A 57140-nucleotide genomic window follows, 5' to 3' on the forward strand; every position below is an offset into this window, starting at 1 on the left:
GCCGTTGGGGGTAGAGCACTGGATGGTTGCGGGGGTCGCGAGATCTACCAATACTAACCAAACTCCGAATACCAACGAGTCTAGTCCGGCAGACAGACGGCGGGTGCTAAGGTCCGTCGTCAAAAGGGAAACAGCCCTAACCTACAGCTAAGGTCCCCAAGTCACGTCTAAGTGGGAAAGCATGTGGGATTTCCAAAACAACCAGGAGGTTGGCTTAGAAGCAGCCATCCTTTAAAGAAAGCGTAACAGCTCACTGGTCTAAACAAGAGATCCTGCGGCGAAGATGTAACGGGGCTCAAGACGTGCACCGAAGCTTAGGGTTCAGTCTTTTGACTGAGCGGTAGCGGAGCGTTCCGTAGGCCGTTGAAGCGGGAGGGTAACCGACCGTGGAGGTATCGGAAGTGCGAATGCAGACATGAGTAGCGATTAACAGTGTGAGATGCACTGTCGCCGAAATTCCAAGGGTTCCTGCTTAAAGCTAATCTGAGCAGGGTAAGCCGGCCCCTAAGACGAGCCCGAAGGGGGTAGTCGATGGGAACCACGTTAATATTCGTGGGCCTGGTGGTGTGTGACGGATGGCGTAACTTGTTCGGCCTTATTGGATTGGTCCGGGCAGGGAAGTTGTCCCAGGAAATAGCCCCACCGTATAGACCGTACCCTAAACCGACACAGGTGGAATGGTAGAGTATACCAAGGCGTTTGAGAGAAGTATCCTGAAGGAACTCGGCAAATTGCCTCCGTACCTTCGGAAGAAGGAGGCCCCACATATGCGCAAGCACTTGTGGGGGGCACAGGCCAGGGGGTAGCGACTGTTTAGCAAAAACACAGGGCTCTGCTAAGTCGGCTTCAAGACGACGTATAGGGCCTGACGCCTGCCCGGTGCCTGAAGGTTAAGAGGAGGAGTGCAAGCTCTGAATTGAAGCCCAGGTAAACGGCGGCCGTAACTATAACGGTCCTAAGGTAGCGAAATTCCTTGTCGGGTAAGTTCCGACCTGCACGAATGGCGTAACGACTTCCCCACTGTCTCCAGGATATGCTCAGCGAAATTGAATTCTCCGTGAAGATGCGGAGTACCCGCGGTTAGACGGAAAGACCCCGTGCACCTTTACTGCAGCTTCAGAGTGGCATTAGGAAAGAACTGTGTAGCATAGGTGGGAGGCTTTGAAGCCGGGACGCCAGTTCCGGTGGAGCCATAGGTGAAATACCACCCTGTTGTTTTCTGATGTCTAACCTCGCACCGTCATCCGGTGCAGGGACCCTCTGTGGCGGGTAGTTTGACTGGGGCGGTCGCCTCCTAAAGAGTAACGGAGGCGCGCGATGGTGGGCTCAGGACGGTTGGAAACCGTCTGTTAGAGTGCAATGGCATAAGCCCGCCTGACTGCGAGACTGACAAGTCGAGCAGAGACGAAAGTCGGTCATAGTGATCCGGTGGTCCCTCGTGGAAGGGCCATCGCTCAACGGATAAAAGGTACGCCGGGGATAACAGGCTGATGATTCCCAAGAGCTCATATCGACGGAATCGTTTGGCACCTCGATGTCGGCTCATCACATCCTGGGGCTGGAGCAGGTCCCAAGGGTTTGGCTGTTCGCCAATTAAAGTGGTACGTGAGCTGGGTTCAGAACGTCGCGAGACAGTTTGGTCCCTATCTGCCGTGGGCGTCGAAATTTGAGAGGAGTTGACCCTAGTACGAGAGGACCGGGTTGAACATGCCTCTGGTGTACCTGTCGTCCTGCCAAGGGCGCAGCAGGGTAGCTATGCATGGACGGGATAACCGCTGAAAGCATCTAAGCGGGAAGCCTCCCTCAAGATAAGATTTCTTCGAGCGGTCGTAGACCACGACCTTGATAGGCCGGATGTAGAAGTGTGGTAACATATGGAGCTAACCGGTCCTAATTGCTCTGATCGCGCCTGAGAGTCCCACCATCAATGACAACACTGGATACAAACCAGCGTCAGCCATCGAGCGTGGTGATCAACCTCATGCCAGATAAACAAACCAACTCATTTGATGACGCGTTTCTCAACCGAAACGCCCAAGTGCACGGCACCGATTAAAACCCGAAGCGCAAGCTCTATTGCTTGGTGACCATAGCGTCTGTGACCCACCCGATCCCTTCCCGAACTCGGACGTGAAACCAGTCTGCGCCGATGGTACTGTGGCTCAAGCCCCGGAAGAGTAGGGCGTCGCCAGGCATTATAGCTCGCGCTTCACATTAACCCATTCGCAATCTCCTGCGCCCAGGCGCAATGCCCCCCAAGCGCAGCCCCGCAGGCCGCCCTGACAACCGGCAAACCACCAGCCCAAATCATACCTCAAACCGACCCTCCAACCCTGGGCAAATCACCCATGGCGCTGGATTCTGGAAGGAACCGATTGAGAATCAATGGCCGTCAGAGCTGTTCCGGGATAGCAAGAACACCACATAGCCTTTGAATTGCGGATGACGCGATAGCATAGGCGGTGCCTGCCATGCTCCGCCCTCGATCAATGCCACGCGGAAGGGAATGGGGAAGCTTTCCATCCGGCGAAAATAATCCTCATAGCCGGGGATGGTGGTGCGGCCCTGGTAGGTTTGGACCACAACCTCATCGATCAGGCCGGCGAGTCTTGCCAGGGCCTGCGGGTCGCCATGGGCGCTCCAGTCCATCAGGCCGGTGATCGACAGCCGCCAATGGCGGGGCAGGCGTTGCCGCAAATCACGCAGAAAGTCGCCATAGCCGCCGATCCCGCGCGTAGCGGCATCGAAATCGACCTGGAGTCCGACAACCTCATTGCCTGCCTCGCGCCAGCGATGCAGATCGTCGAAGATCGTCTCGTAAACAGCATCATTCCAGTCCAGCCGATCGGCCCTGACGACCAGCCAGATCTTCTTGCCCGGCAACCGGGGCATTCCCATGCGCAGCTTTTCCAGCCGGACGGGTCCCCTACGCCGAACCTCTCCGTCAAGAAGGTAGAGGATCTTCGCCCGGACATGCTCTGCCGGACGCACGCCAGGCCAGAGATAGAATGCCTCATAGCCAGCCGGATCGACACGCTCCGCCTCCGTCTCGCGCCGACAGCCGGTCAACGCCAGCAGCGCCAGCAACGCCATCGACCATCCGCTTGCACGCATGTTCACCAATAATAACGCAGGGACTTTGCCCATCGGCTGTCTGGATAGCGCTGCTTCAACTCGGTGAACCACGCCTTGCGATCGGCTTGAGGTGCCTGCGCCGCCTCCAATTCCCCATAGCTGCGATAGGGCCCGGTACAACCGTTAAAGCCAGACGGCGCATAGCACATCACGGCACGATACAGGGCATAGGCCCGGTCTTCAGCCGCCGCTCCCTTGTCCGCGATGATCGCGGCATAAATGTCCGCGCGAGAGAGGGGGCGGCCGGAAAAGCCGTCCGGCCCATTGCCGAGGCTGAACCTGTCGCCACCTGCCTTGAACAGGCTGAAGCCATCGAAACCGTTCAGCCGATAGAAATCGCCCAGACACAACCGCGCCTTTGCATTGGCGGGAGCGTGCGCGAGAGTCGCGGCGGTTTGCGCTATGCTGGGGCAAGGAAAGCCGTCCGACCATCTGCCCTTTCGGAACAGCCCCACCGGAATCATGTCCTGCTGGGAGAAGTCCCATAGCCCGCCCTCGCTTCCCGCGCTGGCGGGCACCAGCGCAAGATCGCCGGTGAAATCGCCAAAGGCGCCTCTCGTCAAATCCTTGTAGAGCAAGGTGAAGCGCGCCACGTCCCGCTCGCGCACTGGACGCGTGCCATCATTCGCCGCCGCACGCAGGATGGATGGGCTTGCCAGGGTTTGCAGCAAAATCGCCCGGGTCATGCTGTCCGTGACAGGCGATCCGGGCGCGAAGACCTGCTCCAGCCGTCCATCGCGCTGCCAGCGGAGAGCAAGCCCCATTTCCACCAACGGCCGCTCATAAAGCGGGTTCGCCCCACGCAGCAGATCGCGCCAGAACCCCGCCTCGTTGGGATCGCGCGTTCGACCAAGGGCCATGCCGCGCAGCATCTGCCGGCTGAAAGCAAGCGGCGTGAAGCGGCTGCTGCGCGCCGCATCGGGCAGCAGCGCCAGGATCGCCTTCGGATCGTCCCCGGCATAATAGAGCCTGCTGGCCTGGAGCAGCCCGTAAAGATCGGCATGGGCGGTGAACTGGCTCTTCTGCGCCGCCAGCTCGGCGGCAGCCAGGACGGCCGGATCGGCGCCCTGCCGCCGCATCCGCTTGAGGTCGGCCACGGCCAGCAGCAGCGGCGTTCCGTTCTGGCTGCCGATGATCCGGCTCGCATCCTGACGTTCCAGCAGCTTGATGTCGATCTCCTCTGCAAGATCGGCTGCTGCCTCATCGTCGCCGGGCACCGTGGCCAGCAGCTTTTCATAGCTGCGGGCAAGTGTCGCCATGTCCGCGCTCAACCACGCCACGCGGCGCATCAGCCCTTCGGCCGATGCGGCATAGCGGCCCCTGGGATAGGCCTTGAGATAAGCGGAGATGGCGGTGCCCGCCTCCGCGACCGCGGCGCGATCGACCTTTTCGGGGCCAGCGAAATCGCCATATTCATCGACCGCCTGGGCCACCGCCGCGCGCAGGCCGATACGGATCGGCATATATTTCGCTGTTTCCGCGACCCATTGGCTGCGGGCACGGGTCAATGGACCGAAGCTGTCTCGCGCAACCTGCCAGTCGCCCTTGTGGAAGGCCTCTGCCGCTTTCAGATAGGATAGATATTCGCGGCCCGGCCTGCTGGAGATCGCGGCATTTCCCCAATCGGCCGTGCCGCAACCGGTCTGTGCGCGGAGCCGCGCCAGTTCGGTGCGTTCCGCCTCCGGCAGGCCGGTCTCGACGGCCAGCGCGGCATTGAAGGCTGCGGTGGCTTCAGCGGAAGCCGCGCAGTCGGTCGCATGGCCGTTCGCCGCAGCGCCATCGCCCTGGCTGTCCCTTGCAGCTTCCGGCCAGAAGGCGGCGCGCAGGCCGGGCCATGTCATGAAGGTTCCACCGAATTGCGGATTGTTCACATCGGTCGCCGCGCCTTTGCGAGGGCCGTCCACGGGCCTCAGGCTTCGCATGAGCAGCAGGATGTTGATCCGCGTATCGTTGCCCGGGCTGATCGCCGCGCGTCCGCCGCAATCATAATCGGGGGAAGCCAATTGCCAGCCGGGCGAGCAGGAAGAGTCGGCGCAGGCCCAGAGAGTGCCGCCCAGGCCGATTGCCGACAGCGCCAGCGTCACCAGCGTGGCGGCGACGGGATGTTTGCGGTGAAACGCGATATGTCGGGCCATGGGGCGGTCCTGCCGATCATCTTCTTTCATCATCCGGCGCGAAGGTGAACAAAAGATCGCTTCCACGCAATGACGAAGACAGGAGACGCCGGCCTTACATTCCCCCGGCCGCTGCCGAACGACGCCGCCGCCTTGCGAAAAACAGCGCACCGGCCCCTAAGATGAAAAGCAGCCATGCCGGACCTTCGGGAACCGGCGTTCCTCCCGAACTGCCGCCGGGCGGCGTCACCGGCGGATTATACCCGCCATTATAGGTGCCCAGATGCATTTCCCCGTCCTGATCGAGGCTGCCGAAAACAGCCGATCCCTGAATGTAATTGCTGCTGTGGGCGGCCGCCCAGGGCGCCAGGACGGAGCCGCCCCAACTGGTCGTCAGGTCCAGATTCTGCGCATCGCCAAAGTTCCAGATGACATGTTCGCCCAGTCCCGCGGTGCCGCCCAGGAAATTGTCGTTCAGGTTGATCGACGCCCCGCTCACATTGACGATGGCCGTATCCGCGCCATTCAGATGGAAGGCGATTTCCCCGATGGAATTGAGGTCGGCCGCCGTGATCGAAAAGACCGCCAGCCCGTCCGCATCGGGGGCCGCGTTGAAGGTCGCCCGATTGCCGCTGATGTCCATCTGGCTGTTCGGGAAAAGGCCCGACAGGGTCGCGGACAATTGTTTCATGCTGCCGGCCAGGGTCGCTCCCTGAGCGGTCAGGTTGCCGATGAAGGCGGGGTCCGAACCGGCCAGTCCGGACTGCACCACATTCTGGTTGACGTTGGTGTTGTTGATCGTTCCGCCGACCTTCACCGTCTGGCTGGGGCCATTGAGGTTGAACCCGCTATCGACATTGCCGCCGATGACGGCGCCCGATCCGTTGTTCAGGTTCTTGACGCCGCCCGTGACGTTGCCGACCACGGTCAGGCCGGGCTGACCGGTGGGGGAGGCGGTCGGCGTGCCGATCTGATAATTGGACGACGTGCCGGTCAGGTCGCCGCCCACGAAGGTTCTGCCTTCCACTTCGGAAGAGGAATCGAGGTTGCCAAGGACGATCAGATTCCATTCGCGCAGCGCGTCCGTGCCCGCGACGGGAGAAGCGAGGCCCGGCGAGGCTGCAAGGGCGGCAACACTGGCGGCGAAGAGAATGCTGAGCTTTTTCATGCGCCGACCCTATGCGACCGATCGCCCGGCGCTAAGGGTTAAAGATGGTTAACATAGGGTTGTGCCGGATCGGGACATGCATGGCTACGACCTGCCTCGGGCACCGGATCAAGGCCCCCAGGCCTGGCGATAAAGCGCCTGGATTTCGTCCGCGTCCGGCACGATGGGGTTGTTGCCGGGCGATCCGGAAGCGAGCGCCTGCTCCGCCATCAGCGGCAGCAGCGCGTCCCATTTGTCGGCGTCTATGCCGTAGGCGGCGGGCGTGGGGACGCGGAGTTCCTCGTTGATGCGGGTCAGATCCTCGATCAGCTTGCCCACGGCGCCCTGGTCGCCCTCCTCCGCCGCCGCGACGCCCATGGCCCGCGCGCAATCGGCATAGCGCCGAAGGGCGCCCGGCGCCGAAAAGGCGGTGACAGCCGGCAGCAGCATCGCATTGGAAAGGCCGTGCGGCACGTGGAAATGCGCCCCGATCGGCCGGCTCATGCCATGAACCAGCGCCACGCTGGCGTTGGAGAAGGCGATGCCGGCCTGGGTCGAACCGAACATCATCGCCTCGCGTGCGGGGCGGTCTTCCGGGTCCGCCCATACGCGTCGCAGATGCGGCGCGATGGCGCGCATGGCCGACAGCGCGAAGCTGTCCGAAAAGGGATTGGCCCGGCGCGACACATAGGCTTCGATGGCATGGGTCAGCGCGTCGATCCCGGTGTCGGCGGTCAGGCGCGGCGGCATCGTCAGCGTCAGTTCGAAATCGACCAGGGCGGCTGTCGGCAGATAGGCGAGGCCGGCCAGCAGCATCTTTTCGTCCGTCGTCTCATCCGTGACGATGGTGAAGCGCGTCGCTTCCGATCCGGTGCCGGCCGTCGTGGGTATCGCAATGACGGGAAGGCCGGGCGCGTCCTGGACATGGGGCACCTTATAGTCGCGGCAGACGCCGCCATGGACGGCGAGCACCGCGATCGCCTTCGCGCTGTCGATCGGGCTTCCGCCGCCGAAGCCGACGACGCAGTCATGATCGCCCTCCTCCAGAAAGGCGCGGGCCTCCTCGATGGAGGCGGCGGTCGGTTCGGGCAGGGTGTCGGCAAATATGCGGGCGGCCATTCCCGCCTTGTGCAGTTCGTCCATCAGGACATCCGCTCGCCCACCGTCCTTCAGGAAGCGGTCTGTGACGATCAGCGGCCGCGACAGCCCCAATGTCGCCAATAGCGGGGCGAGTTCGCCGGACACGCCGCCGCCGACGCGAAGGATGCGCGGAAGCGCCGCCTGAAAGCCCATCATCTGTTCTCCGCCATCGGTTCGACGGAAATCTGGACGATTTCGATGGGGTGGACAAGGCTCCATGTCCGCGCCGGAATCCGGTGCTATGGCGCGGTCGGCGCTTCTGCCCCGCCGCTGTCCGCAAGCCATTCGCGGAAGCGCCGCATCGCGTCGCTTTCAGGACGGGAGATGAGGCGCGTGAGCCAATAACGGCCCGCGTCGATCATGATCGGGAAGGGCTGGACGAGCAGTTCCGAGGCGAGTTCGCGCATGAACATGACAGGCGGCGCCAGCGCGACGCCCAGGCCGGCCATGGCGGCGGAGACCATCAGCGCCGAACTGTCGAAAACGGGCCCGCGCAGAAGCGGGGCGGCAACGCCCGCGGCCCCGAACCAGAGCGCCCATTCGTCCGGTCGGTAGGAACGCAGCAACCGTTCATGGAGGAGGTCTGCAGGTGCGCTGAGCCGCGCCGCCATGGCCGGCGCGCAAAGCGGCGTCAGCGGTGCTTCGAACAAGGGTTCTGCATGGGTGCCATGCCATGCGCCGTCGCCGAAGCGAATGGCGAAATCCAGCGCTTCTCCCGCCAGGTCGACGCGATTGTTGTTGGTCGAAATGCGGAGGTCGATGGCGGGGTGGGCGCGGGCAAAGGCGTCCAGTCGGGGCAACAGCCAGCCGGTCGCGAACGTGCCGACGACGCCGACCTTCAACATCTCGCGAAAGCGGCCGCCCGCATATTGGTCGAGCGTCGCGCCCACGCGGTCGAACGCCTCCGCCAGCACGGGCACGAGCGCATGCCCCTCGTCAGTGAGCGCCAGCCCGCGCGGCAGGCGGTGAAAGAGGCGGACGCCGAGGCGGCGCTCAAGCTGCGCGACATGATGGCTGACCGCCCCCTGGCTGACGCAAAGCTCGATCGCCGCGCGGGTGAAATTAAGGTGGCGCGCCGCCGCTTCGAAGGCGCGCAGGGCGTTCAGGGGAAGTTGGGCGCGATCCATGGCCCGTCATCAATTATTCTCATGGCTTTGTCGAGAAATCATGCTTTGTGCGCGAAAGCATCCATCGGCATCCCGGCAGGGAAGGGAGATGAAGATGATCGCATCGATGGCCATGGCCGCATCGCTGGCGGTGAGTTCCGCGTCAGCCCCTGTCAGGACGGAACCCCATGCGCCCTTGCCTGCGGACGACCCCTTGACCCGCCCGATGGCGGTGGAAAGAGCCGGGGAGTGGCTTGCGCCTCTGCCGCCGGAGAAGATTTTCGGCAGCAGCTATCTGGTGGGTTTCGGCGGCCTGAGCGTCGTGCTGATCGACACGGGGGCGGGCCTCGTCCTGATCGACGGTGCGCTCCCGCAGGCGGCGCCGATGATCCTGAGGCATGTCCGCAAGCTGGCGTTCGATCCCAAAGACATCAAATTTATTCTGAGTACCGAGCCGCATTATGATCATGCCGGCGGCTTCGCGGCCCTGGCGCGCGCCACCCGCGCCACGGTGGTGGCCAGCCGGCGCGCCGCCGAGGGCCTGCGGGCCGGCGCACTTGCGAAGGACGATCCGCAATTCGATTATGGCGGCACCTGGCCGGCGGTGTCGCGGCTGCGCATCATGGATGACGGAGAAGTCCTGAGGCTGGGCCGCATATCCATCAAGGCGCATGCGACGCCCGGCCATACGATGGGCAGCATGACGTGGAGCTGGAACGCCTGTGAGGGCAGGGCGTGCAAGGAGATCGTCTTCGCGTCCAGCCTCAACCCGGTGTCGGCCGACGATTACCGCTTTACCGCGCCTTCCAGCGCCGCGATCGTCAGAGGTTTTGCTGTCAGCTACAGGCGCATGGGCATGTTGAAGTGCGACATATTGATTGCCGCGCATCCGGACAATGCCGGTCCTGAGCGGTATGACGGCTCGCCCGGCGCCTGCCGCCGCTATGCCGGGCGGTCACGCCGACTGCTGGCGACGCGGCTCGCGCGGGAGCGGGAGGAGGCGGTGAAATAGGGGCGTCCTGCCCGTTCGATCCCATCGATGAAAGGCGGGATCGACGGAGAAGGCGTCATGATCCGCGCAGGCGGCGTGCGAGAAAGTTGAGGCACGAGCGGACCTTGGGTGAATTCAACTGCCCCGGCAGATAGAGCGCCGCGATGGTCGAGGGCGGCAGCGACAGGTCGGGCAGCACCGGCTCCAGCCGGCCGTTCTCCAGATCCTCCCGCACATCCCACAGCGACTTGATGCCGATGCCCGACCCCTCCAGCGCCCAGGCGCGCGCCAGTTCGGCATCATTGGTGTTCAGCGTCAGCCGCCATCCTGCCGCGCCACCCATGATCCTTCGCCACAGCTCGCCCTGCGACGCGCCCACGACGATCTTGTTGTGTCCCGCGAGATCGGCTGTCCGCGACGGGCGCCCGCGCCGGTCGAGATAGGCGGGGGCGGCGCAGAGCAGCCGGGGATTGTCCGCCAGCCGCTTCATCATCAGTGCGCTGTCGGCTGGCGGATCGAAGCAGATGGCGATGTCGTGCCCGCTGCCGATCATGCTGGTCGCTGGCTGATCCGACGTTTCCAGATGCAGGGTGACGTCGGGATGCAGCAGCGCATATTCGTGGAAGAGCGGCGCCAGGCGCGCCCGCCCCGCGTCGATGGTCGTGACGATGCGCAGCGTGCCGCTCGCCTCCGTCGACCGGCGCATCAGATCGGTTTCCGCCTCCTCGATTGCGGTCAAGGCGTGGCCTGCCCGTTCATACAGCAGCGATCCTTCGTCCGTCAGGCTGAAATGCCGGCTGTTGCGGCGGACGAGCAGCACCCCCAGCCGCTGTTCCAGTTGGGACAGGCGGCGGCTGGTCGCGGCCAGCGACAGGCCCAGACGCCGCGCCGCCTCCGACAGGTTGTTGGATTGGGCGATCGTCACGAAGGATTCGATCTCGGCAAAGCGATCAGGCATGGGGACAAGCTAGGCACGGCATGGTGCGATGCAACGGAAGTCGGGTTGCAAGACCGTATGTTTTCATTGCCGCGTCTCTGAAATAAGCCCGGACTGTTAGCGTTTCTTGCTCGTTTCACCCTGACGCAAGACTGAGTTGCACGGCGCGGGAAGCGTTGACCGCGCCTTTCGCAACGCATCATTTTCGCGGAAATCCCCGCATCTGGAAGAGGAGTTTCCGTCATGCCGCCGATCCGGCTTTCCCGCGCCGACGCCCTTGCCCCCATCGGATGGAACGACCTGGAGGCGCTGCCCATCTATGCCGCCATGCTCCTGGGCCTGGGCTGCCTTGTCCTGGCGCTGCTCGATGGCGTGCCGACCCTGGAAGCCACGACGCTGAAAGCCGTCGGCATATTCGGCAGCCTTGCATTGCGCAACGCCTGGCTGAAGCTGGACGAACATGACGGTGCCGTTTCGTAACCTCTCATGATCATCGGTACCGCCCCACGTATCCGTCAGGGTTTCGAGCGAGCCTGGAGCGTGCTGGTCGCGCTCTTCTTCTGGGACCTGGCGGTCACCATCTTCTACTTCATCTCGCCGTTCAGGGCTCCCGCCCTGCCGCTTACCATCTTCGGCACGGCGCTTGCGCTGGTGCTCGGCGTGCGTGTCAATTCGGCCTATCAGCGCTGGTGGGAAGCGCGCATATTGTGGGGCGCGATGGTCAATGCGTCGCGCAGCTTCGCCCGCGCGGTGCTGGCCTTCCTGCCCGAAGAGGAGGAGGCGCAGGCCCTGGGACGTGAACTGGTGCTGCGCCAGGTGGCCTATGTCCACACGCTGCGCCGGCAGTTGCGGCGGCTGGAAACGGGCGGGGACATCCACCGCATATTGGGCCCGGGCGATCATCCGGAACTGGCCCGGCGCAATCCCGCCAACGGCGTGCTGGAGGGCAGCGGACGCCGTGTCGCCGGTCTGGTGCGGCGGGGATGGATCGACACTATCCAGCAAGGCCGGATCGAAGCCGTGCTGGTGGACATGGCCAATGCGCAGGGCGGCATGGAGCGGATCAAGAATACTCCGCTACCTGCCCAATATCGTGCCTTCCCGCAATTCTTCACCCGGCTTTTCTGCATCCTGCTGCCGATCGGGCTGGTGGAGACGCTGGGCGCGGCGACGCCGATCGGATCGGCGGTCGCCGGCTTCATGTATCTGGCGGTGCTCCAGATCGGGGACGATCTGGTCGATCCGTTCGGCAACAGCGTCCATGACCTGCCGCTCGACAGCATCACGACCGTGATCGAAGCGGACCTGTACCAGTCCATCGATCTGCCGCCGCCCGCCCCGGTGGAACCGGTCGATGGCGTGCTATGGTGAAGGCCGAATGCGGGGGTTGCCCGCGCTGCCCTGTTCCCCGCAAACATGGCCGAAAGAATTTTCTTCGCAGGTGCGGAACAAAATGGCCAGCCTGCCGTTTGTGGCCAGTTGATGGAATTAACCATGAAAATGCGGGCAAAGCCGCATGACGGGCGCATGAACATCGCTGGGGGGACATGAATGTCGGACCATAAGAACGCCCTGATTCGCTCGATCGTCAAACGCGCTGCCGCCGAGAATCTGGAGATTTCCTTCACCACGCCGCCATTCTGGTCCCCCGTGTCGCGGGGGAATGCCGCTGCGATCCTGAACGCCATCCAGCAGCACCAGCCGTCCCATTGCGTGATGCGGCGGTCCAATGGAGACAAGGTCGGGAGCGTCCTGCTGCGACGATAGCGCAGCCGCGCGATGCACGACGCCGCGTCCGGGAACCAGCCCCGGCGCGAGCGGTTAAAGGACGATCCGCAATTTCGCACGGAGGCAGCGCGTGGAGCCGGGATCAGGATGGATACCCTATTGCGGCCCCGCACCGGCGCCCGTGGACCTGCTGACCCGCTGGAACTTCGATCCGGTGCTGCTGGCAGCGTTCGGGCTTGCCATCATGGCGAGCCTCCGGCTGCGGTCCGCGGACGGGAAAAGCCGGTCCTTGTCCGCGATCCTGTTGCTCGCATTTCTGTTCATCTCCCCGCTATGCGCATTGACATCCGCCCTGTTTTCGGCCCGGACCCTGCACCATCTCGTCCTGACATCGATTGCCGCCCCCTTGCTGGCCATGGCTTTTGCCGAGCGGCGAGCCGCGGGCGGCGTGGCCTTATGGACCTGCCTGCATGCGGCCGCTTTATGGTCGTGGCATATCCCCGGCGCCTATGCCGCCGCGCTTTCCGATCATGCCGTCTACTGGACGATGCAGGGAAGCCTGCTGCTGACCGCGCTGGCGCTGTGGCGTGGGGTCATGGCCGCGCCGCTTCCTCTGGCGGTGACCGCTCTTCTGGCCACCATGCTCCAGATGGGCCTGCTGGGCGCGTTGCTGACCTTTTCGAGCGTGGCGGTCTATTCCCCGCATTTCATCAGCAGCTTGGCCTGGGGATTGACGCCGCTGGAGGACCAGCAGCTTGCCGGGCTGCTGATGTGGGTTCCCGGCGCGGGCCTCTATATCGCCGCTGTGCTGTTCCTGCTTTCGCGCTGGTTCAGGCAGGAGCGGGACGCCGCGGCCACGGCATGACCGGCGCTTCGCGGCCAGCTCCGCCTTCCGCCGCGCCGGAAGGCGGAGCTGGCCGGCTCCCCTGACCGCCGCGCGTGACGCAGCCTCTTGTTTTTGCCGGGCCGCACCGTCACCCTGACGCCGGATCAACGATGCTGCGGAGCCCCAATGTCCACGAACAAGCCGAATCCGGAAACCCTTGCCGTTCATGCGGGATGGCGGGCCGATCCAGCGACGGGCTCCGTCGCGGTGCCGATCCACCAGACGACATCCTATCAGTTTCGCGACGCGGAGCATGCGGCCTCGCTCTTCGCGCTGCAGGAAATGGGCAATATCTACACGCGGATCATGAATCCGACCACCGATGTGCTGGAAAAGCGCGTCGCGGCGCTGGAGGGGGGCGCCGCCGCGCTGGCCGTGGCGTCGGGACAGGCGGCGTCGGCCTATGCGATCCAGAATCTGGCGCGGGCCGGCGACAATATCGTCAGTTCGACGGCGCTCTATGGCGGCACCTATAATCTGTTCGCGAACACGCTGAAGGACCAGGGGATCGAAGTGCGCTTCGTCGATCCGGCCGATCCGGAAGATTTCCGGCGGGCCACCGACGATCGCACGCGCGCCTACTATGCCGAAACCCTGCCCAATCCCAAGCTGGAGGTGTTCCCGATCGCGGAGGTCGCCGCCATCGGCCGGGAACGGGGCATCCCGCTCATCATGGACAACACGGCCGCTCCGCTGCTGTGCCGTCCGCTGGATCACGGCGCGGCCATTATCGTCTATTCCGCGACGAAATATCTTGGCGGACATGGCACGTCGATCGGCGGCCTGATCGTCGATGGCGGGAATTTCGACTGGGCCGCTCATCCCGAACGACAGCCGCTGCTGAACACGCCCGATCCTTCCTACCATGGCGCGATATGGGCAGAGGCGGCAAAGCCCCTCGGTCCGATCGCCTATATCCTGCGGGCGCGGGTCATCCTGCTGCGCGACCTGGGCGCGGCATTGTCCCCCTTCAATGCGTTTCAGCTGATCCAGGGTATCGAGACCGTGGCGCTGCGGATGGAACGGCATTGCGCCAATGCGGTCAGGGTGGCCGAACATCTGGCGCGCCACCCCGCCGTGACCAGGGTCATCCACCCCTCGCAACAGGATGGCCGCGCCCGGGCCCTTGCGGAGCATTATCTGACCGGAGGCAAGGGCGGGCTCGTCGGGTTCGAGCTTGCCGGCGGCATGGAGGCGGGTCGCCGCTTCATCGATGCGCTGGAGCTTTTCTACCATGTCGCCAATATCGGCGACGCGCGCAGCCTGGCGATCCATCCAGCGTCCACGACCCACTCGCAGTTGAACGAAGCGGAGCAGATGGCGACCGGCGTGTCGCCCGGCTATGTGCGGCTTTCCATCGGGATAGAGCATATCGACGACATATTGGGCGACATCGACCAGGCGCTGGCCGCGGCAAGCTGACCTTCCGGGACGAAGGGGCGGACCGCCGGGCCATGTCGCGGCAACGCCGGCCGCGGCGGCGCGTTGCCTCCCCATGGAAATGCCGTTCACCGCGCCCGATCCCTATATTCTGGTCCTGACGGGCGCGGGGCTGCTGATAGTCCTGGTCGCATGGCTGCCGCTGGCCTTGAGGAAGCTGCCGCTGTCGCTGCCGATCGTCTGCATCCTGATCGGCGCCGCGATATTCTGCATCCCCGGCATCGAATTCCGGCCGTCGCCGCTGGAATATCCGGATGTGACCGAACATTTTACCGAACTGGTCGTGATCATCGCCCTGATGGGCGCGGGACTGAAGCTGGACCGGCCGTTCGACTGGCGGCGCTGGATGGTGACCTGGCGGCTGCTCGCCATCACCATGCCGCTGGGCATCGCGCTCATCACGCTGTTGGGGGGCGTGCTGCTCGGTCTTCCCTGGGCCATCGCCCTGCTGCTGGCCGCCAGCCTCGCCCCCACCGACCCGGTGCTGGCCGCCGATGTCCAGGTCGGCCCGCCGCGCACGGGCGAGGAAGATGAAGTCCGCTTCGGCCTGACATCGGAGGCAGGCCTGAACGACGGCCTTGCCTTTCCCTTCGTCCACCTCGCCATCGCGCTCGCTCTGACGGGGAATATGGGGGAGCCATGGTTCGGAAAATGGCTTGGCCTGAACGTGCTGTGGGAGATCGTCGTCGGCGTGGGCGGCGGCTGGGCCGTGGGAAAGCTGTTCGGATGGCTGACCTTCCACATTCCGGCCGAGACGAAGCTTGCCCGGACCGGAGACGGCCTGATCGCCATAGCCGCCACCTTCCTGTCCTATGGCCTGACCGAAATCCTCAACTGCTACGGCTTCCTGGCGGTCTTCGTGACGGCGCTGACCCTGCGCGCGTCGCATCGCGACCATGCGTTCAACGTGCAGATGCATGACCTTACCGAACAGGTGGAGCGCCTTTCGATGATGGCTCTCCTGCTTCTGTTCGGCGGCGCGCTGATCGGCGGTCTCCTGTCGCCGTTGCGCCCGTCCGACATCGTGCTGGTGCTGCTGATCCTGTTGATCGTTCGTCCGGTGACGGGTCTTGTGGGTCTGGCCGGCTTCAGGGCGGATCGGGTCGAAAAGCTGACCATCGCCTTCTTCGGCATAAGGGGCGTCGGATCTTTCTACTATCTGGCCTATGGTCTGAACCAGATGAAGGTGGGAGAGGCCGGCCGCCTGTGGGCGATCATCGGCCTGACCGCACTGATGTCGATCCTGCTCCACGGCCTAACCGTCACACCCGCCATGCGATGGCTCGACAGGCGTCAGGGGCGTGATCCGGACATGAGCGATTGACCGCATGCCCATGGCGCCGTTCGCCAGGCCGGCGGCGATCATCGGGCGGGGCGCAGCATTGCCGTCCCCAAGGGATTTGCGCAAGCCGGGCCGGTGGACCGCCGCCCGGAACGGATTCCCAGGCAGCAGATGATTCTACCTGCCGGGAAAAGGCTCTAAATCTTCCGCTTGAGGCCTAGCAGCCATGGCTTCACCCCGCGGGTCGGATGCGGCTTGCCGTCGAGCCGCTTCGCACGGATGATCCTGACCGGCTTGACGATCATCTGACCGCGCATCGGGCCCGATCCGCAGCAGGTCGGCACGGCCAGGATGCGCTTCACCACATCCATGCCCGCGACGACATGGCCGAAGGCGGCATAGCCGATATAATCGCCCCGCGCGTCCATGTTCGGCGTCGGCCCTATGGTGATGAAGAAATTGCCCATCGCGGAATTGGCGCGGTTGGGCCGCGCCATGGACAGCGTTGCGTCCAGATGCCTGATCCCCGTCCGCGTCGTCGGCTCATGGCGGATCGGCGGCAGCGAACGGCGCGCATCGGTATCGATGCCGCCCTGGATCAGCCCCAGCTTCGGATCGCTCTTGCGCCGCGCCGCGCGATAGAAGGTGACGCCGTCGAACCGGCCGTCATCGACATAGGTCAGGAAATTGGCGGAGGTTATCGGTGCCCGGCGATCGTCCGTCGCCACGATGATGGTGCCGAGCGAGGTTTCGATCGCCACGCGGGTTTGGCCCGGTTTCGGCGCGCTGGCAGGCAAGGCGAGGACGGAGCATGGCAGAAGGGCAATCAGCGGAACGACATAACGCAAGGCAGCAGGAGGCATCGGCAACAGGCACGCTTTCAGGGATTGATGTTCCGCCCCAGGCTAGAGCGCCGGCATGCATGGCGCAACCGGGCGACGTCCGGGGGGGAGGGAGGAGGCATCGTCCATCGAGATGAGGGCATATGCGCGGCATGGGCGGCGTTGCGCCTTCATGCATGCGGCCTATGGGGCGATTGCGATCACGAGTCTGAAGCGAGCGCCCTGTTCCGAAGGAAGCAGGTGAAGCTCGCCATGATAGGCGTCAAGCAGCGACCGGGCTATGGCGAGGCCAAGGCCCGTTCCGCCGTCTTCCCTCTTGCTGGTGAAGAACAGGTCGAAGATGCGCTGCCGGTCCCCCGGCGGAATGCCGGGGCCGTTGTCGGCAAAGTCGATCCATGCCAGGCGATCCTGCAAGGCGACCACGATGTCCAGCCGCGATGCGCCCGCCTGCCGCGCATTTTCCGCTATCGTCGTCAGCACGGCTTCCAATGCCGCTGCATCCACGATCAGCGGGGGGAAGACGTCGGGCAGATGCAGGTCGATGACGAAATCCTCCGCCGTCAGCGCATCCGCCACCGATACCAGCAGCGGCGCGGCGTCCGTGCGCGCGTCGCTTTCGCCCACCAGCACGTCGGCGCGCGCCAGTTCCATCAGCCGCCGGACAAGCCGGGACAGCCGCTGGGCGTCGGCCGCCATATTGGTGAGGAACCGTTGCCGGTCGGCCGCCGCCATGTCCGCCCCATGATCCTGCAACAGCTCGATCGCGCCGGAAATGCCGGCCAGCGGCGTCTTGAATTCATGGCTGACCGAAGAAGCGAAGTCGCGCAGATAGCGGGAACGCTTTTCCATGCTCTCCGCCATCTGCTCGAAATCCCGATAGAGCGCCCTGATTTCGACCACCTGCAGCGAGGGGTGACGCGGCGCGACCCGGCGGCCCAGCGCCAGGTCGCGGGTGGCGCGGCTCAGGCTTTCGATCGGGCGGACGATGGCGCGCGACAATATGGCCGACAGCAGCACCAGCAGCAGGAAGATCGCCACCACGCCCAGGGCGATCTTGCCGCGATCCTCGTACAGCCCCAGGAACAGCGCACGCGGCGAACGCGACACCAGCAGCACGCCCATCGGCTTTCCGTCGACGCGGATGGGCCGGGCATGATGCAGGCGGATGCTTGCCGCCCGGCTCAGCCATTCCAGCGGATAACGGGTGGCCGTCCCTTCATTTTCCCGCAGCACCGTCACGGCCCTGCCGCCCAGCGCCGCCCTGATCTCCGGCAGCGCGGCGAGACTCCGTCCGCCTTCCCGGCCGTTCAGCACCACGCCGCGCCGGTCGAGCATCAGGATCGAGGACAGCGTCGTGACCTTGGTTTCGGCAAAGGCGGGCATCATCCGCCGCGCAAGCGCCAGGGCGGCCGCATCCGGCCGGTCCCGCGTCGGGGCTGCACGGGGACGCGGCGGCAGGATGGGGGAGGAGCGCAGGTCCACCTCCGTCATCCGGTCATGATAGCGCACGGGCGTGGCGGGCAGGGCGGGATCGGCGGCCATGCCCCTGCCCACCACCGCCGCGCTCGCCGCCAGCGCAGCGCCCTGCGCCACAAGCTCGGCCTCCGTCCGGCGAACAAGCGCATTTTCATAGACCCGCAGGAAGATCGCCCCGAAACCCGGCAGCGCCGCCACGAACAGCAGGGTGCCCAGCAGGATCGTGCGCAAACGCAGCACAGGCCAATGCCGGGCTATCCACCCCTTCAGCCCTGCGATCATGCAGGCGGCGCCGTCCCGCTGCACCCGCCCAGCCGATAGCCGATGCCGGCCCGCGTCTCGATGATGTCGAAGCCGCCGACATCCGCGAATTTACGCCGCAGGTTGCGGATATGACTGTCCACCGTCCGGTCGGTCAGCGCAAAGCCCGGCCCGCGAAACCGGTCGATGATCTGGTCGCGGGAAAAGATGCGCGCGGGCATGGCCAGCAGGGTGCGCAATATGGTGAACTCCGTCACGGTCAGGCTGACCTCCTCCGCGCCCCAATGCGCCGACCAGCTTTCCGTGTCGAGGGCGAGCCGCCCATGCCGGATCGTGCCGATCGCCTCCACCGCCGGCGGCCGGGCCGATGTGCGGCGCAGGATCGCCATGGATCGCGCCACTACTTCCCGAGGGGAAAAGGGCTTCACCACATAATCGTCGCCGCCAAGCTCTATGCCCAGCACCCGGTCGATCTCGTCATCGCGGGAGGAGAGGAAGAAGATCGGAACGTCATTATGCGCCCTCAGCCTGCGGCAGACCTCCAGCCCATCCATGCGCGGCATGTTGATGTCGAGGATGACGAGGTCCGGCGCGTGCCGTTCGACCTCGGCCAGTGCGGCCTCGCCGTCGCTTGCCTCGATCGTCTCCAGTCCCGCCTTGCCGAAGGCGAAGACGAGCAACTGGCGGATATGGGGATCGTCGTCGACGATCAGGATCGTGCTGGGCATGGGGCATAGGATCATTTCCCCGTCTCCGCTGTCAACGCAGGAACCGCATCGGGGGCCACATGGCTGACGGGCGATGGCGGCGGGACCAGCCTGCCGGCGCAGTCCCTTGGTCCCGATTTCAGGGGCGCGGGTGCGGCATCCGCCACAATCGCCCGCGCCTGCTCCAGCCGTCCTTGCCCGGCCCAGGTCCAGCGCTGATCCAGTTCCGCCTCCAGCCTGGCGTGAAGCCGCAGCCTCACCGCCTGCACCCGCTCCCGGAATTCCGGTTGCAAACCGGGTCGCCGTTCCAGCGAGAGCAGGGGCAGGAGGGCCGAATCCCCAAGCTCGCCCAGATAGCAGAGGTCGAGCGCCACGCCGCGTCCGCCGGCCTCCCGCGCATGGCGCACATTCCATTCGGCCGCCACCGCTCCCAGATCGACGAAGCAGATGACGGTCAGTAGCAGCCCCGCCGCCGCCAGATTGACGTTGATCAGCCAGGACGCGCTCCGCTCCCGCAGCAGCCTCCAGCAGATCGCGGCCAGCCCGAAGCCGACCAGGGCCATCCAGACCAGCGCGGCGATCCGCAGGCGGGTAAGGGAATAGGCTTCGATATAATCCGCCGTGCGCAACATGGATGAGGCGACCAGGAAGACATTCTGCCCGATCCACAGCATCACCAGTCGCCGGATCGTCCCCATGCGCGCGGTTTCCGATCCCGGCCGCAGCGTCACCAGCACGAACAGCGCGGCCAGCAGCGCGGTCGCGATCAGCGGATAGGCGCCCCGATGGGCATAGTCCGCCATGGTCATGCCGCCGGGCATCGGCGCCCAGCCCCAGAGCCAGGCGATGTCCATCAGGTTCTGAAGCGCGAAGATCAGGTTGAAGACGACCAGCGACAGCGTCACCGAAGCGACCGACACGCCGGGCAGATGCCGGTCGTGCCCGCCGTCGAATGTCGGCAGCAGACGCAGCGCCAGGCGCGGCCGCAGCAGGCCCCAGATCGCCGTGAACAGCAGCCCCCAGAAGGCCAGCCGCACGATCAGTTCGGGCGACGGTTCCGGCAGCAGCAGCGAGGAGAAGAATTGCTCGATCAGCGGATTGGCGGCTGAAAAGAGCGTCAGGATCACAACGCTGCCCATCAGCGGCAAAGTCAATGTGCCGAGCGCCGCGTGCAGGCTCCAGCGCCCGGTCCGCCCCGCCGCGCGCAGCTTCAACAGGCGCTTCAGATCGATCAACGGCCCGAATGGCGCCCGCAGCCCCAGCCAGATCAGCCGCTGGAACCAGCGCCATCCGTCATCGAAGCGCGCCGTCGCCGGGATCAGCGCGGCCATGCCGGCCGCTACCCAGAACAGCGCCCAGGCCAGCAGGCTCGCATCATGGAGCAGGGCCAGCGCGAACAGCGCCGCCGCCGCCATTGCCGGCAAGGCCCTCCGGTCGCGGCGCAGCACGGGCCGCCCGGCCAGCAGCGCGCTCAGCACGGCCAGCGCGAACAGCCCCAGATAGCCGCCATGGAGATGCCGTTGGTAGAACAGCCAGTCCCCGATCCCGACGATCGTCAAGGCGACCGCCAGCTTCCAGCGAAAGCGCGCGAGCAGGGGCAAAGGCGGCGGCATGGCAGAGGAACCCATCAATCTATCTCCCTGAATGTCAGGGCAGAATGCAGCTTCCCGACGCAGACCGGTGCGTGCCGACGATCAATAATTGGCGCAGTTCCGGTGCAGAAAATGTGCACGGCGCAGCGGAAATGACGGATTTCCGCCGGAAAGGCCCGATGCTGGACGCCGGCGGTGCTGCACGCCGCGCCATTGCTCTCCACCCGTCGCTTGCGAGCGTCATTTCATCGTCCCTATTTTCTCTCTACCGAAGCAGTGGAGAAACGTGCATGCGCGCACATCTTGCAATCACCACCCTCGCTCTCCTTCCCGTTCTTGTCCTTTCCGGATGCGGTCAGGCGCCCGGCGGCTCCGTCTCCTATGAAGCGGTGAATGACGCCGCCCCGGGCGAAAATCGCGAGCGCTATGGCGGCCATCCGGTCAGCCCGGTCCATCAGGTCGCGGCCGAGCCCGTCTCGACCTTCGCGGTCGATGTGGACACGGGCGCCTATGCCAATGTCCGCCGCATGCTGCTGGGTGGCCGGACCGTCCCTGCGGAGGCGGTGCGCACGGAGGAGATGATCAATTATTTCCGCTACGACTATCCGCTGCCCGACGATCCGTCCGTGCCCTTCAGCGTGACCACCGATCTTGCGACGACGCCCTGGAACCCCGGTACGCGGCTGCTGCGCATCGGCCTGCGCGGCTATGACGTGGCCCGGTCGCAACGGCCGCCCGCCAATCTGGTGTTCATGGTCGATGTGTCCGGATCGATGCAGGATGCCGACAAGCTGCCTCTGGTCAAGCAGGCGCTCTCCATGCTGGCCGACGCCCTGCGGCCCGACGACAGCATATCCATCGTCACCTATGCCGGCTTCGTCGAAACGCTGGTCGAGGGCAGCCATGACCCGGCGGAGATCAAGGCGGCGCTGGACGGGCTGGCCGCGAGCGGATCGACCGCAGGCGGCCCGGCGCTGGAGCGCGCCTATGACACGGCCCGCGCCCATTTCATCCCCGGCGGCATCAACCGCATCGTCATGGCGACGGATGGCGACTTCAATGTCGGCCTGTCCGATCGGGAAAGCCTGGAGGAGATGGTGAGGCGGAACCGGGAGGACGGCGTCACGCTCACCACCCTGGGCTTTGGCCAGGGCAATTACAACGACGCGATGATGGAGGCGGTGGCCGACCTCGGCAATGGCAACCATGCCTATATCGACAGCGCCATGGAGGCGCGGAAGGTGCTGGACGAGGAACTGTCCTCCACCCTCTTCACCATTGCCAGGGATGTGAAGGTGCAGGTGGAGTTCAACCCGGCGCTGGTCAGCCAGTATCGCCTGATCGGCTATGAGAATCGCGGCCTTGCCGAACAGGATTTTGCCGACGATCGCGTCGATGCGGGCGAGATCGGCGCCGGGCATCAGGTGACGGCGCTCTATGAGATCGTCCCGGCGGGCGAGGCGGGTTGGCTGGCTCCGCGCAGATATGCCGCCAATCGCGCCCCGGTCGTTCCGGCGGGGGACGGAGAGATCGCGACGGTCCGCCTGCGCTACAAATTGCCTGAAGAGACGCGCAGCCGCCTGATCGAAAAGCCGGTTGCCTCCGCCCTCCTTGCCGAAGCGAGCATGCCGCGGCGCGACATGGCCTTTGCCGTGGCGGTCGCGGCCTTCGGACAGAAGCTGCGGGGGGACAGGCGGCTGGGCGACTTCGGCTATGCCGACATCGCCCGCCTGGCGGGCAGCCAGAATGACTATTGGCGGCAGGAATTCGTCCAGCTCGCCCGGCTTGCGGGCCATGACGCCGATCCATGGCTGAGGTGAACCCGGGGCGGGACCGGCCGTCCTGCGGCGGGACAGGGGTCACACGGTCGGCACCGTCCCGCCGTCGATGACATATTCGGCCCCGGTGATGGCCCCCGCGCGATCCGACGCCAGGAAGGCGATGAGGTTGGCGACCTCTTCCGGCCTTGCCGGCCTGCCCATCGGTATTCCGCCCAGGGAGTCCATGATGATCTTCTTGCCCCGCTCGATGTCGCCGCCATGTTCCGCCGCCAATCGGCGGGCCAGTTCGATGGAGGCTTCCGTTTCGATCCAGCCGGGCGAGACGCGCACGACCCGGACCCCGCTGGGCGCAACTTCCTTTGAGAGGCTCTTGCTGTAGGTGGACAGGGCTGCCTTGGCCGCCGCGTAAGCTGTCGTGGCTTCCGGCAGGGGCAGCTCCCGCTGGATGGAGGTCACATGGATGACCACGCCATGGCCCCGCGACACCATGTCCGGCACCAGTTCCCGGTCCAGCCGGACGGCGGGCAGCAGGTTGAGGTCCAGTTCCTTGCGCCATTGTCGTCGCTAAGCGCGGAAAAACCTCCTGCCGGAGAGGAGGAGCCGCCCAGCATGTGGACGATGATGTCCACGCCGCCCAGCCGGTCCTTCACCGCTTCCGCCAGTTCGGCGCAGCCCCCGGCCGTGCTGAGATCGGCGGCGACGAAGCGCGCATCCGGCATGTCGGCCGGGCGCGTCCGGGCAGTGGTCAGAACATCCGCGCCAAGGGTCTGGAAGAGGCTGACCGTAGCCCCCCCCGTTCCCCGCGTGCCCGATGTGATCAGCGCCCGCTTGCCCCGGAGGGTGAGGAACGGCGTCATGCGCCGAACTTCCGATGCGCCGCCGTCGACCCGATCAGCGGCCGGACATGACGATCGGCCCTCATGGCACGATCTCCAGCTCAGCGATCTTCCCGCCTTCCAGCATGAAGAAATAGCGCAGGTCCAACGGACTGCCGGGGAAATCGCCTGCCAGATGGCAGGCCACGACAATGCGGTCACCCTCTTTCGCGAGGGAGAAGGGTTCGGCCGTATAATTATATTTTCTGGAGGACTCCGCTTTCCAGTGCCCGATTTTTGCTCGGCCCCGGTAGATATTGCCTTCATCCCTCACCACCGCTGTCTCGGTGAAACAGCGTGATACGCTGCCCGCGTCCTCGGCGCGGTCGGCTTCGAAATAGTCAACTATAGCCTTTGGCAGATCGATAGCCACGTCTCTTCTCCTTCCATTTCCGACAGCCGGGGATGCGTGCGTCGATCCCTGTCCGGCTCGATCGTCGCATCAATTTAGGGGTGGATATGCTGCGCGATAATCGGGATAAAGGGGGATGCGGCATCCCGAAAAGCAGGACAATGGCAAGACATAGCCTGATCGAACTCGATTCCGTCATCGCCATCATGCGCAAGGGCTCCTTCCGCGCTGCGGCGATCGAGCTTGGCATGTCGACCACCGCGCTCAGCAATGCGGTGGGCAAGCTGGAGCACCAACTTGGCGTGCGCCTGTTCAATCGCACCACCCGCAGCGTTTCCTTGACCGATGCCGGTCGGCATTTCGTCGGCAAGGTCGGTCCCGCGCTCCAGGACATTCACGAGGCGATGGACGCTGCCCGGTCGCAGCAGGAGACGCCTTCGGGGACATTGCGCATCAATGCGTTCGCAACCGCTGCGCGGGAAATCCTTGCGCAACTCGTCCTCCCCTTTCTGCGGCGCTATCCGCAGGTTCATGTCGACCTGGTCACCGAAGGCCGGCTCGTGGATATAGTGGCTGACGGTTTCGACATCGGCATCCGCCACGTCGACCTGGTTCCCAGCGACATGATTGCAGTCCCCCTTGGCCGCTGTCGTCGCTACGCCGTCGTCGCTTCGCCCGCCTATTTCGGGCAGCGTGACAAGCCGCAGGTGCCGCCGGACCTTCTGACCCACCCATGCATTCGGGTCAGGCTGCCGAATGGAGCCCTTTACCGCTGGCAGTTCGAAAAGCATGGCCGGCAGGCTCAAATCGACGTCGACGGGCCGATCACACTGGATGAGGCCAGTCTTGCGCGCATTGCCGTCCTGGACGGTTTCGGCATAGGCTTCTTCATGGAATCCGATATTCAGGAAGACGTGGCCGCAGGACGTCTCGTTCGCGTTCTGGAAGACTGGACACCACCGCTTTCATCACTATGCCTCTATTATCCAAGCCGGCGAAATCCGTCCGCGGCGTTCAGGGCCTTCCTCGATCACGCCCGCGATTTTGCGGCATCGACGGTCGCGACGCGGGAAACCGGTTAGCAGCAGCGGAAGTTTGCCGCTGGAGGGCTGTATAGTTCTGCGATCCTTTATCGTGCTTTTGAGAGTGTAGATGATGAAATCTGGCAAACCGGCTTATCTGCTGCTGGCGGTTGCGGCGGGGACTTGCTCTCCAGCGGCGCTGGCCGGCTTCTACACCGGGGAAGAGCTTTACGAGCTTTGCTCCACTCCGCGCAGCAGCAATGATTATCTGGAGAAGACCTATGAGTGCATCGCCTATATCACCGGCGCCGTCGATGCATTCAATACGACGCGGGAGGTCAATAAACTGAAAAGTTGCATTCCGGCCGATGTGACGATCAGCCAGCTGAGGAATGTGACGGTGGATTATCTGCGCGACAATCCGGAAGAACGCAGCGCTTCGGCATCCAGGACCGTATTCGCTGCGACGCGAAAGGTCTGGCCATGCCCCAGGACAAGGAAGCGCTGACCCCGGCGGGCTACGTGCATCGGATCGGGCGTGATGGGGAAGGCCTGATGGGGCGGCGCTCGACATTCCCAACCCTGCTGACCAAGGCAATGTCATATATGATCTGAAGCGAACCTGCCGGTCATACATTGGTCAACAAGCCTAATAGTTGGCTGAGAAATAGCAATTTGATGGAAAGCGAAGCCTAGAAGTAACTATGCGGCCTTGGGGGAAGCCGCACATTGAGGTTGAGATTGCTATTAGCCGCTAGCAGAATGCAACGCGTTGACGCGCCACAATGTCGAGGATCTGTTGCCGATCCTTGTCATTCCACTGCTGACGCTGCCGTCGATGGCGATCCTCATCCATTCTGGCCGCATTGATCTGGCCCCTTTCGCCCTCAGCGCATCGCTGCTGATGACGATCGGACAGATGGGTTTCTTTGTCGCGGGTGAAGTCGTCTCCGTTGATCGTCGCCAACAGTTGCTGGATATCATCGTCGCCAGTCCGGTATCCTATGCCGTTATTTTGCTTGGGCGGGTGGGCGTGCTCACCGCGCTCGGCATACTGGGATTTGAGGAGGGGTGGATAATCGCCTGGGGTATCTGTCGCCGCCCAACCGTGCACTCGTTCTCAGCGTCGACGAGAAGTCCCAGATCCAGGCGCTCGACCGCGAGCAGCCGGTTCTGCCGATGATGCCCGGCGTACCTGAGCGCCGCACCCACAGCTACGTTCGGCACGGCACGACCTCGTTGTTCGCCGCGCTCGACATCGCCTCAGGCTTCGTGATCGGCAAATGCTACAAGCGCCACCGGGCAACCGAATTCCTCGACTTCCTCAAGCAGATCGACGCGCGGGTCAGCCATCTTGCCCTGCGGTGCAGCGGACCGACGGTTTAGGCTGCTGTCATCGGAAGATCTCTGAAAGCCAACTCAACACGGCTAGGGATCAATTCGGCACATCCTCTCGGAAACGCTCGATCTGATGCATGCGCTCGTGCAAAATGGTGACAATACCAACGGCACCATCGGACAAGATACGCCAATAGACATAATGATGCTCATACCGGCAATAGAAGCCTTCGACGCCGAGTCCCCGGGGGATATCCCGCCAAGCAATGCGGCGTTCGGCAATATCTTCAAAGCGAACAAAAAGGCCGCGAATATAACGGTCGGCCTGATCCTGTCCCCATTGCTCGCGTGTATAGTTGTAAATGTCATCTATCCGGCGGCCGGCGGCGTGCTGCACGCGATAACTGATCATGAGACTTAGTTGCGAGCGTTACGGGCAATAATTGCGTCGGCATCAAGCGGCAGATATTCGCTCTCTGATACGGCAAATGCGGCGGTCAACTCGGCCTTTAAGAGCGCCAACCGTTCGCTCTCGACCCGTTCCTTGTCACGCCGAATCAGGTCTCGAACATACTCGCTCACATTTTCATAGGCCCCCGCCTCCCCGACGTTAGCGGACACAAAATCGCTGAGAGAGCCGCTGACGCGGACATTCAAAGTTATAGATTTCGACATAAGACCAGTCTCCTGTCCACAAGATAAGGAATAATGAGGACGGAAGCAAGGGCATACGTCAGCAGCAGTACGGGCAGCGCCGGTGACGACCCTTGCACTAACCCGCTCTACGGGAGGGTCGCTTGGGGCGCGTTAGTGCGGTAAATATGGGCCTTTAGCGGGCGAGGTTGCCCACTGAGGTTGGAAGTTTCTTCAGCGAAGAGGAACTTGCCGTGACTGTCTCGATCAACACCGCCCCGATCAGCCTACTGCGTCAACGGATGTAGCACGACATGATGATGCGGGGTCTCGGTCCCCACACCCAGAAGGATTATGTGCGCCATGTGAAGCGTCTGGCTGCCTTTCTCGGCCGCTCTCCCGACACGGCGACGCCTCGTCCGGCCGCACATGACGCTTGGTCGCCATGAAGCTGTGCACGGTTGCCGCCATCGGTCCGTCGCCTCGTCGTCGTGGGCTGGACGAATGCGGTCGAGACGGCGTGGCAGAAGGTCAGCGGAACTTATTCGCTCTGCTTTGACTGGGATTTCGCGCCCAACTGGGTGATCGAAAATATCGACTGGTCAGATCCGGCAAATCCGTATCGGTTGCCGACGACATCGGCACCAACTTGTGCACACCCCATGCACCAAAAGTAGATACAATGTTGATACATGTTCGTGTTATGATAATGTATTATCAATATCGATACGGTGGAGATGGTTATGCGTGTGCGAGTGAAAAAGTGGGGTAATAGTGCTTCGGTCAGGATTCCTTCCTCGATTATGGCCGCGGCTGCGCTGCATATCGATCAGGAGGTGGATGTCAGGGAAGAAGAGGGCCGGGTCATCATCGAGCCGATCACCGCACCTGCCTTCACTCTTGAGGGGTTGCTGGCGGGCATGAAGCCTGAAAACTTTCCTGAAAACGTCGATTTCGGTCCGCCTGTCGGCAATGAGCTTTGGTAATGGCCAAATATGTCCCCGACATGGGCGATATCGTCTGGCTAAACTTTGATCCCCAGGCTGGACATGAACAGGCTGGTCATCGACCTGCCCTTGTCCTGTCACCGGCAGCCTATAATCGCATGCGCGGGATGATGATTTGTTGTCCTATGACAAGCAAAATCAAAGGCTATCCCTTTGAGGTGTTAATCAGCCAGAACCTGCCAAGTGCTGTATTGGCAGATCAGCTCAAAAGTGTTGACTGGATGACACGGAAGGCGACCAAAAAAGGAACAGTATCGCAAGCGGCGCTGCTGGAAGTTCAGGCAAAAATCCGTGCTCTGTTGGCGATTTAACCTATATCTCGTCAGGCGATTTTTCTGCCCCATGGGCAGCGTTCCCCGGCAAAAAATCTCGCGGGCGATCCGCTGGAAAGGATGGCGGCATGCCGACCTGCCTCGTGCGTGCATGATGAAGGCAGTCCGTCTGCCTCGACGTTTTTCGGCGTGGTCAGCGGAGGCGATCACTCTTTGCCCGGTTACCAGGCGCAAACGCCGCAGTCTTCGTCAATCTGTGTCTTGCATGCTACTATCATAAAGTGATATTCATCATCGACAGAGGAGTTTGGCCATGCCTTCCAGTTTCACCCTGGGGCCGCATTTCGAGGGCTTCATCAAGCAGCAGGTGAACAGCGGCCGCTACGCGTCTGCCAGCGAGGTCGTTCGCGACAGCCTCCGGCTGCTCGAAGAGCAGGACGCCATCCGCCAGGCTCGGCTTGACGCGCTCCGTGCCGAGATCGAACGGGGCGCTGCCAGCGGCCCGGGCATTCCCGCCAGTGAGGCTTTCGCGAACGCCCGGCAGCGGATCGCGAATATGGCCGCCGGCGCTACCGATAGTTGATGGGTCTCGAATTTTCGCCGGCTGCTGCTGCTGATCTTGTCGCGATCGCCACCTTTACCGCGCGCGACAATGTTCTTCGGGCCGTCACCTTCGTTGATGAACTCGAAGGGGCTTGTGCGAAGATCGCCGACTTCCCCCGGTCCGGCGTTGCCCGGCCTGAGATTCGTGCCGGGCTCCGGTCCAAGCCGCACGGCAGCTATGTTAAATTCTACAGCGTTTTGGTTTCGGTCATCCGCATTGAGCGCATTCTGCATGGCCCAGCGCATCGAGCGCCGCGATCCGTACCCGATCCCAGTTTGGCCAATGACCACCTTTACGCCGTATTGCTTCGGCCGCGTCGAGCGCGGCTATCGCCTCCGCCGCGCGGCCCGCAGCCAGCAGGCGCTCGGCAATGGCTGCGGCTATCGCGGGATTATGGCGCTGGTCGGCCGGACATTGCGCGATGAAGGCATCGACATCGCCCAGCGCATCGGCAATGTCGACCAGCGCCTGGCGGACAAGCCGCTCATGCCGCCGGGCTTCCATCTCATCCTCGTAGAAAACGCCGCCTGAGCCAAAGCCGATGACGCGCCGTTCGCCCTGGGGCGGCCACTGCTGTACTTCGCGCGCCATGGCCTCGAATTTGCGCCTGAGGGATTTCAATCCTGCTTCGCCAAGCGGCTCCGTCATCAGGGTGACGAGGCCGTGGAACTGGCCATGGTCATTGTCGCAGACGCTGTCGAACACCTGGTCGACAAGCTGGTCAGTGGGCAGGCGGGCCGCAGCGGCCAGCGCGCCAAGAACAGAGAGCGCCGTTGCAAACACGGTGCCCAGCGTACCATGGCTGTCGTCGCACCAGCTGAGCACCGGACGGCCAGCGCGATCAGCTTCCAGAGCAGCTCGAACGCCGTTGCCGGATCGGTGGGCGCGATATGCTCCATGATCGCGCGCCGCTGCGCCTCGATATCCCGGGCGAGGGGCTTCACCTTGTTCCAGTCGACAAAGGCCTCTGCCTTGGCGATGGTGGCGAGGCGCTTGGCGACCTCTCCAGCGACATCGCCGCTGCCGTTTGCGCTGGCAAGCTCCAGGCGCAGGCGCCGCTTGGTCTGGGCATCCACCGCCACGAGCTCCAGCAGTAATTGCGCCAGCCGATTGGCGCCCAGCGTCTCGAGATTGGCCTGGTTGAGGGTTTTGGAAGAAGCCATGGAATCTGTCTGTCGTCAGATGGGGCAGGGCGTCAAGGGTGGAACGGTGTGGGGTTTGAGGCTGGGTGACTGCCCGCGCATGCGCGGGCAACGGGCTGACGGGCTGGCGCCCCGAGTCCCGCTGCTCGGGTCTCGGCCCTCGCGGGCGTTCATCCCTGCCGTGGTGGCGTGTGTGGGGGGGGGGGGGGAAGACATCGCGCGGCTGTCAGTGGGCGATACACGCGCGCGAATGGGGACCTTGGTCTGGAGAGGTCGTGCCGATGCGGAGGCGGACGCGTCCAGCCGCGCCGCCGGGATCAGAGAAGAGAGGGATCTCAGATTTTTGTCGCCGAAAAATGGGTTTCGGGCGACAGAATGAAAGGTCAAGTCAATGAACATCGTTGAAGTTCGTGAAATCAACGGTCGCCTCGAAGGCCGCATCGCCACCCGCACGATCGATCTCCCCCGGAGCGGGCTGCGCAAGGTCGAGAGCATGAATCCCAGGGCGCCCGCCTATGAAGTCATCGCCCTCAGATCGGCAAGACCGTAACGTATAATTATTCAGCCTATCTCCAGGCCAATTATCGCCTGACCAACCGGCTGACGCTGACCGCCGGCGGGCGCTATATCAGCATCCGGCGCGCATTCGATTTTCAGGGCGTCAATTATGACCTGGACGGCCATCCGATCGATCCGACGCTCTATCCGCAGGTGAAGACAGGCGGCGCGATCCCCGCGCTGGGCGTCACTTTCGCCGCGACGCAGGTAAATTTCGACAATAGCGGCGTGCTCAACAAGAAGACCTGGCATGCGTTCAAGCCGAAGGCAGGCATTTCCTGCCAGGCAACGCCGACGATCTTCCTGTTCGCCAACTATGCCAAGGGTTTCGGCGCGGGCGGCTTTAACAACCGCGCGCTTAACCTTGCCACCGCGCTGCCCTATGATCCTGAGACGGTCAATGCGTTCGAGATCGGATTCAAGACCGACTGGTTCGATCGCCGGCTGAGGGTCAACGCGACAGGTTTCTATAACGACTATAAGGATCTGCAGACAGCGGTGTCGGCGTTCAGTCCGATCTCCGGCACCTATGTCAGCACGCGCGGCAATGCGCCGTCAGCGCACACGCAGGGCTTCGAACTGGAAACCTCGGCAGAGCCGACCAACAATCTGTCGCTGGCTTTCAATGTCACCTATCTGACAACCGAATATGACGATTATTCGGCGCCGGCGCTGGGCACCGTTCCCGCCTATAACTATACGGGCAAGCAATTTCCCGGTCAGCCGAAATGGCAATATTTCGCGTCCGCCGACTGTTCGATCCCGATTGAGGGGCTGGGCGCGATCAAGTTCGGCGGCAGCGTCAACTGGCAGACCGGCTATTTCTCCGACCAGCTCAACAATCCCCAATATCGGATCGGTTCGAAGCATTTCGTAAATGCCTTCATCGGTTTCCAGACTGCTGACAAGCGGTGGGATTTCACGCTGACGGCGCGCAACATCGGCAATGAATTTTATTATTCTACGCTCACGCCGATCGGCACGGCCATCAAGGCCGGGCCCTATGCGGGCACCTTGCTGCTGCAAGGCGCTCAGAACCCGCCGCGCACCATCTTCTTCAAGGTCGGCTTCAAATATTGATCCTTTCCGCCCGCGGCCACAAGCGGCTCTTGCGTGGCCGCGGGCGACCTGCGCTCCTCGTGATCCCTCAGTCCCCGCCATGAAAGAAACATTCCTGTCGGGGCCGGGCGCACATGGCGATCAAGCTGGGACAGGCCATGTTCGAGACTTGGGTGATACACCCCGCGACGCACGTTACCCTCCATGAGGCGGCGCGCGAGCTTTCGCGTGAGGACGATCCGATGGATTTCCTGGCGATCATGACGGCTGGAACTTGATCTGCGGAAGAGCTATATCGGGCTTATGGCAAAGCGGAGCAAAATGGCTTCGGCGAGCATGCGCGACGGAAAGACCGGGATTATCATCGGGCCTGCGGGCTCGAAGCGCACGCGGACGGTCACCACCAAACTGGGTAATGTGACCGTCAGTGCCCAGAAGCCGTCGGCCGCGCTCGTCAAGGATAATGTCAAGCGCAGCTCCCAGGCGTTGGAGCGTGCCGCGGCTCGTATCGTGCGGGGCGGGGTGGCTATTCCTCAGCGCAACAATGTGCCGCTCTATTCGGTTGATGAAGATAATCCCAAGATCGTCATCCGTAAGCTCAACGGACAGGTGAGTCGCGGCCAGCTTGTCGACGGCAAGTTTCAAGAATTTGCGTGACGGCGCTCAAGGGCGCGGTAGACCAGATACTTTCCGCACAGGTCAGGACCGACAAGCCGCTCGCGATCATTCTGGCCGGTCATAACGGGTCGGGCAAATCGACGATGTGGCGCAAGATTCTTGCGCAAAAGCTCCAGCTGCCGTTGCTGAACGCGGATCGCATGATGCTTTCGATTCTGCCGGAAGCCTAGGGGGACGGATCGCTTGTGGACTGGGCGCAGGAATTGCGCGACACAAACCTCGGCTGGATGCAGGTGGCGCAAAATGGCGTGAAGGCGTTCGCCGCGCATGCCATGGCCGAGAAGGTGCCATTCGCAACCGAAACCGTCTTCAGCCATTGGGAAGAGCGGCCTGACGGCACGGTCGCCTCGAAACTCGACACGATAACCGATCTTCAGGCGGCGGGTTATTTCGTCCTGCTGTTTTTCGTCGGTCTTTCGAACGCCGATCTGTCCATATTGCGCGTCAGCCAGCGCGTGCTTGAACATGGCCACGGCGTCGACACCGGCAAACTCGTCTCGCGGTTTCCCAGGACGCAGAAGGCCATATCGCACGCGCTGGGCGTGGCCGACGCCTCCATATTGACGGACAACAGCCGTGACGAAAAGCGGGCCTTCACCGTGTGCCGGGTCCAGCTTGGCGGCGAAGCGCTTTATGACCTGCGGGATGGCGCGGACAAGGTCCCACTGGCCATCACCGAGTGGCTCGACGTCGTGAGCCCGCTCGCCTGATGAAGGGGCAGTTGATCGGGAACGGCTGTTGATATTTGCATGCGAATAGCTGGAACAGGCAGGTCAAAGCCTGCCGCATTCGCAACCCGTCCGTGTCTACGCGCAAATGGGCTATGGCGGCGACTTCGGTTCAGCAGACTGAATTCGAGGAAAATGTCCCACCGATCGCCGCCTGAACCGCGGTCGACCTTGCGGTCCGGTCGCGCTGAGGCCGGTACTGTCCGCCGGCGCTGCGGTCAGTCGACGAAGATGGCCTGGAACACGATCTTGTCGTCGCGCACGATGAAGGCGTCCTTGCCCGAGACCTGCTGGGGCTGCCCCTTGAACTGGACCCAATGCAGGATGACGCTGTCCGGGCCGGCCGGTTCGATGGTCGTTTCCATCGCCTTGATGCCGGGATGATGATCCTTGTCGGTCAGCGTCGTGAAGACGCGCCGCGCCTGCGCCTGACCCGAATAGATGCCCGGCCCCTTGGCCGGCGCCTGATCCGCGACCAGCCCCTGGGGAGTCACGACGACGGTGTCCGCGGAATAATCGTCCATGATCGGCTGCAGCTTGCCGGCTTTCATGCTCTCGACATGACGGGCGACCACTTCGGCGGGTGTGGCGGCTTGGGCGGCCCCGGCCAGGCAGAGACTGAGGAGGGTGGCGAAGGGGAGGCGGAAGTCCATGACGGCGGGAGCCTTTCTCAAGCATTTTCGGGGGGAAGGGTGGGTTGCGGGCCGGTCATCCCTCATAGGGGATGCCCGCTTCATGATCGCGGATGATCTGCCTTACGGCGTCGGGCTTCACGGGCAGCTTGTTCTGATTGGCCTGGAGCCAGGCGAAGAAGTCCGCCTCGATCGCGTCGGTCCAGCGGGTGTCGATCTGGCCGGCGGTATATCTGCCTTCGCGCAGGCGCATATGGCCGAACATATCGCGCAGCCGCGTATTCTCCGACAGCTTCACCACCTTTTCGGCCAGTTGCGGCGGGATGAACAGCACGCCGCCGTCCCGGCCCAGCACGACATCGCCGGGCATGGCGGTCGCCTTGCCGATGCGGATCGGACCGTTGATGCCCACCATCGTCGAATTGAGCCGCGCGCCCGTCGCCATGGCGCCGAAATGATGCGACGGATCGTAGGAGCGGACGAAGGAAACGAAATTCGGCAGTTCCCTGAGGCCGTTGATGTCGCGCACCGCGCCGTCATAGACGACGCCGTTGCCGCTGCGGGCGTAGATGGCGTTGCCGACATTGTCGCCGATCGATGGGCCGTCCTGCTTCAGCCCGAAATGGTCGCTGACATAGACGTCGCCCTTTTGCAGCATGTCGACCGGCCAGGCGTTCATGGCGCCCTTGCGTCCGTCGTCGGCGCCCTGCTTTTCCAGTACGGTCTGGATGTCCGGGCGGCCGGGCAGCCATTGGGAGGTCAGCGCCCGACCGACCAACACCTTGTCGGGGAAGATGGACAGCCAGCCATCCTCATATTGATGGTTGAAGCCGGCGCTGCGCAGCGTCGCCCAGGCTTCCTCCAGAGTGACTTCCCGCATCCGCTCCAGAATGTCGTCGGGGACCTTCGGCCGTCCGTCCGGAAAGCGTTCGCCGGTCCAGGCCGGCGTATGGCGGATCACCTGTTCGCGCGTGAAGAAGCCGTCCTCGGCCAGCGCGTGCTGCGGCAGCAGCATGGCCGCGAAGGCGAGGGCGGCGCCCTTCAGCCGCCGGTCGAATCCCATGGCTCGGTATCTCCCTATCCTGTGCGTGGTGCAGCGCCGATCCGCGCGGCGGCCGGTCGGACCTTCCATTCTAGAATTCCGGCGGCATCTGGTCGTTCGCGCCGCCGCGCGGCACCTCGACCCCTGCGGCCCACAGTATTCCATTCACCAGGAACCGGCGTTGCTGCGGATAGAGGTGCATGTTGTCATGGAAGTCGTTGCCGCCCCACACGACCGAACGTCCGCCGTCGGGCCGCTCATAGGCCCAGGCGACCGGACCGCCGGTGCCATTGGCCGCCTGTGACGGCCGGGCGGTGAGCAACGGGGTGCGGCGGGGGTTGTCGGGCAGGAAATAGCGCGCGTACATTTCCTCCCGCGGCGTCCAGGGCTTGACCCCGCGCAGGATCGGATGCTTGCCGGGGATCGGCCTGATCGCCCATGTGTCGACGGGATTGTGCGAGACATAGGGAATCCAGACGCCGCCCAGCCAATCGTTCAGATAGAGGCGGCCTGCCCGGTTATCGACGAACATCGTATAATGATAGACGACCAGCCCCGTCTTCCTGCGCTTCAGAAGCGCGTCGAAACCCTTGAGCGCGGCACTGGTCTCGGCATTATAGCCCAGACCGTCCGTTTCGGCATATTGCTGGAAGATCGCGCCGGTTTCGCGCTTCAGCCAGTCGCCATTGCCGTCGATCACGATGGCGTCGGCCGCCTCCAGCATTGCCAGATCCCGCGGCTTTTCTCCGACGATGACCTGCGTCTTCACCTCTCGCGCCGCGCCGGAATGTTCGAGCAGCCAGGCCAGTTCGCGCAGGTCCTTCTCATATTCGTGGCGGCCGGGCGCGCCATGCTGCTTCGGTCCCGCGAATAGCAGGATGCGCACGGGCGGCAAGGGCGCCGTTCCAGCCGGCATCGGCAACAGGAAAGCGACCGCCATGGCCGCCAGCGCCGCACCCACCGGGCGCGGAGTACGGGAATGGCTTCGCTTCCTGCCCGGCGGAGCAGCCATATTGCGGACCTTGCGGGCCCAGCTCGTGAACGTCCCTTTCAACTCATCCTCACCAGCAAAGATTTGTATCGCGACTCTCTCGGTCGATCCTATCCTATATGATCTGCCACAAAGTGATGGACATACCAAGACCCCGCCGCATATTTCCTGCGATCATGTCTTGGAGTTGTTCGGGGAGTGTTGGTGCACGCGCGTCTGCCACTGGCTGAGACAGAGCAGATCATGCCGCTTCTACCGGCCATCTTGTGCCGGATCTTGGCTTGAAGGCATTCACTCCACAGCCTGAACGCCTTTAGTCGGAGCGAACCATGGCTGATCGCGATTTGGAAGTGTCTGCTTGGCCGTCCTTACCGGGGAGGGGAAAGCCTCCGCAATGCCTGGCTGACCGCGAAGGCGATGAATGCCTTTTCGGAAGAGCGGGTGGGATCTGCCAATGGCCTGATCACTTATGTGGCCATGCCTTATTTCAATGACGCCGTCAGTCCGGCGGGCTAACCGCAGATCGCCCGCACGCGCCGATGTTCCTCTGCCGCCGGTAGAAATCGCGCCGGGACCGACGCGGGGGTTCACGAATCATGCAAATCCTTCTTTGATGCTGTCAGGCTGCACGATCAAATCGCGACGCGATACATGAAGATGAAGGTCAGATGGAAGCAGACGGCGCCATATTGCAGGATGAAGATTATGCGGCGCTGGCGGAATTCCGCTTCGCTCTGCGCCAGTTCCAGGCGTTCAGCAGCGAGCGGGCGGCCAGGGTGGGACTCACCCCGCAGCAGCATCAGGCCTTGCTCGCCCTGCGCGCTGCGCCGGCCGAGGATGCGACCGTCGGCTATGTCGCACGGCGGCTGTTGCTAAAGCCCCACAGCGCGACGGGGCTGGTCGACCGGCTGGAAAAGCTGGGGCTGGTGACGCGCCATGCCAGCGCCACGGACCGGCGGCGCTCGCAATTGCAATTGACGCCGGACGCGCTGGACCTGCTGGCGAAGCTGTCAGCCACGCATCGCGATGAGATCCGCCGCTTGCGTCCGCTGCTCAACCAGTTGCTGGCGCGCTTTGCCTAGGAAATTTCAGCTCCCATGATAGCGGTGGAAAGCTGCTCCAGCCCTTGCGGCAGGACATGGTTGGCGGGCCGAGCCCGCTACCCACGTCGGTGGTGCAGGCGCGGAACCGCGTCGGATTGCCGGCGGACCAGGCTGTAGTCCAGTCGCGCCAACCCCCGCCCGTCCACTTCTTCCCCGCCCTTCATGGCATCCGCCAGCAGGGTCATGGCGGCCCGGCTCATGTCGCGAATCGGCTGGCGGATGGTGGTGAGCGTGGGCCAGATCGCGGCGGCAAGCGGCGTGTCGTCGAAACCGCAGACCGTCAGATCGGCCGGCACGCTGATCTGACGCTGATGCGCGATGGTGATGGTCGCCGCGGCCATATCGTCGTTGCAGGCGAAGATCGCTGTCGGCGGCGTCTTCAGGCTCAGCAGATGCGCCGCCGCCTCCAGCCCGGACCGGTAGCTGAAATCGCCCTCGACGATATAATCTTCCTCAACCGGCAGGCCTTGCGCGGTCATGGCGACGCGAAAGCCCTCCAGCCGTCGCGCGCTGGAACGGTGCTGGGAATTGCCCTGGATGAAGGCGATGCGGCGGTGGCCGAGGTCGATCAGATGCCGCGTCATCTCGCTCGCGGCCTGGCGGTCGTCTATCGCGACGACCATCATGCCATGGTTCTCGTCCGGCGCGATCGCGACCCACGGAATGCCCTGCCGCCCGAGCGCCTGCGCCAGTTCGTCCCAGTCGCACAGGGGCGGCGGCACGATGACGCCGGAAACGCGCGCCTGAAGGACCTGGGCGACGATGTCCTGCGCCGTGGCGCCCATCTCGCACTGTTCGACCACCAGGTGGAGGTGATGCTTCGCCGCCTCGTCCAACCCGCCCAGCAACAGTTCGCCCAGATAGGCGGAGGTCGTCGTATTGCGGTAAAGCAGCGCCACTCGCCGGTCGTCGCCCCCGGCCAGCGCCCGGGCGGAGACATTGGGCGCATAATTCAGTTCCGCGATCGCCTTTTCCACCCGGGCTCGGGTCTGGGGGCTGACCCAGCTCTGCTTGTTCGCGACGCGCGACACGGTCATCACGGACACGCCGGCCCGCGCTGCAACTTCCCGGATTGTCGGCGGCTTACGTTCGTTCATGGTCGTTCACCGCCTAGCCTTTGCGGCCCTTGAAAGCCAGTCATGGATTGCCCGGCGCATAGGGGAAAGCGAGCGATTTGTACCAGTTCAGATCATGTTCCGGCGGTGCCGTGCCCGCCGGCAGCGGGCGTTTGGACAGCGTCTGGAAATAGGCGATGCTGGCATCGCGCCACCATTTCGCCTCGCGATGCTGGATGCCGAGGAAGGACTGCGTCTGGGCGAAGCGTTCCGCATCGACATAGGGACGCAGGCTGTCCCACTTCCTGCGCATGGCCGCGACATAGGCGACCCCCGCGTCATAATGTCGGATGAGGCCTTTCCACAGGGTTTCGCCCGATTTCAGCTTCGCATCCCAGCCGACATGGTGGAACCAGAGGAGGTCGCGTTCCGGCGTCGTCTTCGGGTTGGCGAGCATCCTGGCGACCGGCGGGGCATATTGGGCGATGGCGTTGCTGCCGGTCCTCGTCCGGTCGAAGCCGATCCCCTGCGCGTCCGCCTTGTGATAATAGACCGGGTTCCATTCGGGCCGGGCAAGCTCTGAAATCCAGGGAGCCGGGCCGTAATGATGGCCGGTGCCCATGACATGGGACAGGCCGAGCGGGGTCATATAGTCGACCGCCGCCTCCCGGGATCCCATCATCATGGCGACCACCGGATCGACCACCTTCGCATCCGTCGAGAAAGTCTGCGCCGCCCATTCGCGTGCGATCGCCTCCGCCGACAGATTCGGGTCCCAGGCAAGGCGGCCGAAGGCGTACCAGTCCGCCTGGTTGAAGATCGATCCGCTCCAGTCGCGGTCGGCGCCGATATTGGCGACGCCGGCAATACCGGTCAGCCTGTGGCCCTCCAGCGACCCGTCGATCACCCTGGCCACGGTCGACCCCTTGCCGCGGGCGAAGGTGTCGCTTTTCAGCGTCTCCTCGAACAAGGGGCCGAGATAGGTGAGGTGGGTCGACTGGCCCAGATATTCCTTGGTGATCTGGAATTCCATCATCAGCGGCGTCCGGGGCATGGCGCCGAACAGAGGATGGAAAGGCTCTCGCGGCTGAAAGTCGATCGCGCCGTTCTTCACCTGCACCAGCACATTGTCCGCGAACTGGCCGTCCAGCGGCTTGAAGTCGTTATAGGCCTGCTTGGCGCGGTCGTCCGGATTGTCATGCGCATAGACGAAGGCGCGCCACATCACGATGCCGCCATGCGGCTTCACGGCCGCGGCCAGCATGTTGGCGCCATCGGCATGGGTGCGCTTGTAATCCTGCGGCCCCGGCTGCCCTTCGCTGTTCGCCTTCACCAGGAAGCCGCCGAAATCGGGAATGGCCCTGTAGATCTCGTCGGCCTTCGCCTTCCACCAGGCGGCGACTGCCGGGTCGAGCGGATCGGCGGTCCCGAGGCCGGACAGCTCCATCGGCGCGGTCCATTTCACCGACAGATAGACCTTGATGCCATAGGGCCGGAACACGTCCGCCAGCGCCGCCGCCTTGGCGATATAGGGCGCGGTCAGGCTGTCGGACCTGGCGTTCACATTGTTGAGGACCGTGCCGTTGATGCCGATGGAGGCATTGGCGCGGGCATAGTCGGCGTATCGCGGCCCCTTCCAGTCGGGCAGGCGCCACCAGTCCCAGATGGATTGCCCGGCATAGCCGCGCTCCACCGTGCCATCCAGATTGTCCCAATGGTTGAGCAAGCGCAGCTTCATGCGCGGGGCGCTGCGAATGTCGAGCCGGTCCAGCGGGGCGCCCGTTTCCGCCAGCCGCAAATAGGCATAGGCGCCATAAAGAAGTCCGGCATCGCCATTGGCCGCGATCACCGTCACGGTCTGGCCGTCCAGCGTGACCGAGCGAATGGCATAGCCCTCTTCGCCCAGCCCATCGAGCTTCACCGGCAGATCGGGGGCGGAAGCCGGGGTCGCCAGCCAGATCGCGCCATTCATGGGCTTGTCAGCCAGCGCCGGCGCCGCGCCATTCGCGCCCGCAAGGCCGCGCATCAGTTCATCGCGGGCGGCCAGCGCAGTCGCACCGCGGCCCGGCGCAACGACCGCCGTGGCGTGCCGCGCCAGATTGCCGCCATCCTGCACCTTTTCGTGCCGCAGCCACAGATCATAGCCGTCCTCCGCCATGGCGGGCGCCGTCATCACGGCGGTGGCGACGGTCCAACAGAACAGACGCGCGAACATAGATCCCCTTTCCTCTCCTTCCCGTCTTCGCCCGAACCGACGCTTCGGATCGAAGGGCATTGACAGGCCGCTCTTGTCTGAGCAATGTTAACGCTATCAGTTGGGATGCGGCAAGCAAAAAGCTGGAAGCCGCCGCAAAAAAGGGGAGAGGCTGTTTCGTGATCCGGTTCCGCAAGCTGTTGGGCGCGGTTTCGCTGCTGACGCTGACGGTCGCGACGCCCGCCGTCCCCGTTCTGGCGACGCCTGCGTCGACGGGCGCGCGTCCGCTGTACAAGGATGCTTCCGCCCCCATCGAATCGCGGGTCGACGATCTGCTCTCCCGCATGACGCTGGAGGAGAAAATCGCCCAGATCACGGCGGTGTGGACCGACAAGGTCAAGATTTTCGATGAGAGGTTGCAGCTCGACCCATCGAAACTGGCGCAGATCTTTCCCCATGGCATGGGGCAGTTCACCCGCCCGTCCGATGCCAAGGGGGCCTTTTCCCCCCGCGAAGTTCCCGGCCGAAATCCGCGCCAGACAGTGGCGCTGGTCAATGCGCTGCAACGCTGGGCGACGACGCGGACGCGGCTGGGCATTCCGATCCTGTTCCATGAGGAAGGACTGCACGGCTATGCGGCTGTTGGCGCTACCAGCTTTCCGCAGTCGATTGCCCTGGCCTCATCCTGGGACCCTGACATGCTGCGCGAGGTGAATGCCGTCATCGCCCGCGAAATCCGCTCGCGCGGCGTCAGCCTCGTCCTTTCCCCCGTGGTCGACATCGCCCGCGATCCACGCTGGGGCCGGATCGAGGAAACCTATGGCGAAGACCCCTATCTGGTCGGAGAAATGGGGGTGGCCGCTGTCGAGGGGCTGCAGGGCAAGGGACGTTCGCGCCTGCTGCCGCCGGGCAAGGTGTTCGCGACGCTCAAGCATCTGACCGGCCATGGCCAGCCCGAAAGCGGCACCAATGTCGGCCCTGCGCCGGTTTCCGAACGCGAACTGCGCGAGAATTTCTTTCCGCCCTTCGAACAGGTGGTGAAACGCACCGGGATCGAGGCGGTGATGGCCAGCTATAATGAAATCGACGGCGTGCCCTCCCACGCCAATCGCTGGCTGCTGCGCGATGTGCTGCGCGGCGAATGGGGCTTCAAGGGCGCGGTGGTCAGCGACTATTCGGCGATCGACCAGTTGATGAGCATCCACCATATTGCCGGCGATCTGGAACAGGCGGCGGGGCGCGCACTGGATGCGGGCGTGGATGCGGACCTGCCCGATGGCCTCTCCTATGCGACGCTCGGCCGGCAGGTGCGCGAGGGCAAGATCAGCGAGGCGCTGGTCGACCGCGCCGTGCGGCGCATGCTGGAACTGAAATTCCGCGCCGGCCTGTTCGAAAATCCCTATGCCGATGCGGCGGCGTCGGAGAAAATCACCAATAATACGCAGGCCCGCGCATTGGCGCTCAAGGCGGCGCAGCGCTCCATCACCCTGCTCAAGAATGACGGCATGCTGCCGCTGAAGCCGGAGGGCAGCATCGCCGTCATCGGCCCCAGCGCCGCCGTGGCGCGGCTGGGCGGCTATTATGGCCAGCCGCCGCATAGCGTCTCGATCCTCGAAGGCATCAGGGCCAAAGTCGGAACCCGGGCGAAGATCGTCTTCGCGCAAGGCGTCAGGATCACGGAGAATGACGATTGGTGGGCCGACAAGGTCGTCCGGTCCGATCCCGCCGAAAACCGCCGCCTGATCGCGCAGGCGGTCGAGGCGGCCCGTCATGCCGATCGCATCGTCCTGACGCTGGGCGACACGGAACAGTCGAGCCGCGAAGGCTGGGCCGACAATCATCTGGGCGACCGGCCCAGCCTTGATCTGGTGGGGGAGCAGCAGGACCTGTTCGACGCGCTGAAGGCGCTGGGCAAGCCGATCGCCGTGGTGCTCATCAACGGCCGCCCTGCCTCCACCGTCAAGGTTTCGGAACAGGCGGACGCCATTCTGGAGGGCTGGTATCTGGGCGAGCAGGGCGGCCATGCCGTGGCGGACGTGCTGTTCGGGGACGTCAATCCGGGCGGCAAACTGCCGGTGACCATTCCGCGCTCGGCGGGACAATTGCCGATGTTCTACAATGCGAAGCCCAGCGCGCGGCGCGGCTATCTTTTCGATACGACCGATCCGCTCTACCCCTTCGGTTTCGGCCTCAGCTATACGAGCTTCGACCTGTCCGCGCCGCGACTGTCGGCCGCGAAGATCGGCGTCGGCGGCACGGCCAGCGTGTCGGTCGACGTGCGCAATGGCGGCCAGCGCGAGGGCGACGAGGTCGTCCAATTATATGTGCGGGACAAGGTCAGTTCCGTCACCCGGCCGATCAAGGAACTGAAGGGATTTCAGCGCGTGACGCTGAAGCCCGGCGAGGTTCGCACAGTGACCTTCACGGTCGGGCCGGAAGCGCTGCGGATGTGGAACGATCATATGGACCGCGTGGTCGAGCCGGGCGATTTCGAGATCATGACCGGCAACAGTTCGGTCGCGCTCAAATCGGCAACGCTGACGGTGGTGCCATGAACGGTTTCGCGCGCCGGCAGGCGCTGGGCCTGCTCGCTTCGACCTCGCTGCTCGCCGCCGCGCCCGCCGCCGCGAAGGGGAGGGGCGGGCCGCTCTACAAGGATGCTTCCGCCCCCATCGACCTGCGCGTCAGGGACCTGCTGGCGCGCATGACGCTGGAGGAAAAGGTTGGCCAGATCATCGCGCTCTGGGCGACCAAGGCCGACATCATGGACGATCTGACCTTCTCTCCCGCCAAGGCGAGCAAGGCCTATCCCGACGGCTTCGGCCAGATCACCCGCCCGTCCGACCGCCGCGGCGCGCCGAACGGATCGACCCAGGCGGGCGGCGTGGGCGCGCGCTGGCGGACGCCCGCCGATACCGTCGCCTTCATCACCGCCGTCCAGAAATGGGCGACGGAGGAGACGCGGCTCGGCATTCCGGTGCTGTTCCATGAGGAGGCGCTGCACGGGCTCATGGCGACAGAGGCGACCATGTTCCCCATGGCGATCGGGCTCGCGGGCAGTTTCGACCGCCAGTTGATGGAGGATGTCCAGTCGGTCATCGCTCGCGAGGTGCGGGCGCGCGGCGTCCATCTGGCGCTGTCGCCGGTGGTCGACATTGCCCGCGACCAGCGCTGGGGCCGGATCGAGGAGACCTTCGGCGAAGACCCCTATCTCTGCGCCGAGATGGGCGTGGCCGCCGTGCGCGGCCTTCAGGGCGAGAGCAGCCGGATCGGCCCGGACAAGGTCATGGCGACGCTCAAGCACATGACCGGCCACGGCCAACCCCAGAGCGGCGAGAATATCGCGCCCGCGCCGATCTCCGAACGGGAACTGCGCGAGAATTTCTTTCCACCCTTCCGGGAGGTGGTGAAGCGCACCGGCATCGCCGCCGTCATGCCGTCCTATAACGAGATAGACGGCGTGCCTTCGCACCAGAACCGCTGGCTGCTGAACGACATATTGCGCGGGGAATGGCGTTTCGACGGCGCCGTGGTCAGCGACTATGGCGCGGTCCACGAACTGGACAGCATCCACCATGTCCAGCCCGACCCGGAGGCGGCGGCGCGCGCCGCGCTGCGGGCGGGCGTCGATTGCGAGCTGCCCGATGGCCAGACCTATCGGACGCTCGTCGAACAGGTCCGCGCGGGCAAGGTGCCGCTGGAGGCGGTCGATCTGGCCTGCACCCGGATGCTGACGCTCAAGTTCCGCGCGGGCCTGTTCGAAAATCCCTGGCCGCGCAAGGATCATGAGCGGCTGACCGGCAATGCGGAGGCGCGCGCGCTGGCGCTGAAGGCGGCGCATCGCTCCATCGTGCTGCTCGGCAATGACGGCACGCTGCCGCTCACGCCCGGCGCGCACCGGCGGGTTGCGGTGATCGGTCCCAATGCCGCCATTGCGCGACTGGGCGGTTATAGCAGCGTACCGCGCCAGACCGTCTCCCTGCTGGAGGGCGTGCAGGCGAAGCTCAAGGGCAAGGCGGAGGTCGTCCACGCCCAGGGCGTCTTCATCACGCGGAGCGAGGATCGCTCTGCGGACGAGGTGCTGCTGGCCGATCCGGCGGAGAACCGCGCCCTGATCGCGCAGGCGGTCGAGGTCGCGAAGACGGCGGACATCGTCCTGCTCGCCATCGGCGACACGGAACAGACCAGCCGGGAAGGCTTTGCGAAGAACCATCTGGGCGACCGCACGAGCCTGGACCTGCTGGGCGAGCAGAACGACCTGTTCGCCGCGCTGAAGGCGACCGGCAAGCCGGTGGTGGTGTGCGCCATCAACGGCCGCCCGCCCAGCTATCCCATGGTCGCGGATGGCGCCAATGCGCTGCTGGAGTGCTGGTATCCGGGGCAGGAGGGCGGCACCGCCATGGCCGACATCCTGTTCGGGGACGTCAATCCCGGCGCGAAGCTGCCCGTCACGGTGGCGCGCGACGCGGGGCAGATACCGATCTTCTACAACCGCAAGCCATCGGCCCGGCGCGGCTATGTGTTCGAGGATATTTCGCCGCTCTTCCCCTTCGGCTTCGGCCTCAGCTACACCCGTTTCGAATTCGGGCCGCCCCGCCTGTCGTCGCCGCGCATCGGCACGGGCGGCGAGGTGACGGTGGAGGTCGACGTCCGCAATGCCGGGCAGAGGGCAGGGGATGCGGTCGTGCAGCTTTACGTCCGCGACCAGACCGCCAGCGTCACCCGGCCGATCAGGGAACTGAAGGGCTTCGAACGCATAACGCTGGCCCCCGGCGAGAGCCGCGCCGTGCGCATGACGCTGGGCCCCGCCGCCTTCGCGCTCTGGAATCTCGACATGGAGGAAGTGGTCGAACCCGGCCTGTTCGACGTCATGACCGGGCCGGACAGTGAAAATCTCCAGAAAACCACGCTCGAAATCATCTGAACAGGATCATCCAATGCCCAAGATCATCGATGCCAAGGTCATCGTCACCTGCCCCGGCCGCAATTTCGTCACGCTCAAGATCATCACCGATGAGGGCGTCCATGGCGTGGGCGACGCGACGCTCAACGGCCGCGAACTGGCGGTGGGGAGCTATCTGGCCGACCATGTCGTTCCCTGTCTGATCGGGCGGGACGCGCACCGGATCGAGGACATCTGGCAATATCTCTACAAGGGCGCCTATTGGCGGCGCGGTCCCGTCACCATGACCGCCATTGCCGCGGTCGACATGGCGCTGTGGGACATCAAGGGCAAGATTGCGGGCCTGCCCGTCTATCAGCTCCTGGGCGGGGCCAGCCGGGAGGGGGTGATGGTCTATGGCCACGCCAATGGCACGACCATAGAGGATACGATCAACGCCGCGCTGGAATATCGGGCGCAGGGCTACAAGGCGATCCGCCTGCAATGCGGCGTGCCGGGCATGGCGTCGACCTATGGCGTGTCGAAGGACAAATATTTCTACGAACCCGCCGACGCCGACCTGCCGACCGAAAATGTCTGGAACACGTCCAAATATCTTCGCGTCGTTCCCGAACTCTTCAAGGCCGCCCGCGAAGCGCTGGGCTGGGACGTGCATCTGCTGCACGACATCCATCACCGCCTGACCCCCATAGAGGCCGGACGTCTGGGCCGGGACCTGGAGCCATATCGCCCCTTCTGGCTGGAGGATGCGACGCCGGCGGAAAACCAGGAGGCGTTCCGGCTGATCCGCCAGCACACCACCGCGCCGCTGGCGGTGGGGGAGATCTTCAATTCGATCTGGGACGCGAAGGACCTGATCCAGAACCAGCTTATCGATTATATCCGCGCGACCGTGGTGCATGCGGGCGGGATCACCCATCTGCGCCGGATCGCCGCGCTGGCCGATCTCTATCAGGTCCGCACAGGCTGCCATGGCGCGACCGACCTGTCGCCGGTCTGCATGGCCGCCGCGCTGCATTTCGACCTTAGCGTGCCCAATTTCGGCATTCAGGAATATATGCGGCACACGCCCGAGACCGACGCGGTCTTCCCCCATGCCTACACTTTCTCCGACGGCATGATGCATCCGGGCGAGGCGCCGGGCCTGGGCGTCGACATCGACGAGCAACTGGCCGCCGGATATGAATATAAGCGCGCCTTCCTGCCGGTGAACCGGCTGGAAGACGGCACGATGTTCAGTTGGTGATCCGTGCCTGCCCCTTCTTCTCCGTCATCCCCGCGCGGGCGGGTATCCATCTCCCGGCTTTGCGGCTGGATATGGGGCGTGAACCGGATCGCCGCCTGCGCGGGGATGACGGATCATAGGGACCGACCATGACCCGATCCATCCCCAAACCCTCCGGCAAGGTCCGCTGGATCGTCTGCGCCCTGCTGTTCGCGGCGGTGGTGCTGAGCTATGTCGACCGGCTGGTCCTGCCGACGCTCAAGCCCGATCTCCAGGCCCGCTACGGCTGGAGCGAGAGCGGCTATGCCGACCTCGCCATCTGGTTCCAGGCGGGCTACGGCATCGCCTATGTCTTCTTCGGGCGGCTGATCGACCGGATCGGGGCGCGGGCGGGCTATGCGCTGGCGGTGGGATTGTGGACCGCCGGCCACGTCATGCACATCTTCTTCACCTCGACGGCGGGGATGCTGCTTGCGCGCATTCCGCTCGCCATCGGGGAAGCGGGAACCTTCCCCGCCGCCATCGCCGCGACCAATGAGTGGTTCCCCAGGAAGGAGCGCGCCTTCGCCATCGGCATCTTCAATGCCGGGTCCAATGTCGGCGCGATCCTGACGCCGCTGATCGTGCCCGTCATCGCCGTCACCATGGGCTGGCGCTGGGCCTTCATCCTGACCGGCCTGCTGACGGTGGTCTGGCTGGCGGCATGGATCGGCTTCTATCGCCGCCCGCGGGAGAAGAAGACCCTCTCGCAGGAAGAACTCGCCTGGATCGAAGCCGACCCGCAGGAGCCGCAGCGCCCGGTCAAATGGCGCGCCCTGTTCCGCCATCGCCAGACCTGGGCCTATATCGCCGCGCGTTTCCTGATCGATCCGGTGTGGTGGACCTTCCTCTTCTGGCTGCCGGACTTCTTCAACAAGCAATATGGCGTCAAGATGCTGGACTTCGGTCCGCCGCTGATCGCCGTCTATCTGCTGGCGGACGTGGGGTCCGTCACGGGCGGCTGGCTGTCGTCGCGACTGATGGGCCGGGGCATGAGCATCAACCGCGCCCGCAAGACCGCGATGTTCTGCGCCGCGCTCTGCGCCCTGCCCATCGCCTTCGCCGCGCAGGCGCCGGGCCTGTGGGTCGCGGTCGGGCTGATCGGCCTTGCCTGCGCCGGGCACCAGGGATTTTCCGCCAATGTCTATGCGCTGCCGGGCGACCTCTTTCCCCGCTGGATGGCGGGATCGGTCGTCGGTCTTGGTGGGCTGTCGGGCGCCATCGGCGGCATGCTGATGGCGAAGTTCGCCGGCATGATCCTGGAAAGCGTCGGCAGCTTCCAGCCGATCTTCATCGTCGCGGCCTGCGCCTATCTGATCGCGCTGCTGGTCGTCCACCTCATCGTGCCGCGCTACGCGCCCGTCACCCTTTCGGAATCCCGTTCATGAAGCCGCTGAAGCTCCACCCCGACCGCCTTTTCCCTGCCGAACCGCGCACCCGCGACATCGCCCGCGCGCTCCATGCCACGGTTAGGGACCTGCCCATCGTCAGCCCGCATGGGCATACCGATCCGCGCTGGTTCGCCTATGACGATCCCTTCGCCAACCCGTCCGAACTGCTGATCGTGCCGGATCACTATGTGTTCCGCATGCTGATGAGCCAGGGCGTGAAGCTGGAGGAGCTGGGCGTTCCGACCAAGGATGGCAGCCCCACGGAAACCGATCCCCGCGCCATCTGGCACAGGTTCGCCGCCCATTATCGCCTGTTCCGCGGCACGCCGTCCCGCATGTGGCTCGATTGGGTCTTCGCCGAAGCCTTCGGCATCGATGTCCGGCTGGAGGCGGAGACTGCCGACCATTATTACGACATCATCGACGCCGCGCTGAAGACGCCCGGCTTCCGTCCCCGCGCTCTGTTCGAGCGTTATGATATAGAGGTCATCGCGACCACGGAAGGGCCGCTGGACCCGCTCGACCATCATCGGGCGATCCGGGCGTCCGGCTGGGGCGGCAGGGTGATCACCGCCTATCGGCCGGACCCGGTGATGGACCCGGCGGTGCGCGGCTTTGCCGACAATGTCCGCGCCTTCTGCGCCATGGCGGGGGAGGATGCGGGCAGCTTCGCCGGCTATCTGCGTGCCCATGAAAGGCGTCGCGCAGACTTCCGCGCCGCCGGGGCGACCTCCACCGATCATGGCCACCCCACCGCCTTCACCGCGCACCTCGGAAGGGCGGAGATCGAGGCGCTTTATGCCAGCGTCATGTCCGGTCCCGTCAGTGACCGCGACGCCGAATTGTTCCGTGGCCATATGCTGGTGGAAATGGCGCGCATGTCGATCGAGGACGGCATGGTGATGCAGCTCCATCCCGGCGTGCATCGCAGCCATAATGCAGCCGTGCTGGCGCGTTTCGGCAGGGACAAGGGCGGTGACATTCCGGCGGCCGGAGAGTTCGTCCAGGCGCTCAAGCCCCTGCTCGACCTCTACGGCAATGACCCGCGGCTGACGCTGATCCTCTTCACCCTTGACGAGGATGTCTATTCCCGCGAACTCGCGCCGCTGGCGGGCCATTATCCCGCCCTGAAGCTGGGCCCGCCCTGGTGGTTCCATGACAGTCCGGAAGGAATGCGCCGCTTCCGCGAGCGCGCGACCGAGACGGCGGGTTTCTACAACACGGTCGGCTTCAACGACGACACCCGCGCCTTCCTGTCGATTCCCGCGCGGCACGACATGGCGCGCCGGATGGACTGCGCCTGGCTGGCGCGGCTGGTGGCCGAACACCGGCTGGAAGAAGACGAGGCTTTCGAACTGGCCCGCGCCTTGTCCTACGACCTCGTGAAGCAGGCCTATAAGCTGTGAGGCGGCTATCCTCCGCGACGCTCGATACGCTGCCCGCCGATGTGATCCGGCCTGCCTATGATCGCACGGCGGTCGAGGCCGGCGTCGTCCATCTGGGGATCGGCGCCTTCCACCGCGCGCATCAGGCGGCGGTCTTCGATGATGTGCTGAATGCCGGCGACCTGCGCTGGGGCATCGTCGCCGCGTCCCTGCGCTCGCCGCAGGTGCGCGACCAGATGGCGCCGCAGGACGGCCTCTACACCATGCTGGTGCGCGACGGCGCATCCCGGCGGGCGCGGATCATCGGCGCGGTCCAGCGGGTCATCGTCGCGCCGCAGGAGCCGCAGGCGCTGCTGGACGCCCTGGCGTCGCCCGACACCCATGTCGTGACGCTGACCATCACCGAGAAGGGCTATAAGCTCGACCCCGCTACCGGCGCGCTGATCGAGGGTGATCCGCAACTGGCGGCCGATCTCGCCTCGCTCGCCGCGCCGCAGACGGCGCCGGGCTATCTGGTCGCGGCGCTGGCGATGCGGAAGGCGCAGGGTCTGCCGCCCTTCACGGCGATTTCCTGCGACAATCTGCCGCATAATGGGCAGCGGTTGCGCAATGCCGTGCTGGCGCTGGCGCGCCGCCATGATCGCGTGCTGGCGGAGTGGATCGCGGAAGAAGCGGCCTTCCCGGAGACGATGGTCGACCGCATCGTGCCCGCCACCACGCCGGAGGATGTCGCCGCGCTCGCCGCACGGCTGGACGCGGAAGACCGGGCGATGGTCAAGACCGAACCCTTCATCCAATGGGTGATCGAAGATCGGTTTTGCGGCCCGCGCCCCGAATTCGGGGCAGGGGTGCAACTGACGGCGGCCGTCGCCCCGTGGGAGGAGGCGAAGCTGCGCCTGCTGAATGGAGCCCACAGCGGCATCGCCTATCTGGGCGGCCTTGCGGGCATCGACCATGTGCATGACGTGCTGGCGCTTCCCCCGGCACGCGCCTTTGTCGAGGCGCTGTGGGATGAGGCGCAGACGACGCTGTCGCCGCCACCGGAACTCGACATCGCCGCCTATCGTGACGCGTTGATGGCCCGCTTCGACAATCCGACGCTGCGCCATCGCACGCGGCAGATCGCCATGGACGGATCGCAGAAGCTGCCCCAGCGCCTGCTTGCCCCCATCGCCGCGAGGCTGGCGGCGGGGCAGGGGATAGGGGCGCTGTCCCTGGCCGTCGCGGCATGGGTGCGTTGGCAGGCGGGACGGGACGATCTCGGCAAGGCGCATGTCGTCGACGACCCGCTGGCAGGCACGATCGCCGCCCGGCTCGCGGATGCCGACACGCCGGAGGAGCGGGTCGCCGCGATCCTGCGCCTCGACTCCGTGGTTCCGCCCGCATTGGCGGCGAATGCGGCTTTCCGCGTGGCGCTGGCCCGGTGGCTCGCCATCCTCGAAACGCAGGGCGCGCTGGCCGCGCTCGCCACCTTACAGGGGGAAATATGATGCAATTCGCCAGGATCGGCGCCGCGCTCACCGCCTTCGCGCTGGCCGCCACGGCGCAGGCCGAACCGCCCCGGCTCGTCAGGCAGGGCAGCGCCACCCAACTCAGCGTGCAGGGCAAGCCGATGCTGCTGATCGCGGGCGAGCTGGGCAACAGCAGCGCGTCGAGCGCGGCCTATATGGCGCCGCACTGGAAGCGGCTGAAGGCCATGCACCTCAACACCGTGCTGGCCCCTGTGTCCTGGGAACTGATCGAGCCGGAGGAGGGCAGGTTCGACTTTTCCTCGGTGGACGCGCTGATCCGTGACGCGCGGGCGAATGACCTGAAGCTGGTCATCCTCTGGTTCGGCGCGTGGAAGAACAGCATGTCGACCTACGTCCCCGCCTGGGTGAAGCGCGACCAGAGCCGCTTTCCCCGCGCGCAGCTTCCCAATGGGCAGGGCGTCGAAATCCTTTCCGCCATGGCGCCCGCGACGCTGGAGGCCGACCAGAAGGCCTTTGCCGCGCTGATGGCGCATATCAGGGCCGTGGACGACAGGCAGAATACGGTGCTGATGACCCAGGTGGAAAATGAGATCGGCATGCTGCCGGTCGCCCGCGACTATGGTCCCCTCGCCGATGCCGCTTTCAGGGGGCCGGTGCCCGCTGAACTCATGACCTATTTGCAGCAGCATCGCGACACGCTGGTACCGCAGATGAAGCGCCTGTGGGAGGAGCAGGGAAACAGGACCGCCGGCACCTGGTCCGAAGTGTTCGGCCCCGGCCATCAGGCGGAGGAAATCTTCACCGCCTGGCATTATGCGCGCTTTGCCGATGCCCTGACCCGCGCGGGCAAGGGCGCCTATCCCATGCCCATGTATGTCAATGTCGCGCTCAACCGCCCCGGTCGCCTGCCGGGCGAATATCCGAGCGGGGGACCGCTGCCGCACCTGATCGACGTGTGGAAGGCGGGAGCGCCCGCCATCGATTTCCTGGCGCCCGACATTTATTTCCCGAACTTCGTCGACATCGTGAACATCTACAAGCGGCCCGACAATCCGCTGTTCATCCCCGAAGCCAATAATGCCGACCATCCGCAGGTGCCCGGCAATGCCTTCTACGCCATCGGCAAGCTGGACGCGATCGGCTTCGGCCCCTTTTCCATCGAGTCGATCGACGAGAAGCCGGGGGCGCTGGGCGAGGCCTATGGCCTGCTGGAACAGCTCGCCCCCCCTATCCTCGCCGCGCAGGGTCTGGGCCGAATGTCGGCTTTCCGGCCGAAATCGCTCTATGACGAAACGCTGGTCTATGAGCCGGTGACGGAGACGATCGGCAATTACCGTTTCACCGTCGCCTTTGCCGACATCCAGAGACCCGTCGCCACTCCTGATACCGTTAACGCAGGCGGCATCGTCATTCAGACCGGGCCGGAGGATTACCTGATCGCCGGGCAGGGCATCACCGTCACCTTCGCCCCGGCCGGATCAGGACCGGGTCTCGCCGGGATCGACAGCGCCTGGGAGGGGCATTTCGACGCGCAGGGCCGCTGGATCGCCGGACGATTGCTGAACGGCGACCAGACCCATCAGGGGCGCCATATCCGGCTGCCCGCCGGTAATTTCCAGATCCAGAAGGTCCGCTTGTACCGTTACCAATAAAGACGCTTCCGGGCTTGACAAAAATAACTCAGGGTTTATCAAAGCCGCACTGATAGCGCTACCAGACAGGCTTACCGGATAGGCGGAAGCTGCGCTCAGGAGGGGATTTTCAAATGGCAGATTCTCACATTCGCTCTTTCCGCATCGCGCTTTGCGCAGCGTCGGCCTTCGGCGCGCTGACGCTGGCCCAGGCGGCGATCGCCCAGGACAGCGCGGCCCAGCCCGCCGCTCAACCTGTCGCCCAGCAGGACGAAGCAGCCGACATCGTCGTGACCGGCATCCGCGGCAGCCTGCAAAGCGCCACCAACGCCAAGAAGAACGCGGTCGCCTTCGGCGACTCCATCTTTGCCGAAGACATCGGCAAGCTGCCCGCCACCAACCTTGCTGAAACGCTGAACCGCATGCCCGGCGTGCGCCTGAACCGCGACATCAGCGGCGAAGGCACGCAGGTCGCGATCCGCGGCCTTGGCCCCAGCTTCACCCGCGTCCTGCTGAACGGCTCTCAGCTTCAGGTCGCGTCGGACGGCGGCACGAACGGCGGCAGCGCCAATCGCGAAGTCGACCTCGACTTCTTCCCGTCCGAACTCTTCACCCGCCTCGACCTTGCCAAGACGCCGTCGCCCTCTACGCTGGAAGGGGGCATTGCGGGCACCGTCAACCTGCGCAACGCCCGTCCCTTCGACAAGCCGGGCACCCATGTCACCGTGGTCGCGCAAGGCCAATATACCGACAGCAATGAAAAGCTGAGCCCGCGCGGCGCGATCGTGGCCAGCCATACGACCGACACTTTCGGCATTCTGGTCGGCGTGGCCGGCGTCAAGACCAAGACCCGCATCGATGGCTTCGACACGGTCGGCTGGACCGACGGCAATCTGGGTCCGGTCAATGGCGTCCCCGATTCGGGCGGCAACAACTTCTTCTGGGCTTCGACCGTCCCCGCCAATGCAGGTCACGGCCTTATCCCGGGCCAGCCGGTCGATGTCGTCGCGACCTCCGGCCTGACCCGCAGCCAGCTCAGCACCGCGCTGCTGCCCCGCCTTGGCCGCAATACGCTGACGGTCGGCGACCGTTCGCGCATTTCAGCCCTGGCCTCTCTTGAATGGCGGCCCAGCGATACGCTGCACTTCGCCCTCGACGGCATCTGGGCAAAATCGAAGCGTGACTATTCGCGCATCAACATGAACTGGCAGGTCCGCAACTCCGGCCCCGGCACGGGAGCGCAGGCGACCGGCGGCATGATTCCGATCGATCTCACCGTCGACGACAACGGGGTCGTGACTTCGGGTACCTTCGCCAACTCTTCCTTCTTCCTGGAGGCGAGCGAGTTCAAGCAGACCACCAAGTTCTGGAACATCAATCCCAGCCTGAGCTGGCAGCCGACCGAAACCCTGAAGGTCGACCTCAGCGCCAATTATTCCAAGAGCCGCTTCTTCCGCGAGCAGCCGACCTTCGCGTTCCAGACGCCGCCCAATTCGGGGGTCGACGTCTATTATGACAATCTGCAAGGCTATTATCCGTCGATCACCACCAATGTCGACCTGAACGACCCCAATCTCGGCTGGCAATGGTATCGCCAGAACATCGCGCTGGTTCGCCGCAAGACGGAAACCAAGGGCGCGCATCTGGACGTCATGCTGGGCGACGCCATGTTCAACGTGAAGGTCGGCGCCGCCTATGACCGGGCGACTCGCTCGATCCGCGCCTATGACAACAGCCCGGCCTATCAGCTTTCGGTCTGCGGCACGGGCTGCACCGGCGCCACCGGATCGATCCCTACCAGCGCCATTCCGCAATATCTGATGCCGATGACGGTCGGCAATTTCGGGCATCTGGCGGGCCGGAATATCGGCTATAACGCCTTCATCATGCCTGATTTCGGCGCGATCAAGGATGCGACCGACTATTACAGCTATCGCGACAGCGCGCCGGAAACGCGCGGCGCGGTGACGGGCGGCGCGACCGGAGACATGGATGAAAAGGTCTGGGGCGCCTATTTCGAACTGAACGGCGTCACCACCATCGCGGGCCGCGACCTGCACGTCAATGCCGGCATGCGCTACGCCGCCACCAACCAGCTGGTGGTCGGTCCCAGCCAGGTGGGCACGGCGATCGTCGACATCACCTCGCGGTCGAAATATGATAATTTCCTGCCATCGATCAACCTGACCTACGACATTGCCGACAATGTGAAACTGCGCGCCTCCGCCTCGCGGACCATGACGCGCCCGGATGCGAGCCAGATCCTGCCGGGCGTGACCTTCACCGATCCCTCGGCTCTGGTGGCGACCGCCGGCAATCCGACGCTGAAGCCCTATACTTCCGACAATTACGATCTGGGCGGCGAAATCTACACGGGCGGCATCGGCTATGTCGGGCTGTCGCTGTTCCAGAAGAATGTCCAGGGCTTTACCGTCACCCAGTCCCAGGATGTCACCTTCGGGTCGCTCAATATTCCCTATGACAGCCTGATCGCGACCCAGCAGCAGGCGCTGACCAACCGCGCGGCGTCGACCGGCGTGGCGATCAACGACCTGATCGTTTCGGTGAACCGGCCGATCAACCTCAGCGACCTCAAGATCAAGGGCATCGAGGCGACCTGGGTGCAACCGCTCGACTTCCTGGTGAAGGGCCTTGGCTTCTCGGCCAACGGCACCTACCTCAAGCAGTCGTCGAAGCTGATGCCGGGTCAGGCGACCAGGCTGGTTGCGACCGGCGTTTCCAAATGGTCGTATAATCTCCAGGGCTTCTATGAAAATAACGGCCTCTCGGTCAGCCTGAACTATGTCTGGAACGACAAGTCAATCGCGGTCAACGCGCCGCAGAACGGCATTACCGGCGCCGCCCTGCGCAATGATGCCCGCGGCCAGCTTGATCTGTCCGCCGGTTATCAACTGCCTTTCCTCAACAAGGCGATGCGCCTGACGCTGGATGTGCTCAACATCACCAACGAACCGATCCGCACCACCTTCGAATATGATAATGCACCCTATTCGATCTACTATCCGGGCCGGACGGTGCTGGCGGGCATCCGCGCGAATTTCTGATCCTCCCCCAAGGAGCCTGGGGCCGGTTGCAAGACCGGCCCCTTTCTTTCGTTCTGACGAGGACAAGCCCATGCGGTTGACCTTTGCGGCTTTTCTGTTCCCGCTCGCGGCCTGCATCGCGGGCCCGGCTCTGGCGGAGCCATGCGCAGGGCGTTGGACTGCGGCCTGGGCCTCTGCCCAGATGGCGCCCACCGGGGACAATGCGCTGGCGCCGGGCATGCTGGCGGACAGCAGCCTGCGGCAGATCGTCCGGCCCTCCATGGCGGGGGACCGGCTGCGGGTGCGCCTGTCCAATCTGATGGGCGCCGCGCCGCTGCACATAAGGGGCGCCAGCATCGCGCGCGCGCTGCGGGCCGGATCGCCGGCCATCGATGCGAAGACCCTCCTTCCGCTCCGCTTCGACGGGCGCAGCGATGTGACGATCCCGGCCGGCGCGGATTATCTGTCCGATCCGGTGGCGCTGCCGGTCCGCGCCTTTGACGATCTGGCGATCAGCATCGCCTTTGGGGAGGAGCCTTCGGGCCAGACCTCCCACCCCGGATCGCGGGCGACCTCCTGGCTGCTCAAGGGCGATCATCTGACCGACCCTGCCATGGCGGGCGCGCAGGCGGTGGAGCACTGGTTCTCCCTGGCCGCGCTGGAGGTAGAGCGCTGCACGGCGGCGAAGCTGATCGTCGCACTGGGCGATTCCATCACCGACGGGAGGGGGTCGACCACGGATGGCAATGACCGCTGGACCGACAATCTCGCCCGGCGGCTTCAGGCCGATCCGGCGACACGGCATCTGGCGGTCGTCAACCAGGGCATAGGCGGCAACCGCCTGCTGAACGACGGCCTTGGCCCCAACGCGCTTGCCCGGCTCGACCGCGATGTGCTGGCGCAGCCGGGCGTGCGCTACCTGATCCTGCTGGAGGGGATCAACGACATCGGCACGCTGACGCGCGAAGCGCCGGTCAGCGATGCCGAACATGCCCGGCTGGTATCGCGCATCATCGGGTCCTATCGCCAGATCGTCATGCGGGCGCGGGCCCGGGGCATCAAGGTGATCGGCGGAACCATATTGCCCTTCATGGGCAACGACTATTATCATCCCGACGCCCGCAACGAAGCCGACCGGCAGGCCGTCAACCGCTGGATTCGCGAACCGGGGAATTTCGACGGCGTGATCGATTTCGACCGGGCGGTGCGCGATCCCGCTCGCCCCGACCGCCTGCTTCCCCGCCATGATGTCGGGGATGCGCTGCATCCTTCGCCCGAAGGCTATCGGGCCATGGCCCGGGCGATCCCGCTCGATCTGTTCAGATAGCGGGGGTCGGGCGAGCTCGTCCGTCTCGCCCTTCTGCCCGTCATCCTTTCGGGCAGGGCGGATTGCCAATGGCGATCCAGCCGCATTATGAATCGACACGGACGATATTGTCGGACTTAATAGCGCAAGCCTGCCAAGGAAGAACCGGCCCATGGACGACATGACCAGCACCCCGGCCGATCCCTTTGCGGCGCTGGGCCAGCGCGACCATCCGCTGCGGGCTTCCCTCTCGCGGGAAATGCATATTCGCGGCCTGCCCCGTTTCGATGCGCCGGCCCTCGCGCTGCAATTCGTGCTGCTGGTCGACGAGCAGCAGGCCGAGCAGGGCATCGCCCTGCTGTCCCACCGCTTTCCCGCCCTCAAGGCCGGTGATCGCTTCCTTGCCGCGCGGATCGGCGACCTCCATTTTTCCTGGGAGCGTCATACCGAATTCATGACCTACAGCTTCCTCGCGCCGGTCGAGGGCGCGACGCTGTTCGACCTCGCGCCATTTGGCGATGTGCCAGCATGGATGGCGGACATGCCGGGCCGGGTGATCCGCTCCACCCAGATCGCCATGGTCATGGACGAACCGCCCTCCGCGGCGATCGCCGCCCATTTCGCGATAGACGACCTCATCATATCCGACGTTGCGGACGGCCATGCCCGCATCTGGAGCGACTTCCGCCTGCATGCCGACGGCTTCGGCCGGCTGCTCATCCACGACAAGGGGCTGCAAGGCGGCGAAAGCTCGCAACTGGTCCAGCGGCTCCAGGAACTGGGCAATTACCGCAAGATCGCCTTGCTCGGCCTGCCCGAGGCGCAACAGGCGACCCCCTTGCTCACCGCGCTCGAACAGCGGCTGACCGCGATCACGAGCCGCGTCGCGCAGAA

At 64.4% G+C, this 57140-nt stretch carries 51 protein-coding genes, 2 rRNA genes and 3 pseudogenes (2 of these 56 only partly in view); 34 read left to right on the forward strand and 22 right to left on the reverse strand.

The window, feature by feature from the left end; genetic code table 11:
• Positions 1-1914 (forward strand): 23S ribosomal RNA (locus EGM87_RS19075); it begins 881 nt to the left of the window's first position.
• Between the two features lie 165 nt (positions 1915-2079).
• Positions 2080-2194: ribosomal RNA gene (gene rrf, locus EGM87_RS19080) — 5S ribosomal RNA — on the forward strand.
• Positions 2195-2382: 188 nt separating this feature from the next.
• Here the strand turns inward: rrf and EGM87_RS19085 are convergent.
• From EGM87_RS19085 to EGM87_RS19105, 5 genes are all read right to left on the reverse strand, one after another.
• Positions 2383-3093, reverse strand: coding sequence for a DUF3142 domain-containing protein (locus EGM87_RS19085; protein WP_253719199.1), 711 nt, complete (start codon positions 3091-3093; stop codon positions 2383-2385).
• Between the two features lie 23 nt (positions 3094-3116).
• The gene (locus tag EGM87_RS19090; RefSeq protein WP_137709078.1) at positions 3117-5270 is read right to left on the reverse strand and encodes a PA5441 family protein; all 2154 of its coding nucleotides are present in this window, start codon (positions 5268-5270) and stop codon (positions 3117-3119) included.
• 94 nt (positions 5271-5364) lie between these two features.
• The gene (locus tag EGM87_RS19095; protein WP_137709077.1) at positions 5365-6417 is read right to left on the reverse strand and encodes a choice-of-anchor A family protein; all 1053 of its coding nucleotides are present in this window, start codon (positions 6415-6417) and stop codon (positions 5365-5367) included.
• Positions 6418-6525: 108 nt separating this feature from the next.
• Positions 6526-7692: an iron-containing alcohol dehydrogenase gene (locus tag EGM87_RS19100; RefSeq protein WP_238320141.1), complete on the reverse strand. Its 1167-nt coding sequence runs from the start codon at positions 7690-7692 to the stop codon at positions 6526-6528.
• A gap of 83 nt (positions 7693-7775) precedes the next feature.
• Positions 7776-8663: a LysR family transcriptional regulator gene (locus EGM87_RS19105; RefSeq protein ID WP_137709076.1), complete on the reverse strand. Its 888-nt coding sequence runs from the start codon at positions 8661-8663 to the stop codon at positions 7776-7778.
• A 94-nt stretch (positions 8664-8757) separates the two neighbouring features.
• Here EGM87_RS19105 and bla point away from each other — a divergent pair, with 94 nt between their 5' ends.
• The gene (gene bla / locus EGM87_RS19110; RefSeq protein ID WP_137709120.1) at positions 8758-9654 is read left to right on the forward strand and encodes a subclass B3 metallo-beta-lactamase; all 897 of its coding nucleotides are present in this window, start codon (positions 8758-8760) and stop codon (positions 9652-9654) included.
• 55 nt (positions 9655-9709) lie between these two features.
• On the opposite strand, the gene EGM87_RS19115 is transcribed toward bla, so the two are convergent.
• On the reverse strand, positions 9710-10591 hold the full coding sequence (locus EGM87_RS19115) for a LysR family transcriptional regulator (protein ID WP_044660873.1): 882 nt from the start codon (positions 10589-10591) through the stop codon (positions 9710-9712).
• A 222-nt stretch (positions 10592-10813) separates the two neighbouring features.
• On the opposite strand from EGM87_RS19115, the gene EGM87_RS19120 reads away from it, so the two are divergent.
• From EGM87_RS19120 to EGM87_RS19145, 6 genes are all read left to right on the forward strand, one after another.
• Positions 10814-11050 carry a hypothetical protein gene (locus tag EGM87_RS19120; protein WP_025546856.1) on the forward strand — a complete coding sequence of 79 codons (237 nt, stop codon included), beginning with the start codon at positions 10814-10816 and terminating at the stop codon, positions 11048-11050.
• Positions 11051-11056: 6 nt separating this feature from the next.
• The gene (locus tag EGM87_RS19125; RefSeq protein WP_048575613.1) at positions 11057-11941 is read left to right on the forward strand and encodes a bestrophin family protein; all 885 of its coding nucleotides are present in this window, start codon (positions 11057-11059) and stop codon (positions 11939-11941) included.
• A 180-nt stretch (positions 11942-12121) separates the two neighbouring features.
• Positions 12122-12337: a hypothetical protein gene (locus EGM87_RS19130; protein WP_025546858.1), complete on the forward strand. Its 216-nt coding sequence runs from the start codon at positions 12122-12124 to the stop codon at positions 12335-12337.
• 91 nt (positions 12338-12428) lie between these two features.
• Entirely contained in the window at positions 12429-13163 is a 735-nt protein-coding gene (locus EGM87_RS19135; RefSeq protein WP_025546860.1) for a cytochrome c oxidase assembly protein, read from the forward strand.
• Between the two features lie 147 nt (positions 13164-13310).
• The gene (locus tag EGM87_RS19140; RefSeq protein WP_103001495.1) at positions 13311-14606 is read left to right on the forward strand and encodes an O-acetylhomoserine aminocarboxypropyltransferase/cysteine synthase family protein; all 1296 of its coding nucleotides are present in this window, start codon (positions 13311-13313) and stop codon (positions 14604-14606) included.
• Between the two features lie 73 nt (positions 14607-14679).
• Positions 14680-15948 carry a cation:proton antiporter gene (locus EGM87_RS19145; RefSeq protein ID WP_103001494.1) on the forward strand — a complete coding sequence of 423 codons (1269 nt, stop codon included), beginning with the start codon at positions 14680-14682 and terminating at the stop codon, positions 15946-15948.
• Between the two features lie 155 nt (positions 15949-16103).
• On the opposite strand, the gene EGM87_RS19150 is transcribed toward EGM87_RS19145, so the two are convergent.
• The 4 genes from EGM87_RS19150 to EGM87_RS19165 all read right to left on the reverse strand — a co-directional run bounded on the left by EGM87_RS19150 (position 16104) and on the right by EGM87_RS19165 (position 20820).
• Positions 16104-16769, reverse strand: a complete 666-nt coding sequence (locus EGM87_RS19150; RefSeq protein ID WP_044660868.1) for a peptidylprolyl isomerase — start codon at positions 16767-16769, stop codon at positions 16104-16106.
• Positions 16770-16931: 162 nt separating this feature from the next.
• Complete coding sequence (locus EGM87_RS19155; RefSeq protein WP_171009963.1) at positions 16932-18506, reverse strand: sensor histidine kinase; 1575 nt, start codon at positions 18504-18506, stop codon at positions 16932-16934.
• Positions 18503-19213: a response regulator transcription factor gene (locus EGM87_RS19160; RefSeq protein ID WP_099186719.1), complete on the reverse strand. Its 711-nt coding sequence runs from the start codon at positions 19211-19213 to the stop codon at positions 18503-18505. The genes EGM87_RS19155 and EGM87_RS19160 overlap by 4 nt, the downstream gene beginning before the upstream one ends.
• A gap of 11 nt (positions 19214-19224) precedes the next feature.
• Positions 19225-20820 (reverse strand): DUF4153 domain-containing protein, encoded by a 1596-nt coding sequence (locus EGM87_RS19165; RefSeq protein WP_137709074.1) that lies wholly within the window; start codon positions 20818-20820, stop codon positions 19225-19227.
• Between the two features lie 254 nt (positions 20821-21074).
• Between EGM87_RS19165 and EGM87_RS19170 the strand changes: the two genes are divergently transcribed.
• Entirely contained in the window at positions 21075-22604 is a 1530-nt protein-coding gene (locus EGM87_RS19170) for a vWA domain-containing protein (protein WP_253719201.1), read from the forward strand.
• 39 nt (positions 22605-22643) lie between these two features.
• On the opposite strand, the gene EGM87_RS19175 is transcribed toward EGM87_RS19170, so the two are convergent.
• The 3 genes from EGM87_RS19175 to EGM87_RS19185 form a co-directional block, all read right to left on the reverse strand.
• Positions 22644-23108 (reverse strand): oxidoreductase, encoded by a 465-nt coding sequence (locus EGM87_RS19175; RefSeq protein ID WP_316252064.1) that lies wholly within the window; start codon positions 23106-23108, stop codon positions 22644-22646.
• Positions 23018-23422 (reverse strand): SDR family NAD(P)-dependent oxidoreductase, encoded by a 405-nt coding sequence (locus EGM87_RS19180; protein WP_253719203.1) that lies wholly within the window; start codon positions 23420-23422, stop codon positions 23018-23020. Before EGM87_RS19180 ends, EGM87_RS19175 begins: the two co-directional genes overlap by 91 nt.
• A gap of 61 nt (positions 23423-23483) precedes the next feature.
• Complete coding sequence (locus tag EGM87_RS19185) at positions 23484-23813, reverse strand: nuclear transport factor 2 family protein (protein ID WP_048575606.1); 330 nt, start codon at positions 23811-23813, stop codon at positions 23484-23486.
• A gap of 140 nt (positions 23814-23953) precedes the next feature.
• Between EGM87_RS19185 and EGM87_RS19190 the strand changes: the two genes are divergently transcribed.
• On the forward strand, positions 23954-24874 hold the full coding sequence (locus tag EGM87_RS19190; protein ID WP_137709073.1) for a LysR family transcriptional regulator: 921 nt from the start codon (positions 23954-23956) through the stop codon (positions 24872-24874).
• 70 nt (positions 24875-24944) lie between these two features.
• A complete protein-coding gene (locus EGM87_RS19195) occupies positions 24945-25322 on the forward strand; it encodes a Rap1a/Tai family immunity protein (protein ID WP_226870093.1) in 378 nt (125 codons plus the stop codon).
• A gap of 246 nt (positions 25323-25568) precedes the next feature.
• On the opposite strand, the gene EGM87_RS19200 is transcribed toward EGM87_RS19195, so the two are convergent.
• Positions 25569-25781, reverse strand: a complete 213-nt coding sequence (locus EGM87_RS19200) for a hypothetical protein (protein WP_099186724.1) — start codon at positions 25779-25781, stop codon at positions 25569-25571.
• Between the two features lie 122 nt (positions 25782-25903).
• Between EGM87_RS19200 and EGM87_RS19205 the strand changes: the two are divergent.
• A pseudogene (locus tag EGM87_RS19205) lies at positions 25904-26155 on the forward strand (IS630 family transposase); the annotation flags it as partial.
• Between the two features lie 94 nt (positions 26156-26249).
• On the opposite strand, the gene EGM87_RS19210 reads toward EGM87_RS19205, so the two are convergent.
• Both EGM87_RS19210 and EGM87_RS19215 read right to left on the reverse strand, forming a co-directional pair.
• Complete coding sequence (locus EGM87_RS19210) at positions 26250-26564, reverse strand: type II toxin-antitoxin system RelE/ParE family toxin (RefSeq protein ID WP_048575603.1); 315 nt, start codon at positions 26562-26564, stop codon at positions 26250-26252.
• 5 nt (positions 26565-26569) lie between these two features.
• Positions 26570-26827: a ribbon-helix-helix domain-containing protein gene (locus EGM87_RS19215; RefSeq protein WP_048575602.1), complete on the reverse strand. Its 258-nt coding sequence runs from the start codon at positions 26825-26827 to the stop codon at positions 26570-26572.
• A gap of 701 nt (positions 26828-27528) precedes the next feature.
• Between EGM87_RS19215 and EGM87_RS19220 the strand changes: the two genes are divergently transcribed.
• The 4 genes and pseudogenes from EGM87_RS19220 to EGM87_RS19235 all read left to right on the forward strand — a co-directional run.
• A complete protein-coding gene (locus tag EGM87_RS19220) occupies positions 27529-27771 on the forward strand; it encodes an AbrB/MazE/SpoVT family DNA-binding domain-containing protein (protein ID WP_082166021.1) in 243 nt (80 codons plus the stop codon).
• Positions 27771-28103, forward strand: a complete 333-nt coding sequence (gene mazF, locus EGM87_RS19225) for an endoribonuclease MazF (RefSeq protein ID WP_137709072.1) — start codon at positions 27771-27773, stop codon at positions 28101-28103. Before EGM87_RS19220 ends, mazF begins: the two co-directional genes overlap by 1 nt.
• A 274-nt stretch (positions 28104-28377) precedes the next feature.
• A complete protein-coding gene (locus EGM87_RS19230; RefSeq protein WP_044660855.1) occupies positions 28378-28647 on the forward strand; it encodes a type II toxin-antitoxin system ParD family antitoxin in 270 nt (89 codons plus the stop codon).
• A pseudogene (locus tag EGM87_RS19235) lies at positions 28647-28844 on the forward strand (type II toxin-antitoxin system RelE/ParE family toxin); the annotation flags it as partial. The gene EGM87_RS19230 and the pseudogene EGM87_RS19235, both read left to right, overlap by 1 nt.
• A gap of 31 nt (positions 28845-28875) precedes the next feature.
• Here EGM87_RS19235 and EGM87_RS19240 read toward each other — a convergent pair.
• Positions 28876-29831 (reverse strand): annotated as a pseudogene (locus EGM87_RS19240) (DUF6880 family protein).
• A 370-nt stretch (positions 29832-30201) separates the two neighbouring features.
• Here EGM87_RS19240 and EGM87_RS19245 point away from each other — a divergent pair.
• The 6 genes from EGM87_RS19245 (at position 30202) to EGM87_RS19270 (ending at position 32815) form a co-directional block, all read left to right on the forward strand.
• On the forward strand, positions 30202-30360 hold the full coding sequence (locus EGM87_RS19245; protein ID WP_371873087.1) for a hypothetical protein: 159 nt from the start codon (positions 30202-30204) through the stop codon (positions 30358-30360).
• Between the two features lie 50 nt (positions 30361-30410).
• On the forward strand, positions 30411-31448 hold the full coding sequence (locus tag EGM87_RS19250) for a TonB-dependent receptor (RefSeq protein WP_253719221.1): 1038 nt from the start codon (positions 30411-30413) through the stop codon (positions 31446-31448).
• Between the two features lie 113 nt (positions 31449-31561).
• Complete coding sequence (locus EGM87_RS19255) at positions 31562-31705, forward strand: hypothetical protein (protein ID WP_157009786.1); 144 nt, start codon at positions 31562-31564, stop codon at positions 31703-31705.
• A gap of 43 nt (positions 31706-31748) precedes the next feature.
• A complete protein-coding gene (locus EGM87_RS19260; protein ID WP_253719204.1) occupies positions 31749-32084 on the forward strand; it encodes a hypothetical protein in 336 nt (111 codons plus the stop codon).
• Positions 32081-32275, forward strand: coding sequence for a zeta toxin family protein (locus EGM87_RS19265; protein WP_204369847.1), 195 nt, complete (start codon positions 32081-32083; stop codon positions 32273-32275). The genes EGM87_RS19260 and EGM87_RS19265 overlap by 4 nt, the downstream gene beginning before the upstream one ends.
• Before the next feature lie 33 nt (positions 32276-32308).
• Complete coding sequence (locus tag EGM87_RS19270) at positions 32309-32815, forward strand: hypothetical protein (protein ID WP_216365655.1); 507 nt, start codon at positions 32309-32311, stop codon at positions 32813-32815.
• 236 nt (positions 32816-33051) lie between these two features.
• Here the strand turns inward: EGM87_RS19270 and EGM87_RS19275 are convergent, their stop codons facing one another.
• The 3 genes from EGM87_RS19275 to EGM87_RS19285 all read right to left on the reverse strand — a co-directional run bounded on the left by EGM87_RS19275 (position 33052) and on the right by EGM87_RS19285 (position 35561).
• Positions 33052-33486 carry a nuclear transport factor 2-like protein gene (locus EGM87_RS19275; RefSeq protein WP_044662922.1) on the reverse strand — a complete coding sequence of 145 codons (435 nt, stop codon included), beginning with the start codon at positions 33484-33486 and terminating at the stop codon, positions 33052-33054.
• Positions 33487-33541: 55 nt separating this feature from the next.
• The gene (locus EGM87_RS19280; protein ID WP_025546899.1) at positions 33542-34528 is read right to left on the reverse strand and encodes an RraA family protein; all 987 of its coding nucleotides are present in this window, start codon (positions 34526-34528) and stop codon (positions 33542-33544) included.
• 70 nt (positions 34529-34598) lie between these two features.
• Positions 34599-35561, reverse strand: coding sequence for a ThuA domain-containing protein (locus EGM87_RS19285; protein WP_239659655.1), 963 nt, complete (start codon positions 35559-35561; stop codon positions 34599-34601).
• A 605-nt stretch (positions 35562-36166) separates the two neighbouring features.
• Between EGM87_RS19285 and EGM87_RS19290 the strand changes: the two genes are divergently transcribed.
• Positions 36167-36580: a MarR family winged helix-turn-helix transcriptional regulator gene (locus EGM87_RS19290; RefSeq protein ID WP_025546902.1), complete on the forward strand. Its 414-nt coding sequence runs from the start codon at positions 36167-36169 to the stop codon at positions 36578-36580.
• A gap of 77 nt (positions 36581-36657) precedes the next feature.
• Here EGM87_RS19290 and EGM87_RS19295 read toward each other — a convergent pair whose 3' ends face one another.
• Together EGM87_RS19295 and EGM87_RS19300 are read right to left on the reverse strand one after the other, a co-directional pair.
• Entirely contained in the window at positions 36658-37698 is a 1041-nt protein-coding gene (locus EGM87_RS19295) for a LacI family DNA-binding transcriptional regulator (RefSeq protein ID WP_044660854.1), read from the reverse strand.
• Between the two features lie 40 nt (positions 37699-37738).
• Positions 37739-39871 (reverse strand): alpha-glucuronidase family glycosyl hydrolase, encoded by a 2133-nt coding sequence (locus EGM87_RS19300; RefSeq protein WP_137709069.1) that lies wholly within the window; start codon positions 39869-39871, stop codon positions 37739-37741.
• Between the two features lie 158 nt (positions 39872-40029).
• Here EGM87_RS19300 and EGM87_RS19305 point away from each other — a divergent pair, with 158 nt between their 5' ends.
• From EGM87_RS19305 to EGM87_RS19350, 10 genes are all read left to right on the forward strand, one after another.
• Entirely contained in the window at positions 40030-42405 is a 2376-nt protein-coding gene (locus EGM87_RS19305) for a glycoside hydrolase family 3 N-terminal domain-containing protein (protein WP_137709068.1), read from the forward strand.
• Positions 42402-44774, forward strand: coding sequence for a glycoside hydrolase family 3 N-terminal domain-containing protein (locus tag EGM87_RS19310; protein ID WP_137709067.1), 2373 nt, complete (start codon positions 42402-42404; stop codon positions 44772-44774). Before EGM87_RS19305 ends, EGM87_RS19310 begins: the two co-directional genes overlap by 4 nt.
• A 13-nt stretch (positions 44775-44787) precedes the next feature.
• Positions 44788-45999: a D-mannonate dehydratase ManD gene (gene manD / locus EGM87_RS19315; RefSeq protein ID WP_025546910.1), complete on the forward strand. Its 1212-nt coding sequence runs from the start codon at positions 44788-44790 to the stop codon at positions 45997-45999.
• 128 nt (positions 46000-46127) lie between these two features.
• Entirely contained in the window at positions 46128-47405 is a 1278-nt protein-coding gene (locus tag EGM87_RS19320) for an MFS transporter (RefSeq protein ID WP_061933944.1), read from the forward strand.
• Positions 47402-48814 carry a glucuronate isomerase gene (uxaC, locus tag EGM87_RS19325; RefSeq protein ID WP_137709066.1) on the forward strand — a complete coding sequence of 471 codons (1413 nt, stop codon included), beginning with the start codon at positions 47402-47404 and terminating at the stop codon, positions 48812-48814. Before EGM87_RS19320 ends, uxaC begins: the two co-directional genes overlap by 4 nt.
• Complete coding sequence (locus EGM87_RS19330; protein WP_137709065.1) at positions 48811-50283, forward strand: mannitol dehydrogenase family protein; 1473 nt, start codon at positions 48811-48813, stop codon at positions 50281-50283. The genes uxaC and EGM87_RS19330 overlap by 4 nt, the downstream gene beginning before the upstream one ends.
• Positions 50280-51917, forward strand: coding sequence for a GH35 family beta-galactosidase (locus EGM87_RS19335; RefSeq protein ID WP_137709064.1), 1638 nt, complete (start codon positions 50280-50282; stop codon positions 51915-51917). Before EGM87_RS19330 ends, EGM87_RS19335 begins: the two co-directional genes overlap by 4 nt.
• A gap of 113 nt (positions 51918-52030) precedes the next feature.
• Positions 52031-54961, forward strand: coding sequence for a TonB-dependent receptor (locus EGM87_RS19340; RefSeq protein WP_137709063.1), 2931 nt, complete (start codon positions 52031-52033; stop codon positions 54959-54961).
• A gap of 70 nt (positions 54962-55031) precedes the next feature.
• The gene (locus tag EGM87_RS19345; protein ID WP_137709062.1) at positions 55032-56267 is read left to right on the forward strand and encodes an SGNH/GDSL hydrolase family protein; all 1236 of its coding nucleotides are present in this window, start codon (positions 55032-55034) and stop codon (positions 56265-56267) included.
• Positions 56268-56418: 151 nt separating this feature from the next.
• Positions 56419-57140: the 5' portion of a DUF3422 domain-containing protein gene (locus EGM87_RS19350; protein WP_137709061.1), read on the forward strand. The gene runs 574 nt beyond the window's last position; the window shows 722 of its 1296 coding nt (coding positions 1-722); its start codon is at positions 56419-56421; its stop codon lies beyond the right edge, outside the window.

It is taken from the genome of Sphingobium sp. RSMS (assembly GCF_005406185.4).
GTDB lineage: Bacteria > Pseudomonadota > Alphaproteobacteria > Sphingomonadales > Sphingomonadaceae > Sphingobium > Sphingobium fuliginis.

Bases quoted from the DNA above. Each gene is read 5' to 3' on its own strand.
- EGM87_RS19085 (WP_253719199.1), bottom strand. From the start codon at position 3,093: ATGGCGTTGCTGGCGCTGCTGGCGTTGACCGGCTGTCGGCGCGAGACG.
- EGM87_RS19090 (WP_137709078.1), bottom strand. From the start codon at position 5,270: ATGGCCCGACATATCGCGTTTCACCGCAAACATCCCGTCGCCGCCACG.
- EGM87_RS19095 (WP_137709077.1), bottom strand. From the start codon at position 6,417: ATGAAAAAGCTCAGCATTCTCTTCGCCGCCAGTGTTGCCGCCCTTGCA.
- EGM87_RS19100 (WP_238320141.1), bottom strand. From the start codon at position 7,692: ATGATGGGCTTTCAGGCGGCGCTTCCGCGCATCCTTCGCGTCGGCGGC.
- EGM87_RS19105 (WP_137709076.1), bottom strand. From the start codon at position 8,663: ATGGATCGCGCCCAACTTCCCCTGAACGCCCTGCGCGCCTTCGAAGCG.
- bla (WP_137709120.1), top strand. From the start codon at position 8,758: ATGATCGCATCGATGGCCATGGCCGCATCGCTGGCGGTGAGTTCCGCG.
- EGM87_RS19115 (WP_044660873.1), bottom strand. From the start codon at position 10,591: ATGCCTGATCGCTTTGCCGAGATCGAATCCTTCGTGACGATCGCCCAA.
- EGM87_RS19120 (WP_025546856.1), top strand. From the start codon at position 10,814: ATGCCGCCGATCCGGCTTTCCCGCGCCGACGCCCTTGCCCCCATCGGA.
- EGM87_RS19125 (WP_048575613.1), top strand. From the start codon at position 11,057: ATGATCATCGGTACCGCCCCACGTATCCGTCAGGGTTTCGAGCGAGCC.
- EGM87_RS19130 (WP_025546858.1), top strand. From the start codon at position 12,122: ATGTCGGACCATAAGAACGCCCTGATTCGCTCGATCGTCAAACGCGCT.
- EGM87_RS19140 (WP_103001495.1), top strand. From the start codon at position 13,311: ATGTCCACGAACAAGCCGAATCCGGAAACCCTTGCCGTTCATGCGGGA.
- EGM87_RS19145 (WP_103001494.1), top strand. From the start codon at position 14,680: ATGGAAATGCCGTTCACCGCGCCCGATCCCTATATTCTGGTCCTGACG.
- EGM87_RS19150 (WP_044660868.1), bottom strand. From the start codon at position 16,769: ATGCCTCCTGCTGCCTTGCGTTATGTCGTTCCGCTGATTGCCCTTCTG.
- EGM87_RS19155 (WP_171009963.1), bottom strand. From the start codon at position 18,506: ATGATCGCAGGGCTGAAGGGGTGGATAGCCCGGCATTGGCCTGTGCTG.
- EGM87_RS19160 (WP_099186719.1), bottom strand. From the start codon at position 19,213: ATGCCCAGCACGATCCTGATCGTCGACGACGATCCCCATATCCGCCAG.
- EGM87_RS19165 (WP_137709074.1), bottom strand. From the start codon at position 20,820: ATGGGTTCCTCTGCCATGCCGCCGCCTTTGCCCCTGCTCGCGCGCTTT.
- EGM87_RS19170 (WP_253719201.1), top strand. From the start codon at position 21,075: ATGCGCGCACATCTTGCAATCACCACCCTCGCTCTCCTTCCCGTTCTT.
- EGM87_RS19180 (WP_253719203.1), bottom strand. From the start codon at position 23,422: ATGACGCCGTTCCTCACCCTCCGGGGCAAGCGGGCGCTGATCACATCG.
- EGM87_RS19190 (WP_137709073.1), top strand. From the start codon at position 23,954: ATGGCAAGACATAGCCTGATCGAACTCGATTCCGTCATCGCCATCATG.
- EGM87_RS19195 (WP_226870093.1), top strand. From the start codon at position 24,945: ATGATGAAATCTGGCAAACCGGCTTATCTGCTGCTGGCGGTTGCGGCG.
- EGM87_RS19210 (WP_048575603.1), bottom strand. From the start codon at position 26,564: ATGATCAGTTATCGCGTGCAGCACGCCGCCGGCCGCCGGATAGATGAC.
- EGM87_RS19215 (WP_048575602.1), bottom strand. From the start codon at position 26,827: ATGTCGAAATCTATAACTTTGAATGTCCGCGTCAGCGGCTCTCTCAGC.
- EGM87_RS19220 (WP_082166021.1), top strand. From the start codon at position 27,529: ATGCGTGTGCGAGTGAAAAAGTGGGGTAATAGTGCTTCGGTCAGGATT.
- mazF (WP_137709072.1), top strand. From the start codon at position 27,771: ATGGCCAAATATGTCCCCGACATGGGCGATATCGTCTGGCTAAACTTT.
- EGM87_RS19230 (WP_044660855.1), top strand. From the start codon at position 28,378: ATGCCTTCCAGTTTCACCCTGGGGCCGCATTTCGAGGGCTTCATCAAG.
- EGM87_RS19245 (WP_371873087.1), top strand. From the start codon at position 30,202: ATGAACATCGTTGAAGTTCGTGAAATCAACGGTCGCCTCGAAGGCCGC.
- EGM87_RS19255 (WP_157009786.1), top strand. From the start codon at position 31,562: ATGGCGATCAAGCTGGGACAGGCCATGTTCGAGACTTGGGTGATACAC.
- EGM87_RS19260 (WP_253719204.1), top strand. From the start codon at position 31,749: ATGGCTTCGGCGAGCATGCGCGACGGAAAGACCGGGATTATCATCGGG.
- EGM87_RS19275 (WP_044662922.1), bottom strand. From the start codon at position 33,486: ATGGACTTCCGCCTCCCCTTCGCCACCCTCCTCAGTCTCTGCCTGGCC.
- EGM87_RS19280 (WP_025546899.1), bottom strand. From the start codon at position 34,528: ATGGGATTCGACCGGCGGCTGAAGGGCGCCGCCCTCGCCTTCGCGGCC.
- EGM87_RS19290 (WP_025546902.1), top strand. From the start codon at position 36,167: ATGGAAGCAGACGGCGCCATATTGCAGGATGAAGATTATGCGGCGCTG.
- EGM87_RS19295 (WP_044660854.1), bottom strand. From the start codon at position 37,698: ATGAACGAACGTAAGCCGCCGACAATCCGGGAAGTTGCAGCGCGGGCC.
- EGM87_RS19300 (WP_137709069.1), bottom strand. From the start codon at position 39,871: ATGTTCGCGCGTCTGTTCTGTTGGACCGTCGCCACCGCCGTGATGACG.
- EGM87_RS19310 (WP_137709067.1), top strand. From the start codon at position 42,402: ATGAACGGTTTCGCGCGCCGGCAGGCGCTGGGCCTGCTCGCTTCGACC.
- manD (WP_025546910.1), top strand. From the start codon at position 44,788: ATGCCCAAGATCATCGATGCCAAGGTCATCGTCACCTGCCCCGGCCGC.
- EGM87_RS19320 (WP_061933944.1), top strand. From the start codon at position 46,128: ATGACCCGATCCATCCCCAAACCCTCCGGCAAGGTCCGCTGGATCGTC.
- uxaC (WP_137709066.1), top strand. From the start codon at position 47,402: ATGAAGCCGCTGAAGCTCCACCCCGACCGCCTTTTCCCTGCCGAACCG.
- EGM87_RS19335 (WP_137709064.1), top strand. From the start codon at position 50,280: ATGATGCAATTCGCCAGGATCGGCGCCGCGCTCACCGCCTTCGCGCTG.
- EGM87_RS19340 (WP_137709063.1), top strand. From the start codon at position 52,031: ATGGCAGATTCTCACATTCGCTCTTTCCGCATCGCGCTTTGCGCAGCG.
- EGM87_RS19345 (WP_137709062.1), top strand. From the start codon at position 55,032: ATGCGGTTGACCTTTGCGGCTTTTCTGTTCCCGCTCGCGGCCTGCATC.